A 42,157-nucleotide genomic window follows, 5' to 3' on the forward strand; every position below is an offset into this window, starting at 1 on the left:
AATTCCTAGGTAATCTAGAGTATTAATTTTAAATTTATAATGTTTTAAATGATTTTTAAGTGAATTAATTTTTGATTCTTTATCTAAAATTAATAAGTTGGGTTTTATAGATTGATTATATAGATTTAAATTTTTAATATTTAAAACATCTAAAATTGTAATATTTAAAAGCATATAATCAGTAATTTTAAAGGCTTCTTTAGAAAAATTAAATATTAATTCTTCAACTTTAAAGCCTTGGTTAATAGGTAAAATTAACTCATTTATGGTAATTGCTATAAGTGATCCCAATAGAATCGATGAAAGCCTTACTAGTATTTGTGATGGATCACTCATAGTAAAAAATAAAATTAGACTACCTGAAACTAAGCTCATTAAACTGAGTTTGGTTTTATGTAAGTTGAATTTATAAAAAATAAATACATCTGAAGAACAAACTAATGCAAGTGAATATATATTCCATCTGAAAATAATACCTATACAAAAGGTTAGTATAGCTCCTAATATATTTGCGAAAAACCTTTGTAAGCAATAAGTTCTAGCACCTGAAACAGTTGGAAGCATTGCAAATACAATTCCTACAGTTATTACAGTAGTTGATACTTTAAAATAATTAGTTAAATTACATAAATAAATACCTATTATAGCTGATAAAAGAATTTTTAGCGCTCTAGTTTCATCTTTTATTGATAATCTTTGTAATATAAATTTATTATGATTCATAATGAGTCCTCCGATTAAATTATATTACAATATAGTATCAGTTAGATGGATTAATTGCAACAAAAAGTATCAGTTTAATATAAAAACTGATACTAAAAACAGTCTTAAAATATTTTAAGACTGTTAAATATGAATAGATAAAACTTCAGACTCAGTTAATGTATTTATTTTTTTTATATAATCAAGTATTAAAGGGATACAAGCTGCAATCCAAGCCATAGGTCCTGCTAAGCAAACTCCAAAATATCCTAAGAATAAAGGGAGTGTAAATGCAACGATCGTCCTAGCTAATAACTCACAAACTCCAGCTAACATAGGAACAAAAGTGTAGCCCATTCCTTGAAGTGCATTTCTATATATGAATATTAAGCTAAGTGGTATAAAGAAAAATGCAACTGTAGTTAGATATTTCATAGAGTAAGCAACTACATCTGGATCAGAACCTGATACAAACAGCTTAACAAATTGATCACCAAATAAAAATAGTATAAGACCTCCCACAAGACCTATAGCGATATTTATAATAGTGCATTTTTTTACACCTTCTTTTATTCTCTCTATGTTTCCAGCCCCTAGGTTTTGAGCACAATAAGTTGCCATAGTAACTCCAAATGTTATACTAGGTTGCATAACTAATTGCTCTACTTTAGACGCAGCAGTATGAGCTGCTACTACTGTTGACCCAAATGCATTAACAGCACCTTGGAGTACAATTGCGCCTATAGCAGTTATAGAAAATTGCATAGCCATTGGAATCCCAATGCTTAAATGTTTTTTTAAATAGAAACTGTCAAATTTAAAATGTTTTTTCTCAAGTTTTAATATAGGGAATTTTTTAGCCATATAAAATAAACATAAAATTCCGGAAACGCCTTGAGCAATTACTGTTGCATAAGCTGCACCAGCAACTCCCATAGATAAGTTTATTATAAAAAATAAATCAAGAATGATATTTAAAATTGATGCTACTATTAAAAAATATAGAGGTGTTTTGCTATCACCAAGAGCACGGAGTATACTAGATATCATATTATAGAAAAAAGTAGCAAATACTCCTCCATAGATAACCACTATATAAGATTGAGCGTCCTCTATAATATCAATAGGTGTATTTATTAAGTGTAAAATTGATTTTGATGTAACAACACTTATAACTGTTATTAAAATTGACATAATAATAGATAGAACAATTGCACTGGCAACTGCTTTTTTTACTCCATCAATATCGTTAGCTCCAAACTTTTGAGACACTAAAACAGAAAAGCCTGAAGTAAGACCTAATACGAATCCTATTATTAGGAAATTCATGGATCCTGTTGATCCAACTGCAGCAAGAGCCTTAACCCCTAAAAATCTTCCTACTATTATAGTATCAACCATACTATAAAACTGTTGAAATATATTACCTATTAAAAGTGGTATAGAAAAGTATAAAATTAGTTTTACTGGATTACCAGCTGTCATATCTTTTGTCATAAAATCCCCCTTTGTAAAAAATATATGCTTGCATATGATATCATTATTTAAAAATTCCAACAATACATTATATTAGAATTATCAAAAAAGGATAGTAAATTATATAAATAGTTAAACCATCTTAAAGACTGTTTTCAAAACAGTCTTTTTTTTTATTCTAAAATGTCAGTTTTTGCATTGAAAAATGGTAAATATAAACATTTAATGACTAGTTTTTTAATTTGTATTGAATAAACAAATATAAGGTGGTAATTTAAAATAAAAAGGTAAAAAGGGAGGACTTAATGATTGAATCACTTACCGACAGACTTGTGTCATTTCTTGTGCTAAAAAATATAATAGACACAGAAAAATTTGAAAAATATAGAGATAAAATAAAATCTTTAATATTTTTTGGAATGAGCTTTGTAAGTGTAATTTTAGTTGGTACTATCTTCGGCAAAGTTACTCAAGGAATAATACTTTTAATATGTTATTTGATAATAAGAAGATTTGCCTGTGGATACAGGGCTAAAAATTACATTATACGATTGTTAATGTTTATGGGGATATACATATTTACTATATTTTCTAGTAGTTATGAGGATTTAACAACATATAAGTTTTTAATTGTTTTATTTACGGTATTAAGTTGGGGATGTATATATGCTTTAGCGCCTGTAGATAATATAAAAGATAAAATGGACTTTAAGGATATATTAAAAAATAAAATTATATCTAGAACAATGGCCACGATAATTACTTTTTTAACAATTATACTATTAAAGATAGAAATTATAAATGAATATGCGGCATTTACTTGTAGTGCTTTATATTGGAGTGCATTTATGCTAGTTCTAGGAACTATAAAAAATTACATAAACAATTAGGTGAAAAAGCATTTATGGGGAGATTTACAAATGAGTAAATCCTTACCTATTAAATGTTTTTTTATTTGTTAGTAGTTATTTTTAGATAAAATAAGGTAGATAATATATTATACGAATAAAATAAGCTAGAAAAAATACTATAAAAATTACACGTATAAGAGGTGAACATATGAAAATATTAAAATACTTGCTTATATTTATACCGGTAAGTATAATTGCCGAATTTATGAAGTTGCCACCAACAGTAATGTTTTTATTAGCCGCACTATCAATTGTACCGCTAGCAGGACTTATGGGAGAAGCTACAGAAGAAATAGCTTTTTATACAGGATCTAAAATAGGGGGATTTTTAAATGCTACATTTGGAAATGCAACAGAACTTATTATTTCATTCGTTGCTTTAAAAGCAGGCTTATTTGATGTAGTAAAAGCATCTATCGCAGGATCGGTAATAGGAAATATATTACTTGTACTAGGAGCTAGCATGTTGTTGGGCGGACTAAAGCATAAAAATCAGAAATTTAATAAAAAAGTTATAGAAGTATCATCAAGTATGCTTTTATTTGCAGTTATAGGACTTTGTGTACCTGCGATTTTTACTCATACAATTAATTCTAACTTACTAAATACAAAATATGAGGGATTAAGCATTATTGTAGCTGTAATAATGTTTATAATATACATATTAAGTTTAGTATTTTCGTTTTATACACATAAAGATATATATTCATCAGAGCATGAGGAAAATGGAGAGGCTAAGTGGACACTTAAAAAATCTATATTTGTTTTAGCTATAGCTACTATATTAATAGCTATCGAAAGCGAATTTTTAGTTAGTGGTGTAGACTCATTAACGGCAACATTAGGATTAAGTGAATTTTTTGTAGGGATAATAATAATACCTATAATAGGAAATGCAGCAGAACATTCGACTGCTGTCGTAATGGCGATGAAAAATAAGATGGATGTTGCTGTAGAAATTGCAGTTGGATCTAGTTTACAAATAATATTATTTGTTGCTCCTGTATTAATATTTTTAAGCTTACTTTTTACTCCTATGAGTATTGTATTTAATCCGTTTGAATTAGTAGCACTAATCGTTTCTGTTCTTATTGTAAACAGAGTTGCAAGTTATGGAGAGTCAAATTGGCTAGAAGGTGTACAATTATTATCTGTTTATTTCATTATTGGAGCAGGATTTTTTATATCAAACCTTTAAGTGTTAAAGAATTAGAAAAATTTAAATTATTTAAATAGAAAACAAGCTCTAGTGTTTAACCAGAGTTTGTTTTATGTTAACATAAAACAAAAAGTATTAAGGAGAATGGGAAATGGTTAATATATTAGTTGCTGATGATGATTTAAGAATACTAAGATTAATAAATGATTTCTTAAAATTAGAAGAATTTAATGTATATAAAGCTGAGAATGGAAAAGAAGCAATTGAGTTGTTTGAAAAAGAAAATATATCACTAGCTATATTAGATATAATGATGCCTATTGTAGATGGATGGGATGTATGTAAGCATATAAAGTCAAAATCAGATATTCCTGTACTTATATTAACAGCAAAAGATAGTGATATAGATGAACTATTTGGCTTTGATATAGGTGCAGATGAGTATATCTCTAAGCCATTTAATCCGAAGTTACTAATTGCTAGAGTAAAAAATTTATTAAAAAGAGTTAACTCATTGAAAGAAAAGCAAATCTTTAAATATGAAGATATAGTTCTTCAATTAAATAATAATGTAATAAGAATTAGAGAAAAAGAAATTGAACTTACACCAATAGAATATGAATTAATGTTTATATTTTTAAATAATATAGGCATATCTCTAAAAAAAGAGAAATTATTAGATCTAGTATGGGGTTATGACTATTATGGTGATCCAAGAACATTAGATACGCATATAACAAGATTAAGAAAAAAACTAGGTTCTCAATCAGAGTTAATTAAAAATATAAGAGGTTTTGGTTATGTTTTTGGGCGTTAGTATGAAATCCATAAAAAATAAATTATTAACAGGTATAATACTTATAAACTCAATGATGCTAGTTGGAATATTAATATTTACTATCACCTTTAAAGATATATATATAAAGTATACTAGTTTACAATTAGATAAATTCTCAAATGAAATAAAAGTAATATTGAATGAAAATTTAGATGAAAATACATCAAATAAGCTTTTAGAATTAACCGAAAGTAAGGGTTTAAATCTAGATATATATAATAAAGAAGGAAACTTAGTATTTAAGAATAGAATGAGTATGAATAATCACATGATGGGTAAGATGAAAAACAAATATGAAGTAGTAGATAAATACTATATAAATAGAAATTTAACTTCATATATAATACATGAAAACTCAGAAAATATTGAGTTTTTATCAATCATATCGAGTACAAATGATAACTTATATACTACAGTTATTAAAACACCTATAAGTTCAATTGAAAATAGCATAAAGATAGCTTCTACTTTTTTAATAATTATTTTTATTCCGATAATAATTATTTCTATTATAATGGCTATAATTTTTTCAATTAAGTTTACAAAACCTATAAGAAAACTAAATGAAGTAACTGATAAAATTTCAAATTTAGATTTTAATGAAAGCGTAGATATAAAAACTAATGATGAGATTGAGAAATTAGGACAAAGTATAAATAAATTGTCTGACAAGATAAATAGTAGCTTAAGTGATTTAAAATATAAAAATGATGAATTAGAAGTCCTTATTAAAAATAAAGAAAAACAAGAAAATCTTAGAAAAGAATTTGTATCGAGTGTGTCACATGAGCTAAAAACTCCTATAACTGTTATAAATGGATATGCTTTAGGTTTAAAAAGTAATGTAGCTAAAAGTTATGAGGATCGAGAATACTATATAGATGTAATATATGAAGAAAGTGAAAAAATGGGCGTATTAGTTAAAGACTTATTAGATTTATATAAGCTAGAGTCTAAGACGTTTAGTATAAAAAAAGAGAATTTAAATATAAAAGACTTAATAATAGAAACTATTAGAAATTTTGAAATAAAGATAAAAGAAAAACATATAAATGTAACCTTAAATATAAATGATATCTTTATATATGCAGATAAAATTAGAATTCAACAAGTTTTATATAATTTTATAGATAATGCTATACATCATATAGATGATAACCGTATTTTAAATATAACTACATATATATGTAAGGAGAATTTAAAAGTATCTATATATAATAGTGGAGAAAATATAGAAGATGAATATTTAGATGATATATGGGACTCTTTTATGAGAATTAATAAATCAAGAACATATAGTGACAATAGAGTGGGATTAGGATTATCTATTATAAGAGAAATAATAAAGCTTCATGACGGTAAATGTGGTGTTTTGAATAAAAAAGATGGTGTCGAATTTTGGTTTGAATTAAAATTGTAAAAAATTTTTGCTTGTAACTAAGTTGTAACAATCGATAGTCATAATGATATTAAAGATAATTTAATAGGAGGTAGTTTTATGAAGTTAAAAAAAATAATATTATCACTTAGTGTTATATCAGCTATTGGATTTGGATCTATGGGAGTTATAGCAAATGCAAATGAAAAATCATCTACAGATAATTCACTTAGTTACAGATCGCAAAATAGACAAGAATGCAGACTTACGGATGATCAACAAAAACTTATAGACAAAGGTTACAACGAACTTACAAAAGATGAAAAATTAATATTTGATAAGTACTATAAGCAACCAAAAAGTAATTTAAGTGATGAAGAATTAAACAAATACTTTGAAATTCATGATAAAGTATATAAGTATTTAGGAAATGATTTTTTAGAAAATATGAAGCAAAACAGATCTGAAAGATTAAACAATAGACATATGAGAAATGGTCAAGGACAAGGTAGAGGTATGTGTAATCAACAATAAAAATTAATATAAATAAAAAATAAGGTTAGTTTTACTAACCTTATTTTTTATTTATATGAGGAAATGATAAATATTTATCGTTATAGAATAAGTAGACAAATTGCATCTATGCAATAACTTAACATTAAATTAACATAGAAAAAATCTATAACAAATATACAATGGATATAAAACAATTAACAAACTACAATTTTAGTATTGTGTCGAAATTAAAAAATTAAGATTTATATTAATTTGAGTATAAATTTATAAACTTATAATATGATTTTTTAATTAGTAACAAAATAACTATTAAAAATGAGTGAATTTATGTGTAAAAGCTAAAAGTTACAAAGTGAATTTATAATATTTAAAATAGAAAATGTAATTAAGCTATAATTTATGCTACTTTTTACAATGATTATTATATAAAACAAGCAAAAAATAGCATAAATTATAATTGTTACAAAAAAAATTTAAAAAAATTTTAAGTGAATTTCACATACCTATGAATCCTTGTAATTTCAATAGATAAACATTGTTGCCAATTGTAACTCTTTTGTAACCAAATTTGATTTTTTTTGGTTCTAGGTGTTTACAAAAATAAAAAAGTATATTAACATTAATAACAAGTTAAAAAAAGTTACGAAAAAGTAACAAATACACACAATATGAATTTAAAAAGACATTAAGGTCAATAATATATAATTTTTAATTTTATTTAATTGAATGGAGGAATTTTATGAGTATGAATAAAAGAGCAAAGAAATCAATAGTATTAACATTAGGATTAGTAGTTGGAGGAATGTATGCTTCAACTAACAGCATATACGCTGCAGAGAAAGAAATAGTTACACCAGAAAAATTAAATGTAAGAAAAGGACCATCTGTAGAAAATGATAAAATAGGATCATTAGACAGAGGAATGGTTGTTGAAATATTAGAAACTAGCAATGGATGGAATAAAGTTAAACTTTCAGACGGAAATGAAGGATGGGTAAGTGGAGATTACACTGAAAAAGAAAAAGGAACTGTAACAGCTACTGAACTAAACGTAAGAAAAGGACCATCTATAGAAAATGATAAAATAGGATCATTAGCAAATGGAACTATTGTAGAAGTATTAGAGCATGAAAATGATTGGTATAAAATTAAACTTGATGATAAAAAAGAGGGTTGGATATCTGGAGATTATGTTTTAACTGAATCTCAAGCTATGGAGCAAGCTAAAAATACTAAGGTAAAAGCTGCTACAACAAATACAGTAGAGCAAAAAAATGATTCAGCTGTTAAAGAAGAGAAGTCGGAAGAAGCAGTTTCAAACAATACACAAAATAACACTCAAAATAATACTTCAAATGAATCATCAAAAACTGAAGAAACAACTTCATCAAACAACAATAGTGGAAGATTAATGACTGTAAATGCAAGTGCATATTCAGGTCATACTATAACTGCTACAGGAACAACTCCTAAGTGGGGAACTATAGCTGTAGACCCTTCAGTTATACCTTACGGAACAAAGGTTTATATACCTAAGTTTGATATGGTATTCACTGCAGAAGACTGTGGAGGAGCTATAAAAGGAAATAAAATAGATATATTCATGAATAGTGAATCTGAGTGTACAACTTTCGGAAGACAAAACATAGAAATACAAATATTAGGATAATAAATAGGAGAAGTCTCGATGGAGGCTTCTTTTTTATATGCTTTAAAAGCTATTTAAATCGATTTTAAGCATCTTATTGATGCTTTAGGGGTAACTGTGCTTAAAGAATGAAAGAAAACGTAAATTTGGATAAATATGAGAGTAAAAAAAGTGGGCTTTTTAAGTCCACTTTTTTATTGACATGTCACAAAAATGAAGTTACATTTATCATGGGTGGTATTTTAATTAAACTGCACCAATTGGATATTAAAAATTTTATTATAGGAAGCTCATATCTTTTTAGAATGAGACTGATTAGTAGTATCACACTCGTTAGGAGGTGGTAACTATAAACTTTGGAATTATTGGAGCGGGGAAGATGGGATTTTCCCTGGGAAAATATTTAAAAGAAAACAATATAAATTTAGTGGGGTATTATAGCAAAAGTGAGCATTCTTCTAAAGAAGCATCAACTTTCACAAATACCAAACAATATGTTAAATTAGAAAATTTAGTACAAGATAGTGATGTTATATTAATCACTACTCAAGACTCACAAATAAAAACTGTGTGGGATAATCTAATTAGCTTTCCTATTAATAATAAAATAATATGTCATTTAAGTGGAGCAAAATCCTCAGAAATCTTTTCGAATATAAACCAATATGGTGCATATGGTTATTCAATTCACCCAATATTAGCAATTTCAGATAAATATAATTCTTATAAAAATATTTCTAAAGCATTTATTACAATTGAAGGAGACAAAAAATACATAAATTATTTAAAAAATATATTTTTGTCAATAGGTAACAAGGTTTTATTGATCAATAAAGAAAATAAATCCTTATATCATGAAGCCTGTGTAAGCGCTAGTAACTTAATAGTTCCTATAATTGATCAAAGTATAAAACATCTTGAAAAATGCGGATTTGAAAAAAATATAGCTATTGAAGCTTTATATCCGCTGATTGAATTTAATATAAAAAACATAAAGGAAAAAGGTGTTTTGAACAGTTTAACAGGGCCTATAGAAAGATGTGATTTAGAAACTATAAAAGATCACTATTACGCTTTAGATGATGAAGATAAAGAATTATATACTATTTTATCTAGACACTTATTAAAAATAACTAAAATTAAAAATTGTGAAAAAGATTATTCTAAAATTGAAAAATACTTGGGGGAACAATATGAAAAATACAGTTGTAACTTTTAAAGAAGCTAAAGAAAGAAATGAAAAACTAACTATGCTTACAGCTTATGATTATTCAACTGCAAAGTTAATTGACAGTTGTGGAATCAATGGAATATTAGTTGGAGACTCATTAGGAATGGTGTGTTTAGGTTATGAAGATACACTATCTGTAACTATGGAAGATATGATACACCATACAAAAGCAGTATCAAGAGGAGGTACAAATACTTTAATAGTTGCAGATATGCCTTTTATGTCTTATCAAACATCTACATATGATGCGGTGGTAAATGCAGGTAGACTTATAAAAGAAGGAAGAGCACATGCGGTAAAATTAGAAGGCGGAGTAGATATTTTTAACCAAATACAATCGATAGTTAACTCTTCTATACCGGTTATGGGGCATATTGGACTGACTCCACAATCTGTAAATGCTTTTGGTGGATTTAAGGTGCAAGGTAGGGATGAATTAGCAGCAAAAAAGCTTATTGAAGATGCACTAGCAGTAGAAGATGCAGGTGCATTTGCTGTTGTATTAGAAGGAGTGCCATCAAAGTTAGCATCACTTATAACTAAAAAGCTAAATATACCTACTATTGGAATTGGAGCAGGTGCTGGTTGTGATGGCCAAGTACTTGTATATCAAGATATGTTGGGGATGTTTAGTGATTTTACACCTAAATTTGTGAAAAAGTATGAAAATATAGGAGAAAAGATGAAAAATGCATTTTCAAATTATATAGATGAAGTAAAAACAGAAGTTTTTCCAAGTGAAGAACATAGTTTTAAGATAAATGAAGATATAATAGAAAAACTATATTAAAGGGGATTTGGGCATGAAGATTATAAATAACATAAAAGAAATAAGAAAACAAGTTAAGGATTGGAAAAATGATGGATTAAGTGTAGCACTTGTACCCACTATGGGATACCTACATGAAGGACATGAAAGCTTAATAAAAAAGGCTAGTGAGGATAATGATAGAGTGATTGTAAGTATATTTGTAAATCCAATGCAATTTGGAATAAATGAAGATTTATCTACATATCCAAGGAATATAGATAGGGATAGTGATATATGTGAAAAAAATGGAGCTAGTTTAATATTTAATCCAAGTGTTGAAGAAATGTATACAGACGAATTTAGCACTTTTGTAGACTTGAATAATTTAACTTCTGGATTATGCGGGAAAAGCAGACCAACTCATTTTAGAGGAGTTTGTACGGTTGTGAGTAAGTTATTTAATATAGTAAATCCAGATAAAGCATATTTTGGACAAAAAGATGCTCAACAACTTTCTATAATAAAGCAAATGGTAATAGATTTAAATTTTGATATTGAAATTGTAAGTTGTGCTATAGTTAGAGAAGCTGATGGATTAGCTAAGAGTTCAAGAAATACATATTTAAGCAAAGAAGAAAGACAAGCTGCAACTATAATAAATAAATCATTAAAGAAAGCAAAATCTTTAATAAAAGGTGGAGAAAGAGATTCTAAAAAAATAATTAATTTTATAAAAAATGAAATTAGTAAAGAACCTTTAGCCAAAATTGATTATATAAGTACAGTTGATAATAACACTATAAAAAGTGTAAGAACTATTGAGGATGGTTCGTTGATTGCAGTAGCTGTTTTTATTGGAAATACAAGATTAATAGATAATTTTATTTATGAATAAATAGAGTAAATATAAAAGGGATATTTTAAAATATCCCTTTTATATTTACTCTCAAATAATCTCCATAATTTCTCCATAATTAATTTTTATAATCCTTTTATAAATTTGTAGTTTATATAACTAGAAAATAGAAACGAGAAAGAGGATTAGGATTATGGAAAAATTAACACCTAAGCATATAAAAAATTTAAACTGGAAATTAATATTAAATGTTACACTTATATTTATATTTGGACTTGTAATGCTAACAACTGCAACTCATGCAAATATAACCGGTAACTATAGAGAAATAATGAAACAATTATTGGCATTTGGAATAGGGGTTGCTTTAATAATTTTCACTATAAAAATTGACTATATTAAAATAGGTAAATATCATAAGCTTTTTTATATATTTACTATAATATTATTATTAAGTATATGGGTACCTGGATTAGGAGTAGTACAAGAAGGGTCTAGAAGATGGATAAAATTAGGGCCACTATATCTTCAAACATCAGAAATTGCCAAGCTTACTTTCATAATAAGTTACGCTAAAATTGCAGAAGGATATAAAGGTAAACTAAATAATATAAAACAAATAATACCAGCAGTATTAAAAGCTATGCCAGTTCTACTTTTAATGTTGCTGCAGCCAGACTTAGGAGGAACTATAGTTTTTATATGTATAATGTTTGGAATGTTATTTGTATCAGGACTTAATGGTAAAATAATAAGAAATACTATTTTAATAGGCGTATTATTATTACCATTAATTTATACATGTTTAGCTCCGCATCAAAAAGTTAGAATAGAAGCTTTCTTAAATCCTAATGATTTAAGTTATAAAGGAAATTATCAAGTTGTCCAATCTATGATAGCTATAGGATCAGGTGGTGTAAAGGGGAAAGGTCTTTATGAAGGAACACAAAGTCAAAATGGTTTCTTACCAGTACCAGACAGTGACTTTATATTTGCTGTTATAGGAGAAGAATTGGGGCTAATAGGAATGGGAGCTTTAGTGATATTATATGGAGCATTTTTATTAACAATGCTAAAGGATGCAAAAGAGTCAAAGGATTTTTATGGAACTTTAATTATAATTGGAGTAACTAGTATGTTTGCATACCAAATTATTCAAAATATAGGTATGACTATGGCATTAATACCTGTTACAGGAATAACACTTCCATTTATTAGTTATGGAGCAAGTTCCTTGGTTGGTTCATTATCAGCACTAGGTTTAGTGCTTAATGTTGGAATGAGAAAAAGAAAAATTAATTTTTAAGTAAAATTAATAAGAGATGGGGTAGGCGATGATAAATATACTACTTGTAGATGATGAAAAAAAGATTTGTGAGTTTGTAAAAGCTTATTTAGATAAAGAAGGATATAAAACTGATGTAGTATACAATGGAAATGATGCTATCAATTATCTTGACAACAATCAGTATGATATAGTTTTATTAGACAGGATGTTACCTGATATAAGTGGCGAAGAAATTTGTAATTATATACGAAATAATTGTAAATTGATGAATGTAGCTATAATTATGTTAAGTGCAAAAACAGAAGACGATGATAGAATTGAAGGTTTTGAATTAGGTTGTGATGATTATATATGCAAACCATTTAATGTGAAAGAATTAATTTTAAGAATAAAATCTGTATTAAAACGAAGTCATGAGTTAGAGAATAGTGAAAATATAAAATTTAAAAATCAAATTGAAATAAATACAAAAAACCATGAAGTGAAAGTTAGGGGAAAAAGTGTTATTTTAACTAACACAGAATACAAACTATTATTGGTGATGGCCTCGAATCCTAAAAAAATATATACCAGAGAAGAACTTTTAGAAAATGTAGTAGAAGACCATTTAGAAAAATTTGATAGGGTTATAGATAGTCATATAAAAAATTTAAGGCAAAAGATAGAGATTGATTCTAGAGACTGCAAAATAATAAAAACTGTATATGGAGTAGGATATAAATTTGAAGAAGAATAAAAAATATATTTCTCTAAATAGTCAAATTTTAATAGCATTTTCAGTTATAGTTACTTTAATAACAATTATTATTTCTATATTCATAAACTCGTCATTCAAAAGTGTCTTCAGCAAATATGTTGATGAAAATAATAAGGATGAGGTAAACCACCTTGTATTTGATTTACAAAATGTATATGACAACGATATATGGGATGTAGAAAACATAAAACTTTTAGGTGAAGATGCAATAAGAAAAGGGATAGCTCTAGAGGTGTATGACAAAAATGGAAAATTGGTTTGGAGTGTTTTTGAAGATGAAAAGCTATTATCAAATCAAAGATTGAATACAATAAAAAAGAATATGAAAAGTATTAATCAAAATTGGAATGGGAAACTTAAAGAATATAAATTTGACATATATGATGATAAGCAGTTAGTAGGGGATGAAAGGATAATACATTATGATTCTATTTATTACATGGAAGATGATCTTGAATTTTTAAATATTATGAATAAATTTATGATATTTATAAGTATAGTAGCTGTAATAAGCGTTATAATAATATCTGTAATAATTTCAAAGTCTATTTCCAACCCTATAAAAAATGTATCTAAAATTGCTAAAGTTATAGGAAGTGGAAACTATAAAAATAGATTGAATTATAAAAGCAATATAAAAGAAGTTAATGAACTTACAAAGTCTATAGATATGTTAGCTGAGGAACTAAACAAGCAAGAACTTTTAAGAAAACAGTTAACAACTGATATAGCGCATGAACTTAGGACTCCTGTAACCAATATTCAAGGACATTTAGATGCTATTATTGATGGAATTTGGGATCCAACGCCAGAGAGGCTTACAAGTATAAGAGAAGAAGTTCAAAGGTTAGGAAAGTTAATAGGTTCAATTAAAAATTTATCTACATTTGATAGTTCGCTAAATGAGTTGAATAAAACTAAAACTAACTTAAGTGATTTTATAAAAAATATAACATATACTTATGAATCAAAAGCTTTAGAAAAAAATATAAAAATTGAATATGAATTAAATAAAGTTTTTGCATATGTAGATAAAGAAAAATTTTCTCAAGTTATAGTCAATATTTTAGTTAATGCAATAAAATACACAAACTATGGAGGAAACATTTTAATTAAAGTAGAAAATTATGATGATAGCATAAATATATCTATAAAAGACAATGGAATTGGAATACCTGAAGATGAATTAAACTATATATTTGAAAGATTTTATAGGGTTGACAAGTCAAGGTCTAAAGACACAGGAGGTATAGGAGTTGGACTTGCTATATCAAAAGCTATAGTAGCTGAGCATGGAGGAAATATTTTAGTATATAGTGAATTAGGTAAAGGAAGCGAGTTTGTAATTAAGCTTCCAGTTATGTAAATAAAATATAACTTATTTATTGACAATGATAAATTTTATATAGTATATTTAAAATAGCACAAAGAGGTGCATTAGGAAGCAACGAAGCTCCATAGATTAATCTATGGAGCTTTTTTGTACTTAAAAAAGAAAAGGGGAAATACAAATGTACAACTTTGAAATAAAGACAAAAATAAGCTGCGGTATAGGAGCTTTAGAATCATTAAAAGATATAACAAATAAAAAAATATTTATAATAACAGACCCATTTATGATTGAATCTAAAACAATAGACAAAATATTAATCAATCTAGAAGGAAATGATTGTAATATATTTAGTGAAATTGTGCCAGATCCTCCAATCGAAATAGTTGTAAAAGGGATGGAAAAAATAAAAGATTACTCTCCAGATATAATTATTGCATTAGGTGGAGGATCAGCAATTGATGCAGCTAAGGCAATAATGGATTTTTCAAAACAAATATTTAAGATAGATGAAATCGAGTTTATTGCAATACCTACAACTAGTGGGACGGGATCAGAAGTAACATCTTTTTCTGTAATAACAGACGCACAAAAAGGTACAAAATACCCTCTTGTTTCAGATGATTTAATACCTAATAAAGCTATATTAGATCCGGAACTAGTAAAAACGGTTCCAAATTTCATAACAGCAGACACTGGTATGGATGTATTAACTCATGCTATAGAAGCTTATGTATCAACAGATAGTAATGATTTTTCTGATGCATTAGCAGAAAAAGCAATAAAACTTGTACACGAATATTTAATTGATGCATATAAAGATGGATCAAATTTAGAGGCTAGAGAAAAAATGCACAATGCATCATGTATGGCAGGATTAGCGTTCAATCAAGCGTCATTAGGATTAAATCATGGAATAGCACATATAGTAGGTGCAAAATTCCATATACCTCATGGAAGAACTAATTCAATATTACTTCCTTATGTTATAGAATATAATGCTAATATTTCAGGATACAATAATGCGTCTTACTCAGACACTGCTAAAAAATATGCACAAATAGCTAAAATGTTAGGGCTGGAATGCTCTAATGTTAGATTAGGTGTGAAAAATTTAGTAAATGAGATTAAGAAAATGCAAAAAAATATGAATATGCCGATGAAGTTAACAGATTGTAAAGTGAATAAAGTTGATGTGGAAAATTTATTACCAGAAATTGCTCAACTTGCTTTAAAAGATGGATGCACTAAGACAAACCCTAGAATTCCGAATGATTCGGGAATAATCGACATATTAAAACAAATAATTTAATAAAAACTTAATAAAATGGTTTTTTAAATATTTTGAAATAAATATTGACAAGTGGAAAACGTATATCTATAATTAAATTATCACAAGGGCGTGATAATTGATTAAAAAGCAACGGAGCTTCTTAAAGATATATTGATAGTATATATTTTTAAGGAGCTTTATTTGATTTAAGAAAGAAGGTTTCAAAATGACAGAAGAAACTAAAAGCAGAGTCATTCAGGAATACGTTCCTGGAAAACAAGTTACATTAGCACATGTAATAGCGAATCCAAATGAAGATATATACAAGAAATTAGGACTTATAATAGATAAAAAAGATGCAATAGGCATACTTACAATAACTCCAAGTGAAGCATCGATTATAGCTGCAGATGTAGCAACAAAAGCATCAGGTGTACAATTAGGATTTATAGATAGATTTAGTGGATCTGTAGTTGTCACAGGAGATATAAGTTCTGTTGAATCAGCTCTTAATGAAGTTGTAGAAGTGCTAGGAAATATGTTAAACTTTACATCAACAAAGATAACGAGGACTTAAATTATGAAAAATATAATATTTATGGGTAAAACAGGTAGTGGAAAGACAACACTATGCCAAAAGCTTGATGATTTAGAAATAAAGTATAATAAAACTCAATCAGTTGAATTATACAATCAATCAATAGATACACCTGGAGAATATATTGAAAATAGAAGTTTGTATAGCGCACTTATAACTACAGCTGTAGATGCAAAAACTATAGCATTAGTATACGACCCTACACAAAGTGAAGGATATATTGCACCAGGATTTGCTAGTATGTTTGCTAAAAATGTAATAGGTATAATTACAAAAATAGATATAGCAAACAAAGATGAAATTGAGCTAGCAAAAGAAAAGCTTAAAATGGCAGGTGTTAATGAAATATTTTTAGTAGATACTATCAAAGGCATAGGTATTGAAGAGTTATTTGAATATTTAAGTTAGCTAAAGTGAGGTGGCAACATATGAAAGGAAATATATTGGTAGTCGATGATGAACCAATAATCAGAATGGATATAAAAGACATTCTAACTGATAGAGGATATAATGTTGTTGGAGAAGCATGTGATGGATTTGAAGCTGTTGAAGCATGCAAAAAGTATAATCCAGATTTAGTTATAATGGATATAGATATGCCAATGTTAGATGGACTTAAAGCTGGTAAGATAATAACAAAAGATAACTTAGCAGGAGGAATACTTTTATCAACTTCTTTTGAAGGGGATGAGTATTTAAAAAAAGCAAAAGAAATAGGTGCCTTTGGATATCTAGTGAAACCTATTAATGAGAAGATATTTATACCAACAATTGAAATGTGTATAGGTAAAGTAAGAGAATTTGAAAAGATGAAAAAAGACCTCGATAAGATAAGCAATAAGTTGACTGAAAGGAAGTTAGTAGAAAGAGCCAAAGGGATACTTATAAGAGAATTTGAAATTGATGAGGAAGAAGCATATACAAGAATAAGAAAACTTAGTATGGATAAAAGAACTTCTATGCTTGAAATTGCAAAAACTATTATTATAGGTTACGAGGAATAATAATATGATAAAAGCGTTATGTCAAGAGTATTCTAACTTAAATAGTGAAGAAATTGACAAAGTAATTGATATTTCAAAATCCTTAGATCTAATGGCTAACTTTTATGAAAGCGATGTCTTTATAGACATATTAACGAAAAACCAAGAAGAGGCTATTGTAGTGGCTCATGGAAAAGCTAAAAATAATTCTATTTACAAAAATAATGTAGTAGGAAAAAAAGCTTTGAGTATAAATGAACCAGGAGTTATAAATACGCTACTAACAGGAATTACCTCAAAAGATATAAAAGCTTTGACACAAGAGTATAAACTTGTGAGGCAAAGCATACAACCTATAGAACTAAATGATAAAACAATTGCAGTGTTGATTGTAGAAAAAGACATAAGCAAAGAGTTAAAAGACGAATTTGATACAAATAAAAAAGAATCAAAAGAATTAATAAACTTAATAAAGCAAAACAGTTTTATAACTGATAATTTAAATGCTGCTATACTTGTGTTTGATAAATACGGAAATCTAAAATTTAAGAATAAAAACACTACAAAGATATATGAAGCTATAGGCATGAAAAAAGATTTAGAAGATGTTAAATATGATGACATATCATTAGAAAGTGAAAAATTTATTGATATTATAAGTAGTCATAAAATAGAACAAGTACGAGAAGTAAATATAAATTATAGCTTCTTTGAAGTAAAAACAATAGTTAGAAAATCTGAAGAACTTAGAGTTATTCAAATAATACAAGATATAACTGAATTGAAAGAAAAAGAAGCTGAATTAGTTTTTAAATCAATTGCAGTTAAAGAAACTCATCATAGAGTAAAAAATAATCTTCAAACAGTAATTTCCTTGCTTAGAAAACAGAGTAGACTAACAGATAACGAAGAAGTTAAGATGTGTCTAGACAATGTAACTAACAGGGTGTTTGCAATACTATCTAATCATCACTTGCTATCAAAGCAAATGGATAATAGTATAAGCATTTTACAAGCTATAAATTTATTAATTAGCAATATCCAAGGCGGATATTGTGATGATAAAAATATAAATATATATGTTACAGGTGAAGATTTTAAAATAAATGGAGAAAAATCCAGTGCATTGCTATTAGCTATAAATGAAGCTATTCAAAATTGCTATGATCATGCTTTTGAAGGTAAAGATAGTGGGAATATACAAGTACTAGTAAATGAAGAAGAAAATAAAAATATCATAGCTATCGTTGATGATGGAATTGGATTTGAAAATGATGATAAATTAAAAACTAATTTAGGGACATTTATAATCGATAGTTATATAAAACAGGTTCTAAAAGGGGATGTTGAAAAAATATCTACTGATAAAGGAACAAAAATAATTTTTAAAATTCCAAAATAATTTAATATATGTATTAATAACTATATCTACAAGGTGGTAGTATTAATTAAGCAAAGGGGCTTAAGGTTATTGATAAGTTAGGTAAATATATGCCTAAACTTATTATAACTTTAAGCCTCTTTGCTTGTTTAAAACACACTTTGTGTATGGAGGTGAATAAATGAAAGAAGAGTTATTAAGTGTTGGAATTGATATAGGAACAAGTACTACACAACTTATATTTTCAAAGTTAATAGTAGAAAACATGGCTTCAAGTTTTTCTGTTCCAAGAATTAGTATTGTAGATAAAAAAATTATTTACAAGAGTGAAGTTTATTTTACTCCACTTATTTCTAACACTGAAATTGACAGAGATAAAATTAAAGAATTAGTAGAACTAGAGTACAAAAAAGCTAATATTTGTAAATCAGATATACAAACTGGAGCAGTTATTATAACAGGTGAAACTGCTAGAAAAGAAAATGCAAATGATGTACTTCATTCATTAAGTGGTTTTGCAGGAGACTTTGTAGTTGCAACAGCTGGGCCTGACTTAGAAAGTATTATTTCTGGAAAAGGAGCAGGAGCACATATATATTCAAAAGAGCACTCAACGAGTGTTGTGAATCTAGACATAGGAGGAGGAACAACAAACTTAGCGCTTTTTAAAAGAGGCGAAGTTTGTGACACTGGATGTTTAGACATAGGTGGAAGGCTTATAAAAATTGATAAGTCAACAAAAGAAATTATATATATATCACCTAAAATCAAAGAGATTATAAAAAATAACAAATTAAATTTAGATTTAGGAACTATTGCTACAGTTGAAAATTTAAAGCCTGTTATAGATATAATGGTTAAACTGTTGCTTGAAAGTGTAGGCATAAGACCTAAAAGTGAACTATTTGATTATATAGTTACCAACAAAAATATTAAATTAGATGAAGATATAAAATGTATATCTTTCTCTGGTGGAGTTGCAGATTATGTTTATTATGATGGCGAAATTGATGACTACTTCAAATATGGAGACATAGGTATTTTACTTGGTCAAGCTATTAAAAACTGTGAAGAATTCAAAAATCTTAAAATTATAAGATCTATAGAAACTATAAGAGCAACTGTTGTAGGAGCAGGGTCTCATACAACTGAGGTTAGTGGAAGCACTATAACATACACTAGCGAAAGTTTTCCTCTTAAAAATTTACCAGTTTTAAAATTATCAAAGGAAGATGAAATAGGAGATAGTCAACACATAAGTAAAGCAATAAAAAATAAATTAAATTGGTTTAAATTAGAAAATGATCTTCAAAATATTGTAATTGCTATTGAAGGTAAATCAAATCCTAGTTTCTCAGACATACAAACATATGCAGATGGACTAGTAGATGGAATGCAAGAAATAATCGATAGAGATTTAGAATTTATAGTTATTGTTGAATGTGATATGGCTAAAGTTTTAGGTCAAAGTATGTATTCCAAATTGAACTTTAAAAAGAATTTAATATGCCTAGATAGCGTTAAAGTTGAAAATGGAGATTATATAGATATTGGAAAGCCAATAGCACAAGGTCAAGTATTACCAGTAGTAATAAAGACACTGGTTTTTAACTAATAAAAGGAGGAAAGTCAATGATTTTACAAACGAAACTATTTGGACATACGTATAAGTTTAATGGGTTATACGATGTAATGGCTAAGGCTAATGAAGAAAAATCAGGAGATAAGTTAGCAGGCGTTGCAGCTACTTCTTCAGAAGAAAGAGTTGCAGCTAAGGTTGTTTTATCTAATATAAAGTTAGAAGATATAAAAAATAACCCAGCGGTACCTTATGAAATAGATGAAGTTACAAGAATAATAATGGATGACTTAAATGAAAAAATATATGAGGAAATAAAAGATTGGACAGTATCAGACTTAAGGGAATGGTTACTAGATTCAAACACTACAGGTGATGATATAAGCAGAATTTCAAGAGGATTAACTTCTGAAATGATAGCTGCAGTTGCAAAATTAATGTCTAATATGGATTTAGTTTATGCTGCTAAAAAAATAATAGTAAAAGCACATTGTAACACAACAATAGGAGAACCAGGAACTTTATCGGCAAGACTTCAACCAAACCATCCAACAGATGATCCAGATGGAATATTAGCATCACTTTTAGAAGGATTAACTTATGGAATAGGAGATGCAGTACTTGGGTTAAACCCTGTTGATGATTCAGTTGAGAGTGTAACTAAAGTTTTAAAAAGATTTGAAGAAGTAAAACAAAAGTTTGATATACCTACTCAAATTTGTGTACTTGCACACGTTACTACTCAAATGGAAGCTGTTAGAAAAGGTGCTCCAACAGACCTTATATTCCAATCAATTGCAGGTTCTCAAAAGGGAAATGAGGCATTTGGATTTGATGCTGCAACAATTGAAGAAGCAAGACAATTAGTTTTAAAACAAGGAACTTGCACAGGACCAAATGTAATGTACTTTGAAACAGGACAAGGTTCAGAACTTTCATCAGAAGCTCACCATGGAATAGATCAGGTTACTATGGAAGCTAGATGTTATGGATTTGCAAAGAGATTTAATCCATTCTTAGTAAACACAGTTGTTGGTTTTATAGGGCCTGAATACTTATACGATGCAAAAGAAGTTATAAGAGCGGGACTTGAAGATCACTTTATGGGTAAATTAAGTGGATTACCAATGGGCGTTGATGCTTGTTACACAAACCATATGAAAGCAGATCAAAATGATATAGAAAATTTAGCTATTTTATTAACAGCAGCAGGATGTACATACTTTATGGGAATACCTCATGGAGATGACGTAATGCTTAACTATCAAACAACAGGATACCATGAAACAGCTGCTCTTAGAGAAATGTTTGGATTAACAGCAATTAAGAAGTTTGACAGCTGGTTAGAAAATATGGAATTTAGTAAAGATGGTAAGTTATTAGAAAAAGCAGGAGATGGATCTATATTATTAGGATAGGGGGCTAAGTTATGAACGAAAAAGATTTAAAAACATTAGTAGAGCAACTAGTTGGCCAAATGGTTGGACAAATTGATGCAAACTCAATAAACGAGGTAACAAAGCAAGTTACTACACAAATAGATGGAAATGATGAATTTATAGAAGATATAACAACAGTAGATATAAAGAAACAATTATTAGTTGAAAATCCAAAGGATAAAGATGCTTACTTAGATATGAAAGCAAAAACTCCTGCAAGATTAGGAACTGGAAGATGTGGAGCAAGATATAAAACAGCTACTGCACTAAGATTTAGAGCAGACCATGCTGCGGCACAAGACTCTGTTTTCTCATATGTTTCTGATGAATTTATAAAAGAAAATAACTTATTCGAAGTTGAAACACTTTGTGAAAGTAAAGATGAATATATCACAAGACCAGATCTTGGAAGAAGATTTTCAAAAGAAACTATGGATAAAATAAAATCTAAGTTTGGAACTAATCAAAAAGTATTATTAATGGCAGGAGATGGATTAAGTTCAGCAGCAATAGAAGCTAACTTAAAAGATATAGTACCAGCTATAAAGCAAGGTTTAAAAATGTATGGAATAGATTCTAGTGAAATATTATTTGTTAAACATTGTAGAGTTGGAGCTATGGATCATCTAGGAGAAGAATTAGGAAGCGAAGTTATATGTATGTTAGTAGGAGAAAGACCAGGTCTTGTAACTGCAGAATCTATGTCAGCATACATTGCATACAAACCATATATAGGAATGGCAGAAGCTAAGAGAACTGTTATATCAAATATCCACAAAGGTGGAACTACAGCAGTTGAGGCTGGTGCACACATAGCAGAATTAATAAAAACTATGTTAGAGAAAAAAGTTTCAGGAATAGATCTTAAGTAATCTATATAGGAGGAGTTAAACTATGAAAAATGATGCAATACGCCCTAATGTCCTAGGAGTAAAGATAATTTCAAATGTAAGTTTGGAAATGGCTAAAAAATTAAATTTAGAACAACATCATAAAAGTTTAGGATTAATAACAGCTGATTGTGATGATGTAACATATACTGCTCTTGATGAAGCAACAAAAGCTGCTGAAGTAGATGTAGTTTATGCAAAATCAATGTATGCAGGAGCGGCAAACGCTTCAACAAAATTAGCTGGAGAAGTAATCGGGATTATAGCAGGACCAAGTCCAGCAGAAGTAAGAAGTGGATTAAATGCAGTTTTAGATTTTATGGAATATGGAGCAACTTTTATAAGTGCTAATGATGATGATTCAATAGCATATTATGCTCACTGTGTTTCAAGAACAGGAACTTACCTTTCAAAGGTAGCAAACATAAGAGAAGGAGAGGCGTTAGCTTATCTAGTAGCACCTCCGCTTGAAGCAATGTATGCTTTAGATGCAGCACTTAAAGCAGCAGACGTTTCTTTATGTGAGTTATTTGAACCACCTACAGAAACAAACTTTGCAGGAGCACTTCTTACAGGTTCGCAGTCAGCTTGTAAGGCAGCGTGTGATGCTTTTGCACAAGCTGTTATAGCTGTAGCAGACAACCCAACAGGATTTTAAGGTTAGATAATGAATGCTTTAGGATTAGTTGAAACAATTGGTTATGTTGCTGCGATAGAAGCTCTAGATGTTTGTTTAAAATCTGCAAGCGTAGAAGTTGTTGGAATACAAAAGGTAGGACAAGGCATAGTTACAATTGAAGTAAGTGGAGATGTTGGAGCCGTAAAGTCAGCAGTAGAAGCTGCTAAATATGCTGCTGAGAAAGTAGGCGTATTAAGAGCTACACATGTTATACCAAGATTACATGCAGATGTACATGATGCTTTATTTAAAAAAGAATATATTAAAAGTGTAGAAGAAGAAACTGTACATAAAATAGAAGAAAAAGAAGTAGAAAAAGAATTTGAAATAAAAGAAGTAGAAGATATTCAAGAAGAGATAGAAATAGATAGTGTAGAGGTAGAAAAACACAATGAGAAGAAAGATGAGTTAGAAAAACCTAATTTATCAAATCTTAGTGTAAAAGAACTTAAAAACTTAGCTAAGTCATTGGGATCAAAGAAGACATATAAAGAATTAAATGCTTTAAAGAAAGAAGAATTAATTTCTTTAGTAGATAAGTTTTATAGAGAGGATGAGTAAAAATGACACTTTTAGATAAAGATTTAGTATCAATACAAGAAGTTAGAACTCTTGTGAAAAATGCTAAAGCTGCACAGCAAAAACTAGAATCTATGAACCAAGAACAAATAGATAAAATAGTAAAAGCTATTGCAGATGCAGGATTTGAAAATGCTGAAAAGCTAGCTAAAATGGCTAATGAAGAAACTGGATTTGGAAAATATGAAGACAAAATAATTAAAAATGTATTTGCATCTAAGATGGTTTATGAAACTTTAAAAGATACAAAAACAGTTGGGATAATAGGTGAAGATAGAGAAAACAAAACAATAGATATAGCAACACCGGTTGGAGTAGTAGCTGGACTTATACCATCAACTAACCCAACGTCTACTGTAATATATAAAGCTATGATTGCTTTAAAAGGTGGAAATGCTATAGTATTTTCTCCACATCCAAATGCTAAAAAGTGTATCCTTGAAACTGTAGAAATAATAAGAAATGCAGCAGTTAATGCAGGATGCCCAAAAGATGCAATAGGATGTATAACAATACCTAGTTTACAAGGTACAAGTGAATTAATGAAGCATAAATTAACTTCATTAATACTTGCAACAGGTGGAGAAGCAATGGTTAAAGCTGCATACTCATCAGGAACACCAGCTATAGGAGTTGGACCTGGAAATGGACCAGCCTTTATAGATAAAAGTGCAGATATAAAGGTAGCTATTAAAAGAATAATAGATTCTAAAACATTTGACAATGGAACTATATGTGCATCAGAACAATCTATAGTAATAGAAGAATCTATTGAAAATGAAGTTGTAAGTGAACTTAAAAATCAAGGAGCTTACTTATTAAATGAAGAGGAAAGCCAAAAACTTTCAAAATTCATAATGAGAGCTAATGGAACTATGAATCCTCAAATAGTTGGGAAAAGTGTTGAAACTATTTGTAAATTAGCAAATTTAAACAATGTACCAAGTACAGCTAAAGTTTTAGTGGCAAGAGAAACAAAAGTAGGACCGGATGTAGCTTACTCTAGAGAAAAGCTTACACCAATACTTGCATTCTATGTAGAAAAAAATATAGATTCTGTAATAACTAGATGTAGAGAAATACTATTAAATGAAGGTGCTGGGCATACATTCTCAATGCATGCTAACAATGAAGAACTAGTAAAAATATTTGCTCTTCATATGCCAGTATCTAGAGTTTTAGTAAACACTCCATCTACTCTTGGAGGAATAGGAGCTTCAACAAACTTAACTCCAGCTCTAACATTAGGATGTGGAGCTATAGGTGGAAGTTCAACATCAAACAATATAGGCCCACTTGATTTAATAAACATTAAAAAAGTAGCTTATGGAGTTAAAGAAATGGAAGAAATAAGAGGAGATAGACCTCAAAATACAAATGCAAACATATCTTTAGGTGATAACGAAGATTTAATAAATATTTTAGTGAAAAGAATAATTGAAGAATTAAGATAATTAAAAAGTATACTAAATAAAAAATTAAAATAAACTATAAAAATTTTGGAGGATAAGATTATGGCAAACGCAAATGCATTAGGAATGATAGAAACTAAAGGATTAGTAGGAGCAATAGAAGCAGCAGATGCAATGGTTAAAGCAGCAAACGTTCAATTAGTTGGAAAAGAGCAAGTTGGTGGAGGATTAGTTACAGTAATGGTAAGAGGAGATGTTGGAGCTGTTAAAGCTGCAACAGATGCAGGAGCAGCTGCAGCTGAAAGAGTAGGAGAATTAGTATCAGTACACGTTATACCAAGACCACACTTTGAAGTAGACGCTATATTACCAAAAGTTAGCGAAAAGTAATAAAAATTTAAGTAAATAGGGGTTGTTTCAATTGAGACACCCCTTTTTACACATCCGATAGGAGTTGTGAGGATATGGGTGTTTTAACAGAAAGTGAAGTAAGAAAAAAAATAGGACATACAGATGTAAAAGAGTTTTATATAGAAAAGGGACAAATTATAACTCCTTCAGCAAAATCGTATTTAACTGATAAAAATATAGCTTTAAAATACGTAAACTCATTAGATGAAATAGAAAAAAATAAAACTAGTGAAGATAAAGCTGATGTAAAACAAGAAAAAAGATATAAGTATGTTACTGTATTTGGAGCTAACTTAGACGAAAAACCTGAACATATGACTTCTTTAAACGGTAATTTACTTGTATTTAAAGATCATAAAAGAATTATTTTAAGAGGTAAGGTAGATTCCTTAGAAGCTAGAATTTTACAAGCTCAGATTTTATGTCAAAAGCATGAAATGAAAAAGTTACTAAAAGATCTTCAGGAAGTTTTAGTGTTTGTTAGAACTATAATGAGATGTGAAGTTTTAGAAGAAAAATTAGAAGAATTTAAACTTTTAGGATTGACACCTGAAGAACTAAGAGAACAATCTCATTATCCTAAAAAATACTTTGGAATAGGTCATGAGTTTCCAAATTATGAAATGGGAGAAATGGTAGTTGAGATAAATAGTATAAGAACACTAACAAGAGAGGTTGAACTTGCTGCATATGAAGCTTTCAAAGGAGAATATGGACAAGTTGAAAGAGAAGATTTAATAAAAGCTTTAAACCGATTATCCTCAGTATTTTGGATTATGATCTATAAAATTAGAACAAATAAATATAAATAGTTGGAGGATAGCATGAATATAGCATTAGATAATATCGTAGATGAAGTTGTAAAAAGAGTAAAAAAAGAAGCGTTTATAGAAGTTGAAGCATCTGGAAGACATATTCATTTAAGTAGAGCGGATATAGATAAATTATTTGGAGTAGGTTATCAACTTACAAAGATAAAGGATTTATCTCAACCAGGGCAATATGCTTGTAAAGAAAGAGTTTGTATAAGTGGACCTAAAGGCGAATTTAAAAATGTTATAGTACTTGGACCAGAAAGAGCACAAACTCAAGTTGAAGTATCTTTAACTGATTGTTCTCAATTAGGATTAAAAGCCCCTATAAAGCAAAGTGGAGATTTAAACGGAACATTAGGGATAAAAATATACACAGAAAAAGATAGCATTGAATTAGAAAAAGGTCTTATGGTAGCAAAAAGACATGTGCATATGAATGAAGAAGATGCTAAAAAGTTCAACGTTTCTGACAATGAAGTTGTAAAGGTTAAGGTATTTGGAAAAAGACCATTAATATTTGATGATGTTGTTATAAGAGTTAACAAAAACTTTGAGACATTTATGCATATTGATTATGATGAAGCCAATGCATGTGGATTTAGCAAAGGATGTTTAGCTAGAATAATAAAAAATAATCTATAAGGTAGGTGATATGTATGGATTATGATAAGCTTATAGAATTTATAGTAGATGAAATATATAAAAAACTTGAAAATCAAGCTATAAAAGACAATAATGATCTTCCTAAGTGTGTATTAATGAGGGAAAGAGATGAAGAAAAATATAAATTCTTAAATGATAAATTTAAAGTTTTAAATTATAACAAAGATATAAAAGATTGTGATGTTTTAGTAATATCAAGGCTTTGTTTGAGAGGGCTTTGTAATTTAGCTATGGGAAATAGCGTATCAGATGAAGAACGTTTTATATTAAAGATGATTATGAGCGGAAAAAAAGTTTATGTAATGGAAGATGGACTTGAATATAAAAGGTACAAGCAAACAGCACCTAAGACTTTATATAATAAATATTTAAACTTTGAAAAAGAAATTAAGAGCTATGGAGTAGAAATTATAAATAACCCTAAAAGCATATTAAATGAAACTAAGGTTAACTACAAAGAGGAATATGTAAAAGACAATACAGAAATTAAAGTAAATGTAAATTTAACTGAGAATACACTTGATTTGAGAAGTAAAAAACTTATATCAGAATCTGATTTAAGAAAACCTCAAATAAATGGTATAGATAAAATTTTATTAGGGAAGAGAAGTTTAGTAACCCCACTAGCTAATGATTTTATAAGAATACACAACTTAAAAGTAGATAAAGAGTAAAGGAGATATTCTTATGGAAATTGGAAAAGTAGTTGGAAACGTTTGGGCAACAAGAAAAGATGAGAAATTATGTGGACAAAAACTATTAGTTTTAAAACTTTTAAAAGATAACGATTCATATTGTGATGGATTTTTAGTTGCAGCTGATAATGCAGGAGCAGGCAATGGAGATTTAGTATTAGTAACAAGAGGATCTGGAGCTAGAGAATCTTTGGAGGATAGATCTATACCAGTTGATGCTACTATAGTTGGCGTTGTAGATTCACTAGAGGTACATGATGAATAAAAGCATAGGCTCTATAGAGTTTAGAAGTATTGCAAAGGGAATTGAAGTATCTAATGAAATGGTCAAAAAATCTTATGTTGATATATTATACTTAAAAAGTATTTGCCCTGGAAAGTTTATAATAATTATAAGCGGTGATACAGGAGAAGTTAATACCGCTATTGAGTATGGACTTAGTATATCACAAGGGTTTGTCGTAGATAGTTTTGTTATAAACTCAGTACACGAAAGTATAATAGGTGCATTAAAAAACAAGTATGAACCTATAAATGAAGTTAATTGTATAGGGGTTATGGAAACTAGCAAAGTATGTGCAGGATTAAAAGCATTAGACAAAACATTAAAAAGTAGCGATACAACCATAATTAAACTTCAATTGTCATTTGCAATAGGTGGAAAACTTGTATATATAGTTTGTGGAAGTTTAAGTAGCGTAAATTACGGAATAGATGAAGGTAAAAAAGAGTTGAAGGACAAAGATGTGATACAAGCTTTAGTAATGCCTCATGTAGATGAAAAAATAATAAAACATTTAATAGGGAGAGGATAGCCATGAGTATAAATGAAATTATAATCTATATAATGGTAGCATTTATGGTATTGGGTGCTATAGATAAGTGCATAGGCAATAAATTTGGGTTAGGTGAACAATTTGAAGAAGGTATTGTTGCTATGGGATCACTTGCAGTTGCAATGGTAGGGGTAATATGTTTAGCTCCAGTACTAGCAGATGTATTAAGACCTATTATAGTTCCTGTATTTGATATGTTAGGAGCTGACCCAGCTATGTTTGCAGGTTCTATATTAGCAAATGATATGGGTGGAGCACCCCTAGCAATGGAACTTGCAAAAGATCCAAACGCAGGATTGTTTGGAGGACTTATAGTTGGAGCTATGATGGGACCAACTATAGTATTTATAATACCGGTAGCACTTGGAATAATAGATAAAGAAGATCAAAAATTCTTAGCAACAGGAATTCTTGCAGGAATAATAACTATACCTATAGGAGCGTTTATAGGAGGGTTAGTTGCAGGATTTGATGTAATGATGATAATTAAAAACTTAATTCCTATAATAATATTTGCAGCAATAATAGCTTTAGGATTATTAAAGTTTGAAAGTGCAATGATAAAAGGATTTACTTACTTTGGTAAAGGTGTTGTAATAGTAATAACTTTAGGACTTGCAGCAGCAATAGTTGAAGCTTTAACTGGAATTGTTGTAATACCAGGAATGAACCCTATTAGCGAGGGAATAGAAATTGTTGGAGATATAGCTATAGTTTTAGCAGGAGCATTCCCATTAGTATTTGTTATAACTAAAGTTTTCAATAAACCACTTATGGCTTTAGGAAAACTTTTAGGAATGAATGATATAGCAGCAGCTGGATTAGTAGCAAGTTTAGCTAACTGCATACCTATGTTTGGTATGATGAAAGATATGGATGAAAGAGGTAAGATTATAAATGTAGCATTTGCTGTATCTGCGGCATTTGTATTTGGAGATCATTTAGGATTTACTGCTGGATTTAATGCTGAGATGATAGCACCAATGATAGTAGCTAAGTTAGTTGGAGGAATTACTGCAGTTATTTTAGCTATGAAATTAGCAAACAAGATGTTAAAAAAGGAGAATGCTTAAGATGGATATAAAGAATTTAGATAAATCTATGTTAGAACAGTTAGTAAGACAAATAATACAAGAAAAGATAAATGGAAGTGAAAATAGTGTTGACTTTCTAAGAGATAAAGATGAAAGTGGAGTAATTTCTATAAAACTTCCAACTGTAAAAGTTGATGAGTCAAATAGATTAGATACAGGAAATCCAAGTGATGTAGTATATACTAAAGACTTATTTACATTAGAAGAAAGTCCTAGATTAGGATGTGGAATAATGGAGATGAAAGAAACTACATTTGATTGGACATTAGATTATGACGAAGTAGATTATGTAATAGAAGGAACTTTAGATATCATAATTAATGGAAAAACGGTATCAGCATCTGCAGGAGAGTTAATATTAATACCAAAAGGTAGTAGTATACAATTCTCAGTTAAGGATTATGCTAGATTTATATATGTAACTTATCCTGCTGATTGGGCTTCACAAAATTAAGCTAAGTTTAAAAATTTTGTAGTTATGAAGGTGGTAACAGTAGTTTTGCTTCCAAAGCTGGAAAGATGCTTTGAAGGTCGCTAAAACTTCTATTACCACTTTCACTATTTGTTTTTACTATTTTAATTTATATTTCAAACTCTGCTATTTTAGTTACTGCTACATAAATTTTAGATATAGCATACCAAGTAGCAAAATCAACGTTTCCGCTTTGATTCATTCTAAATATTTCTTGGAATTTACGAACGCTTTCTTGTGTTTTTGGACCGTAAATACCATCAACATCAACTTTAGGTAAAGCAGGATAAGCATTGGCTATAGCATTTAATTGATTTTGTATAGTTCTAACTGGTTCGCCTGTAGACCAAAGTGTAAGTGTATATCCTGGGAATGAAGAAGGAACTCCTTTTATCATATCCGTACCTTGAAGTCCTATATCTTGGCCGTAGTAATATCTTAAAATTTCATCAAACTTATAACCTTGATCTCCTAGATACTTACTTCCCCATTGGGTCATTTTACCAGGGCATTGAGTTTGAATTCCATCGCAGTATTGAGCTAATAGGGGTTGAGGATTTCCTTTTGGTCTTTGAATATATACATTAAATATATTATCAACAACGATACTTATAGTATCGAAAATATTTCTATTGTATATAAATTTATGGTCATATGCTGTAGTAGATGTAATTGTAAAATCATATCCCATATTTCTATACCATTCAGTATAAACTCTATTTAAAGTAAATGAAACTATAGCTACTACATTTGCATATATTGTTTCTGTTGGCCATGTAGCGTAAATCTCAGAGCTTGCAACGTTTTTAATATAATCTCTAAACGGGATCCAATAATTAGGTGCATTTTTATCACTTGGCATACCATCATGAACTATTATATATTCTGGAACTACAACATTTGATAAAACAAATGGTATTGGTTTTAAGTCGTCTTCAAGTATTTTAGGTTGAAAATTTCCGTATAATACGTTATCACTAATTTTATAAATTTTTTTAGTTTTAGTAGTAAAAGCAGATATTTTTGAAAGTGAAATATTTTGAATAGCTTCTACAAGAGGAAGAATTTGAACTCCTTGTATTACAACTGTTTGATAACCTTCTTTAGATATTGTTAGTATATACGTACTGTAAGCCCTAGGTGAATTAGGAACTTGAGAGTAAATAAAATTTGGTGCATCTAATGAAATTTTTTTTATCATACCGGATGAATTGGTAATGAGATTTTTATAAATATATTTGCTTTTTGTGCTTCCTTCTTTAGGAATTGCACATATATTTATAGAAACTCCTTCAATTGGGAAGTTTGTAATTTCATCAGTCACTTTAATCGTCAATAATCCCTTATACAAAAAAATCCCTCCTAAATAATCTATTAGTTTATATGTATGTATAAAATATTTAAAGTGTACCAGTTGTATTATTAAATTGAACTTATGATATAAATGAATAAATTTAATAATGTAAAAATTTTATGAAACAGAAGGTAAAAAGGAGCTATATGTAGAATTATTATATTTGAAGTACATTTAAGTAAGGGCAGGGAGACTTTTTAATGAAAAAAAAGCGGGGAACGAAAAAATATATTTTTATATTCATATTTGTTTTTATAATCTTTTTCAAAGTTTTTAATTATAGGGTACAAGCATATGAAGCATACGAAAAAGAATCTAGAGGATTTAACGTTTTGGTATTAAACTCATATAATCAAGGGCATCACTGGGAAGCAGCTATAATGGATGGGCTAGAATCTTATTCTAAAAAAAATCCTGATGAGAGTATAAACTTTAAAATAGAGTACCTAGATTTTAGAAACAATTATAATGACGAATATATAGAGTCATTAAAACACATGTTAAATGAAAAGTATCCAAGGGGAAGTATAGATGCTATATATACTGTAAATGATGAGTCTTTTGAAGTATTTAATAAAGAAGTTTTAAATCAAAATAGCAGTTTTTACAAAATTCCGTTAGTATTTAGTGGAGTAGATGGAAAATTAGATGGAAGTAAAGAAGAAAAAAAATACATGGCGGGTATATATCATGGTGATGATAGTTTAAGTTTAATGAACTTGGTCTATTCACTTAATCAACAAACTAAAAATATAAATTTAATAGTTGAAAAGTCTAAGTATGGAGAGTCTATAAAAAGCGAGATTAATAAATTGATAGACACTTATTTAAACGATCAAATAGATATAAATTACATACAAAGCAATTACAGTGAAGATATAATATCTAAATTAAAAAAGTCAGATGATAAGCCAGATACTATAAACATTATAGCTGGTGAATTTCAGTGCAAAAAATCAAGTGGATATGTAGAACCTAAGGATTTAATACGTGATATTAAAAAGTATAGTAGTTCACCCATATATTCAAATGATCAGACTTATCTACATGCAGGTATTATTGGAGGACACGTAGATATAGGACAAGAGCAAGCGAAGATTATATGTGATATGATAGTAAAAATAAAAAATGGAACTCCTATTGAAAAAATAAAAGATGAGGTAGAGCCATCTGCAAAGGCGTATGTTGACTATAAAAGTATATATGAATATGATATAGATCCTTTTGATGTAGGAACAAATGTAAACTTAATAAATAAAGGGCAATATGAACTATTAGCTCCAACATGGATGAAATACTTATTGCTTATTTTGCTTGTATTTTTTTTAATATCTATTGTATTTGTTACTAAAGCAGCTTCAATGTATAGAAAAGATATAAAAAAACAATTAGAAGACGAAGAAAAAGCAAAAGAACGTGAAAAATTAAAGTCTGACTTCATAGTTAACTTAAGTCATGAATTAAGAACACCTATAAATATAATATTGGGCACAACTAAACTTTTAGAATATAATATATCTAAGGGGAAAGCTAAAGAAGATGATGTCATAGATAAATTAGAAAATATAAATCAAAACTCATACAGATTATTAAAAATATCAAATAATATAATAGATATGACGAAAGCTGAGTGTGGAATGCTTAGCTTGAATTTAGAAAATTGTAATATTGTTAGTATAATAGAGGATGTTTTTGAATCAAGTATTGAATTTGCAAAAATAAAAAATATCGGTATGATATTTGACACGAAATATGAAGAAATAATAACAGCCATAGATGTTTATCAAATGCAAAGGGCTGTGTTAAATCTTTTATCAAATGCAATTAAGTTTACAAATGAAAATGGTGTTGTAGAGTTATCGATATATAAGGATAAAGAGGATATCATTATAGAAGTAAAAGATAATGGAGTAGGAATACCCGATAATAAGATAAACTATATATTCCAAAGATTCTACCAAGTCGATAACTTATATACTAGAAAAAATGAAGGTAGTGGAATAGGCCTTTGTATATCAAAAGAAATAATAGAAATTCATGGAGGCAAAATAGAGATAGAAAGTAAACTTGAAAAAGGTTCATTATTTAGGATAATTATTCCAATTAATATTGATGAAAGTTTGCCTGAGTATGATCCTTCAAATAATGTAGATACAAATAAAATTGTGAATTTGGAAATGTCAGATATTTAAAAGAATATAAAAAGAAGCTGTAAAAACAGCTTCTTTTTATTTAGTCATTTATTTTCATTATAAACTTAACTTTTCCATCCATATCCTTATTAAGGCCAGAGAAGTTATTATAATCTTTAGATAGTTTAACCATTTCATCTTTAACATCTACCAAACCTTGTATATCAGATAATTTAGTATTTCCTTCTTTATAGATTTTATCTAGCCCATCTTTTTTTAATTTATTAACCCCTTTATATAATTCGCTAGATCCTTTTGCTAGGTCATTTGTTCCTTTTAAAAGTTTGCTTGAATTATCATTTAAAGATTTAGTACCATTAACTAAACTTTTACTACCTTGAGATAGTTGGTTAGTACCTTTGCTTAGTTCACTTGTTCCTGCAGCCAACTTTTTACTACCATCTTCAAGTTTATTAGTAGCTGCTGATAATTGTTTTGAACTACTGCTTAAAGTTGAACCAGCATCTACTAAAGATTTGAAATTAGAGCTAAAACTATTTGAACCGGATTTTAATTTTTCTAGTCCAGCGCTTAAGCTATTAGCTCCACTTACAGCACTGCTCATTCCATCTTTTAAACTATTTAGCCCACCTCTTTGACCTTCAGACACTTGATTTAAAGAGCCTGCTAATCCTCTTAATTGATTAGCAACTTCTGGATTAGATTCGTCCAAAGCTCCAGCTATGTTAGCTAGCCCTCCAGCGACTTGGTCTATATTGTTTGTAGAAGCTATTAAACTATCTACACCGCCAGATCCATTAGAAAGGCCAGAACTAAGTGCATTAGCACCATCGCTAGCACTATTAATTCCGCTGTTAATAGCTGAATAAGCATCGTAAAGCTTATTAGTATTTCCTACAAATGATTCAACACCGTTAGAAAACTTGCCTTGAGAATCATTTAGTTGACTAAGACCGCTACTTACACTTTTTGCTCCATTATCTAAAGATGGAGCTGATTGATTTAATTTATCTATCCCACTGCTTAGATCTTTAGATCCTTTATCTAAAGATTTTACACCTTTATCAAATTTTGCGAAATTAGTGTTTAATTCATTATTTCCGTCCAATAATTTTTTAGATCCATCTAATAAATCATCTCCACCTTTTCTTAAATCATTTAAAGATTTAGATAAATCATCTAATGTAGAGTTTTTATCAATTCCTTTAAGCTCTGGAATTTTTGGAGTTGCCATAACCATTATATTAGGCATTTTAAATTTATTTGCATTTCCTTCAATAACTAGTGTGTCTTCTAATTCTAAATAATCTTCTATATCTTTACTTAAATCTAAGCTTTCTCTTAAACCAGGGAAAGAGGCAAATGTTACACTAGATTTTTTACCATCGTCTAAAAGTTCTCCACTATTTATTTTTATATTTTTAAAATTATCTCTTTCAAATAAAACTTCAGTAGCTGTTAAAAATGGTACATACATATCTCTATTTTTACCGTTTACTTTACGTATTCTCTTTTCATTATTTTTAAGGTCTATAGTTATTTTAAATTTACCTGACTTCCCAGTGATTTCCTTAGCACTAACTTTCTTGCCATTTAATTCATATTTAACATCTACATCAATAGGGAGTTTTTTAGAACTCTCTCCTTGGTAGTATAAATCCTCTTTGTTAACATTCCACTCAACCGAATCATCCTTTATTACAGGCTTTTCATCACCTTTTACATTTTTTATATTTTTAAGATTACTAGAATCAGTAAATTTTCCAAGCTTTTCATCGCTGTTTATCCAAGTAGAAACAATAGTTTTTTCAACGCTACCATTATTATTTAATATGGCATATACAGTTTCTTCTTTTTTTACATCTGCAAAGCAAATTCCAGTATTTAAAAATATCATAAGTGTAGTTAAAGTAGCTATTGAAGCTTTTGGTAAATTAATTCTTTTCATCCTTATATATCCCCCTTGTTTAAATTTTTAGGTTGTGGAGTCACGAACCCTTTACTAGTTTTTATTATAAATTTGTGGCAAACTAATAAAATTGCAGGAAGCATAAAAATGATTATAAACATACTTATGATAGCTCCTCTTGCCATAAGTGAACATAATGCACTTATCATTTCAAGTTTAGAAATAAGTCCAACACCTATTGTAGCTGAGAAGAATGATAAAGCGCTTGTTACAATTGATCTTGCACTGCTTTGTATTGAAGCTGTCATAGCCTCAAACTTATTATCATTTACAGCTAACTCTTCTTTAAACCTAGAAGTTAAAAGTATAGCATAGTCAACAGTTGCACCAAGTTGAATGGTACCTATTACTATTGATGCTATAAAAGGTTCCACAGTACCTGTATAGTAAGGTATTCCAAGATTTATGAATATAGCTGATTCAATTGCTAAAACTAATAAAATAGGTAAAGAAAGTGATTTAAACACTATGGCTATAATTACAAATATAGCTATTATAGATACTAAACTTACTTTTTTAAAATCTGTGTCAGCAATTTTTATAAGGTCATCAGTTAAAGGTGCTTCTCCTCCAACTAAACCATCTCTGTCGTATTTATGAACTATATTATTTAGCTTATCTATTTGAATTCCAGCTTCATCTGTTGCAGCTCTATATTCAGAATTTACTATAAGTTGTTCGTATCCTCCAGATTTAACAGAGCTTATTAAATCACTTGGAAGTATATCTTCAACTATTGCAGGCCCTATTATCTTTTCAAGTGCAACAACTGAATTTATTCCATCTAAATTCTCAATTTCTTTAATCATTTGCTCAACTTTATAAGAATCAAGTGAATCCTTAACTAGAATTATATTTGTACTATTCATTTTGTAGTCATCTTTTAATTTATTTGTAGAAACTATAGATGGTAAATCATCAGGTAAAGATTCGTCTAGGTTATAATAAACTTTTGCATTTGATGAACCTATTAAAGATGGTATAAACATCAATAAAAATAGAACTACTAATAATTTGTAATGTTTAACAACTATTTGTGATGATTTTTTAAATGTAGGTAAAATTGGTTTGTGTTTGTATTTATGAATTTGCTTGTCAAATAGTAGTATAAGAGAAGGTAGTATAGTAACTGTACATAAAACTCCTAGTAAAACTCCTTTTGCCATAACTAAGCCCATATCCATTCCAAGAGCCAAATCCATTGCACAAAGAGCTAAAAACCCTGCTACTGTAGTTAATGAACTACCAAATACTGCTGTTGTTGTATTTGCAATAGCTATGGCCATTGCATCTATATGACTATCGTATTTTGACCTTTCTTCATCATATCTATGAAGCAAGAATATGGAGTAGTCCATGGTAACTCCAAGTTGCAATACAGCACTTAGAGCTTTAGTTAAATAAGAAATTTCACCAAATATTATGTTACTACCAAAGTTATAGATTATCGCAAATCCTATACTAAGTAAAAATATAAATGGAGTAACATATGAATCCATTGTAAAACTTAAAACTATCAATGTAAGTACTACAGCGACTATTACATATAGTGGAGTTTCTTTATCTGAAATGTCTTTAGTGTCTTTTATGATACTTGCCATACCACTTAAAAATGCTTGCTTTCCTGTAACTTTTCTTATTTCTTCCACAGCATTTAATGTTTTAAGAGCTGCAGAACCTTCTTCTAACTTAATAACCATAAGCGTTGAATTTTCAGTATATAATAAGTCAGTTACATCTTTTGGAAGAAGTTCTCTAGGGACTGATAAATCTACAGCATCATCAACCCATAAAACATCTTTTACACCTTCAACTTTAGTTAACTTTTCTTTGAGTTTAGATACATCTTTATCTTCCATGTTTTCAACTATTAACATAGCCAAAGATCCGCAATCAAACTCATCTTTAAGTATTCTTTCTGCTTGAGTTGTCGATAAATTATCTGGTAAATAACTTAAGATATCATAGTTTATGTCTGTGTTTAAAAAGCCAATTGCCGATGGAACTAATAATAGTATAGCTATTAATAAAATCAACTTATTTCTTTTAGCTATTTGTTTTGACAATCCCCTCATCTAAAGTTTACCCCCCTCTAAAATATTTAGGCATGCCCAAATTTGTTTACAAAATAGATTGTATGAGTAGTACAACCTATATGTCAAGTATATTTATGTTTTTTATTATTTCATTAATTTCTATGTTATTTGTTACTTCCTTAGTATCTAAAATAATTTGAATTACTTTTTCTTGTCCTATATTTAATAGTAACAGTCTAGTTTTTATTGTACTTTCAATAATTTCATCTAGTGTTAAGTTAATATCATTTTTATAAAATCTACGTAAAAGTTCATCTTCTCCAGCTGAACCAATTACAATGCTTAGGCTTATATCTTTTTCCTTAAAATCAAAATTTAATTCTCTTAAATTGGACTTTAATATTTCACCTAGAGTTTTAAGATATTCTTTTCTTACTGAGTCTATTTCAGATGCTTCTATGTATACTCTAAATAAAGATTGATTGGTTGCTATAGTCTTTATATATATATACTGGGTTATTGCATAACTAAGTAGAGGATCTATAGACTCACTACTTGATCTCTTTGTATGAAAATAAATTTTTTCAATTAAGTTTTTATAAAGATATAAAACAATATCTTCTTTTTTCTTAAAATAATAGTATAAATGTCCTCTCCCTAAATTGCAGACTTGTGCTATTTGTCTTATTGTTGTTTTTGTATACCCCTGTTGAATAAAAAGTTTAGATGCTTCTAGTATTATTGTATTTCTAATGTCATCCTTGTTTTCAAACTCCACATTCATCACCTCTTTAATTTTGTTTATAGTATCATTTTAACAACATTTTTTTGATTTGTAATCTATTTTAAAAAAATTAGCACTCTGATATTGACAGTGCTAACAAAGATGGTAAAATAATAAATGTAGGGGGATTTACTTTATCCCAATTTTATTTAATAAACATAAATTTAAGGAGGAGATAAAATGGAAAATAAAAAAGGAAACATATCAATACATACAGAAAACATATTTCCTATAATAAAAAAGTGGTTATATTCTGACAAGGATATATTTGTAAGAGAGCTTATAAGTAATGGTTGTGATGCTATAAATAAATATAAAAAATTAGTATCACTAGGGGAAGTAGAAAATAAACAAGAACAAGATTATAAAATTAATGTAATAATAGATAAAGACAGTTCAACTCTTATATTTAAAGATAATGGAATCGGGATGACTGAAGAAGAAGTTGAAAAATATATAAATCAAGTTGCATTTTCAGGAGCTGAAGACTTTGTAAACAAATATAAAGATAAAATGAGTGAAGAAAATGATATTATTGGACACTTTGGATTAGGTTTTTATTCAGCTTTTATGGTAGCTAGCAAAGTTCAAATAGATACTTTATCATACAAAGAAGGAGCTCAAGCTGTAAAATGGATAAGTGAAGGTCAAACAGAATATGAACTTTCAGCAAGTGAAGATAGAAATTCAAGAGGTACTACTATAACTTTATTTTTAGCTGATGATAGCAAAGAGTTTTTAGAAGAATATACAGTAAGAAGCATAATAGACAAATACTGTTCATTCTTACCTGTAAATATTTACTTAGATGTTAGAGATAGCTCTAAAGAAAAAGATGAGAATAGTGAAAATGAAATAAAACCGTTAAATGATACTTATCCTTTATGGTTAAAATCTCCAAAAGATTGCACAGATGATGAATATAAAGAGTTTTACAGAAAAGTATTTAATACATTTGATGAGCCATTATTCTGGATACATCTAAACGTAGACTATCCATTTAATTTAAAAGGAATATTATATTTCCCTAAATTAAAAAATGAATTTGAACTTATAGAAGGTAAAGTTAAATTATATAATAACCAAGTTTTCGTTGCAGATAACATAAAAGAGGTTATACCAGAGTTCTTATTATTACTAAAAGGTGTAATAGATTGCCCGGACTTACCATTAAATGTATCTAGAAGTTTCTTGCAAAATGATAAGGATGTAAGTAAAATATCTAAGCATATAATTAAAAAAGTTGCGGATAAACTAAAATCACTTTATAAAAATGAAAGAGACAACTTTGAAAAATTCTGGGATGATATACAAGTGTTTATTAAATTTGGATGCTTAAAAGATGAAGGATTCTATGATAAGATAAAAGATATTTTATTGTTTAAAGATATAAATTCAAATTATATTACACTTAATGATTATTTAGAAAAATGTAAGGGAAAACATGAAAATAAAGTATTCTATGTAAGTGATGAAGAACAGCAATCACAATATATTAAGTTATTTAAAGATTATGATTTAGATGCAGTTATACTAGACTCTAGCATAGATAATCACTTTATATCTTTTATAGAATTTAAAAATCAAGGAGTTACATTTAATAGAATAGATGCAGATTTATCAGATGTATTAAAAGACAAAAATGAAGATGAAAACAAAGAAAATAAAACAGAAATAGAAAACTTATTCAAAGAATATGTTAAAGATAAAGTAAAAGAGTATTCTGTAGAAAGCTTAAAGAGCGAGGACACTACAGCTATAATATTAGTATCTGAACAATCTAGAAGAATGGCTGAAATGAAATCTCAATTTGCAGGAATGGATCTTGGAATGAGTTTTGAAGAAGAAAAAACTTTAGTTATAAATGACAATAGCCCTATAATTAAAAAGTTAGTATCTTTAAAAGACGATGAAAGCAAAAAGGATCAAATAGAATTAATATGTAATCAAATTGTAGATGTTGCATTACTTGCAAATAAAGAATTAGACGCTAAAGAATTAGATGAGTTTATAAGTAGAAACAATAAACTTATGAATATGTTAATAGGGTTATAGAGCAAGTGAACATTGATATATTTCGCTACACAAGCTGGAAAGAAGCTTGAAATGTAGCTGAAATATAACAATATCCAATTTTATTAAGATAAATATGAGAGAAGGAGTACTGATATGTTTTGCTATACAAGCTGAAAAGATGCTTGAAATGTAGCTAAAACATATTAATACTCCTTTTATATATCTATTTACTTTTAATAGTGGTTAATTTATTATATGAGTGGAGAGAAAAAATTGAATATTAAATACGATGATTGGTGTGAAAATTTGGAAGGTTCCGAAAATAGATTGATATATATATACAAAAATGGTATATTTGAATTATAAAACGCAATGTTTATAAAATGACAAAAAAAGTATGGGGGACATGATTATGAAAAAATTATTATCTATATGTTTTATGCTTGTATTATCAATTATGACATTAATGGGATTTTTAAATCAAAAAAGAAAGAAAAAAATAGTTTAAGTGCAATAGTTATAAATAGGATTTGTATATTGGAGTATCTAGATGTATAAATGAAATTATTATAAAAGGGTTCGTTATTATATATTGAAATACAAGCTGAAAAGCTTTATAGTATTTTATATATAATAACGAACCCTTATTAATTGTAATTTATTAGATGGATTTTATATATTTTTATTATTTTTTTCTTCCTTTTTTATTTTGTTTTCAACGACTTTACCTACTACAAACTTTACTATAGCATATAGAACAATAGCGATAATAGCAGAAGTTATGCCTTGCTTTGGATTAGTCCATAATAATAGTACTCCTACAGATAAGCATATAAAACCATTTATAGATCCATTTATCTGGTCTTTAGAATAAAAGAAAGGAAGTCCTTTACACTTCTCTATTCCAGAAACTATAAGCCCATAACCTATAAACAAAAACCCTAGAATAGCTCTTATTCCAATTTCAGTACCAATCATTAAAAAACCTCCTACAAAATCATATTTACTATAAGCGTAGTCACTTTATAATAAAAAAGTCAAGTAACAAAATTTTATACTGATTTTTGAGGATTGTTTGATAATATAAATTTAGGGTAATATTAATATAGTTTAAACACGGGAAACATTGAGGAGAGAAAAGATTTTGAGAAACAATATGAAAAAAATATTTATATTTGTATTAATTATAGCATTTATATCTTTGG

At 28.5% G+C, this 42,157-nt stretch carries 40 protein-coding genes; 33 read left to right on the plus strand and 7 right to left on the minus strand.

Annotated elements, in window-relative coordinates; all coding sequences use genetic code 11:
- A partial coding sequence (locus tag VN21_RS14605) for an aromatic acid exporter family protein (RefSeq protein WP_046823908.1) occupies positions 1-723 on the minus strand: 723 nt, incomplete at its 3' end.
- Positions 724-846: 123 nt separating this feature from the next.
- On the minus strand, positions 847-2,199 hold the full coding sequence (locus VN21_RS14610) for an MATE family efflux transporter (RefSeq protein ID WP_046823909.1): 1,353 nt from the start codon (positions 2,197-2,199) through the stop codon (positions 847-849).
- 284 nt (positions 2,200-2,483) lie between these two features.
- Here VN21_RS14610 and VN21_RS14615 point away from each other — a divergent pair, with 284 nt between their 5' ends.
- The 31 genes from VN21_RS14615 to VN21_RS14770 all read left to right on the plus strand — a co-directional run bounded on the left by VN21_RS14615 (position 2,484) and on the right by VN21_RS14770 (position 30,622).
- Positions 2,484-3,068: an accessory gene regulator B family protein gene (locus tag VN21_RS14615; protein WP_046823910.1), complete on the plus strand. Its 585-nt coding sequence runs from the start codon at positions 2,484-2,486 to the stop codon at positions 3,066-3,068.
- 169 nt (positions 3,069-3,237) lie between these two features.
- Complete coding sequence (gene cax, locus VN21_RS14620) at positions 3,238-4,287, plus strand: calcium/proton exchanger (RefSeq protein ID WP_046823911.1); 1,050 nt, start codon at positions 3,238-3,240, stop codon at positions 4,285-4,287.
- A gap of 112 nt (positions 4,288-4,399) precedes the next feature.
- Positions 4,400-5,065, plus strand: a complete 666-nt coding sequence (locus VN21_RS14625) for a response regulator transcription factor (RefSeq protein WP_046823912.1) — start codon at positions 4,400-4,402, stop codon at positions 5,063-5,065.
- Positions 5,049-6,506, plus strand: a complete 1,458-nt coding sequence (locus VN21_RS14630; protein WP_052952087.1) for a sensor histidine kinase — start codon at positions 5,049-5,051, stop codon at positions 6,504-6,506. Before VN21_RS14625 ends, VN21_RS14630 begins: the two co-directional genes overlap by 17 nt.
- A 78-nt stretch (positions 6,507-6,584) precedes the next feature.
- The gene (locus VN21_RS14635) at positions 6,585-6,998 is read left to right on the plus strand and encodes a hypothetical protein (protein ID WP_046823913.1); all 414 of its coding nucleotides are present in this window, start codon (positions 6,585-6,587) and stop codon (positions 6,996-6,998) included.
- Positions 6,999-7,719: 721 nt separating this feature from the next.
- Positions 7,720-8,649: an SH3 domain-containing protein gene (locus VN21_RS17965; protein ID WP_052952088.1), complete on the plus strand. Its 930-nt coding sequence runs from the start codon at positions 7,720-7,722 to the stop codon at positions 8,647-8,649.
- A gap of 319 nt (positions 8,650-8,968) precedes the next feature.
- Positions 8,969-9,847, plus strand: a complete 879-nt coding sequence (locus VN21_RS14650) for a Rossmann-like and DUF2520 domain-containing protein (RefSeq protein WP_226896720.1) — start codon at positions 8,969-8,971, stop codon at positions 9,845-9,847.
- On the plus strand, positions 9,822-10,649 hold the full coding sequence (panB, locus tag VN21_RS14655; RefSeq protein ID WP_046823915.1) for a 3-methyl-2-oxobutanoate hydroxymethyltransferase: 828 nt from the start codon (positions 9,822-9,824) through the stop codon (positions 10,647-10,649). Before VN21_RS14650 ends, panB begins: the two co-directional genes overlap by 26 nt.
- 13 nt (positions 10,650-10,662) lie before the next feature.
- Positions 10,663-11,505, plus strand: a complete 843-nt coding sequence (gene panC, locus VN21_RS14660) for a pantoate--beta-alanine ligase (RefSeq protein WP_046823916.1) — start codon at positions 10,663-10,665, stop codon at positions 11,503-11,505.
- 154 nt (positions 11,506-11,659) lie between these two features.
- Positions 11,660-12,772 carry an FtsW/RodA/SpoVE family cell cycle protein gene (locus VN21_RS14665; protein WP_046823917.1) on the plus strand — a complete coding sequence of 371 codons (1,113 nt, stop codon included), beginning with the start codon at positions 11,660-11,662 and terminating at the stop codon, positions 12,770-12,772.
- A gap of 28 nt (positions 12,773-12,800) precedes the next feature.
- On the plus strand, positions 12,801-13,490 hold the full coding sequence (locus tag VN21_RS14670; protein ID WP_084822209.1) for a response regulator transcription factor: 690 nt from the start codon (positions 12,801-12,803) through the stop codon (positions 13,488-13,490).
- Positions 13,477-14,877: a sensor histidine kinase gene (locus VN21_RS14675; protein ID WP_046823918.1), complete on the plus strand. Its 1,401-nt coding sequence runs from the start codon at positions 13,477-13,479 to the stop codon at positions 14,875-14,877. The genes VN21_RS14670 and VN21_RS14675 overlap by 14 nt, the downstream gene beginning before the upstream one ends.
- Positions 14,878-15,022: 145 nt before the next feature.
- Positions 15,023-16,153, plus strand: a complete 1,131-nt coding sequence (locus VN21_RS14680) for a 1-propanol dehydrogenase PduQ (protein ID WP_046823919.1) — start codon at positions 15,023-15,025, stop codon at positions 16,151-16,153.
- A gap of 187 nt (positions 16,154-16,340) precedes the next feature.
- Positions 16,341-16,691, plus strand: a complete 351-nt coding sequence (gene eutS, locus VN21_RS14685; protein ID WP_021429273.1) for an ethanolamine utilization microcompartment protein EutS — start codon at positions 16,341-16,343, stop codon at positions 16,689-16,691.
- 3 nt (positions 16,692-16,694) lie between these two features.
- Positions 16,695-17,120, plus strand: coding sequence for a EutP/PduV family microcompartment system protein (locus VN21_RS14690; protein WP_046823920.1), 426 nt, complete (start codon positions 16,695-16,697; stop codon positions 17,118-17,120).
- 20 nt (positions 17,121-17,140) lie between these two features.
- Positions 17,141-17,716, plus strand: coding sequence for an ANTAR domain-containing response regulator (locus tag VN21_RS14695; RefSeq protein ID WP_021429366.1), 576 nt, complete (start codon positions 17,141-17,143; stop codon positions 17,714-17,716).
- 4 nt (positions 17,717-17,720) lie between these two features.
- Complete coding sequence (locus tag VN21_RS14700; protein WP_046823921.1) at positions 17,721-19,097, plus strand: histidine kinase N-terminal domain-containing protein; 1,377 nt, start codon at positions 17,721-17,723, stop codon at positions 19,095-19,097.
- 160 nt (positions 19,098-19,257) lie between these two features.
- A complete protein-coding gene (gene eutA, locus VN21_RS14705; protein WP_046823922.1) occupies positions 19,258-20,691 on the plus strand; it encodes an ethanolamine ammonia-lyase reactivating factor EutA in 1,434 nt (477 codons plus the stop codon).
- 17 nt (positions 20,692-20,708) lie between these two features.
- Positions 20,709-22,073: an ethanolamine ammonia-lyase subunit EutB gene (locus VN21_RS14710; RefSeq protein ID WP_021429282.1), complete on the plus strand. Its 1,365-nt coding sequence runs from the start codon at positions 20,709-20,711 to the stop codon at positions 22,071-22,073.
- Between the two features lie 11 nt (positions 22,074-22,084).
- Positions 22,085-22,966, plus strand: a complete 882-nt coding sequence (gene eutC / locus VN21_RS14715) for an ethanolamine ammonia-lyase subunit EutC (RefSeq protein WP_046823923.1) — start codon at positions 22,085-22,087, stop codon at positions 22,964-22,966.
- Between the two features lie 22 nt (positions 22,967-22,988).
- The gene (gene eutL / locus VN21_RS14720; protein ID WP_046823924.1) at positions 22,989-23,642 is read left to right on the plus strand and encodes an ethanolamine utilization microcompartment protein EutL; all 654 of its coding nucleotides are present in this window, start codon (positions 22,989-22,991) and stop codon (positions 23,640-23,642) included.
- A 9-nt stretch (positions 23,643-23,651) separates the two neighbouring features.
- On the plus strand, positions 23,652-24,224 hold the full coding sequence (locus tag VN21_RS19305) for a BMC domain-containing protein (protein ID WP_046823925.1): 573 nt from the start codon (positions 23,652-23,654) through the stop codon (positions 24,222-24,224).
- 2 nt (positions 24,225-24,226) lie between these two features.
- Entirely contained in the window at positions 24,227-25,696 is a 1,470-nt protein-coding gene (locus VN21_RS14730) for an acetaldehyde dehydrogenase (acetylating) (RefSeq protein ID WP_046823926.1), read from the plus strand.
- 60 nt (positions 25,697-25,756) lie between these two features.
- Positions 25,757-26,044, plus strand: a complete 288-nt coding sequence (gene eutM / locus VN21_RS14735) for an ethanolamine utilization microcompartment protein EutM (RefSeq protein ID WP_021429341.1) — start codon at positions 25,757-25,759, stop codon at positions 26,042-26,044.
- A gap of 74 nt (positions 26,045-26,118) precedes the next feature.
- Positions 26,119-26,877, plus strand: coding sequence for an ethanolamine utilization cobalamin adenosyltransferase (locus VN21_RS14740; RefSeq protein WP_046823927.1), 759 nt, complete (start codon positions 26,119-26,121; stop codon positions 26,875-26,877).
- 12 nt (positions 26,878-26,889) lie between these two features.
- Positions 26,890-27,522, plus strand: coding sequence for an ethanolamine utilization phosphate acetyltransferase EutD (eutD, locus tag VN21_RS14745; protein WP_046823928.1), 633 nt, complete (start codon positions 26,890-26,892; stop codon positions 27,520-27,522).
- A 14-nt stretch (positions 27,523-27,536) separates the two neighbouring features.
- Entirely contained in the window at positions 27,537-28,217 is a 681-nt protein-coding gene (locus tag VN21_RS14750) for a TIGR02536 family ethanolamine utilization protein (RefSeq protein ID WP_046823929.1), read from the plus strand.
- A gap of 13 nt (positions 28,218-28,230) precedes the next feature.
- Positions 28,231-28,503, plus strand: a complete 273-nt coding sequence (locus tag VN21_RS14755; RefSeq protein WP_021429325.1) for a EutN/CcmL family microcompartment protein — start codon at positions 28,231-28,233, stop codon at positions 28,501-28,503.
- Positions 28,496-29,053: a BMC domain-containing protein gene (locus tag VN21_RS14760; RefSeq protein ID WP_046823930.1), complete on the plus strand. Its 558-nt coding sequence runs from the start codon at positions 28,496-28,498 to the stop codon at positions 29,051-29,053. The genes VN21_RS14755 and VN21_RS14760 overlap by 8 nt, the downstream gene beginning before the upstream one ends.
- Before the next feature lie 2 nt (positions 29,054-29,055).
- Positions 29,056-30,147, plus strand: a complete 1,092-nt coding sequence (eutH, locus tag VN21_RS14765; RefSeq protein WP_046823931.1) for an ethanolamine utilization protein EutH — start codon at positions 29,056-29,058, stop codon at positions 30,145-30,147.
- A 1-nt stretch (position 30,148) separates the two neighbouring features.
- Positions 30,149-30,622: a cupin domain-containing protein gene (locus VN21_RS14770; RefSeq protein ID WP_046823932.1), complete on the plus strand. Its 474-nt coding sequence runs from the start codon at positions 30,149-30,151 to the stop codon at positions 30,620-30,622.
- Between the two features lie 127 nt (positions 30,623-30,749).
- Here the strand turns inward: VN21_RS14770 and VN21_RS14775 are convergent, their stop codons facing one another.
- Positions 30,750-31,991, minus strand: coding sequence for a peptidoglycan-binding protein (locus VN21_RS14775; protein ID WP_152650832.1), 1,242 nt, complete (start codon positions 31,989-31,991; stop codon positions 30,750-30,752).
- Positions 31,992-32,194: 203 nt separating this feature from the next.
- On the opposite strand from VN21_RS14775, the gene VN21_RS17970 reads away from it, so the two are divergent.
- The gene (locus VN21_RS17970) at positions 32,195-34,186 is read left to right on the plus strand and encodes a sensor histidine kinase (protein ID WP_052952089.1); all 1,992 of its coding nucleotides are present in this window, start codon (positions 32,195-32,197) and stop codon (positions 34,184-34,186) included.
- Between the two features lie 40 nt (positions 34,187-34,226).
- On the opposite strand, the gene VN21_RS14785 is transcribed toward VN21_RS17970, so the two are convergent.
- From VN21_RS14785 to VN21_RS14795, 3 genes are all read right to left on the minus strand, one after another.
- Positions 34,227-36,095, minus strand: a complete 1,869-nt coding sequence (locus VN21_RS14785; protein ID WP_046823934.1) for a methyl-accepting chemotaxis protein — start codon at positions 36,093-36,095, stop codon at positions 34,227-34,229.
- 2 nt (positions 36,096-36,097) lie between these two features.
- Entirely contained in the window at positions 36,098-38,191 is a 2,094-nt protein-coding gene (locus VN21_RS14790; RefSeq protein WP_046823935.1) for an efflux RND transporter permease subunit, read from the minus strand.
- Positions 38,192-38,267: 76 nt separating this feature from the next.
- Positions 38,268-38,930 carry a TetR/AcrR family transcriptional regulator gene (locus VN21_RS14795; RefSeq protein ID WP_052952090.1) on the minus strand — a complete coding sequence of 221 codons (663 nt, stop codon included), beginning with the start codon at positions 38,928-38,930 and terminating at the stop codon, positions 38,268-38,270.
- Positions 38,931-39,116: 186 nt separating this feature from the next.
- Here VN21_RS14795 and htpG point away from each other — a divergent pair, with 186 nt between their 5' ends.
- Positions 39,117-40,991: a molecular chaperone HtpG gene (gene htpG, locus VN21_RS14800; RefSeq protein WP_046823937.1), complete on the plus strand. Its 1,875-nt coding sequence runs from the start codon at positions 39,117-39,119 to the stop codon at positions 40,989-40,991.
- Between the two features lie 633 nt (positions 40,992-41,624).
- On the opposite strand, the gene VN21_RS14805 is transcribed toward htpG, so the two are convergent.
- On the minus strand, positions 41,625-41,930 hold the full coding sequence (locus VN21_RS14805) for a hypothetical protein (protein ID WP_046823938.1): 306 nt from the start codon (positions 41,928-41,930) through the stop codon (positions 41,625-41,627).
- Between the last annotated feature and the right edge of the window lie 227 nt (positions 41,931-42,157).

It is taken from the genome of Paraclostridium benzoelyticum, assembly GCF_001006285.1.
Taxonomy (GTDB): Bacteria; Bacillota; Clostridia; order Peptostreptococcales; family Peptostreptococcaceae; genus Paraclostridium; species Paraclostridium benzoelyticum.

Coding starts and splice junctions, on each gene's coding strand:
- VN21_RS14610 (WP_046823909.1), bottom strand. CDS start 2,199: ATGACAAAAGATATGACAGCTGGTAATCCAGTAAAACTAATTTTATAC.
- VN21_RS14615 (WP_046823910.1), top strand. CDS start 2,484: ATGATTGAATCACTTACCGACAGACTTGTGTCATTTCTTGTGCTAAAA.
- cax (WP_046823911.1), top strand. CDS start 3,238: ATGAAAATATTAAAATACTTGCTTATATTTATACCGGTAAGTATAATT.
- VN21_RS14625 (WP_046823912.1), top strand. CDS start 4,400: ATGGTTAATATATTAGTTGCTGATGATGATTTAAGAATACTAAGATTA.
- VN21_RS14630 (WP_052952087.1), top strand. CDS start 5,049: ATGTTTTTGGGCGTTAGTATGAAATCCATAAAAAATAAATTATTAACA.
- VN21_RS14635 (WP_046823913.1), top strand. CDS start 6,585: ATGAAGTTAAAAAAAATAATATTATCACTTAGTGTTATATCAGCTATT.
- VN21_RS17965 (WP_052952088.1), top strand. CDS start 7,720: ATGAGTATGAATAAAAGAGCAAAGAAATCAATAGTATTAACATTAGGA.
- panB (WP_046823915.1), top strand. CDS start 9,822: ATGAAAAATACAGTTGTAACTTTTAAAGAAGCTAAAGAAAGAAATGAA.
- panC (WP_046823916.1), top strand. CDS start 10,663: ATGAAGATTATAAATAACATAAAAGAAATAAGAAAACAAGTTAAGGAT.
- VN21_RS14665 (WP_046823917.1), top strand. CDS start 11,660: ATGGAAAAATTAACACCTAAGCATATAAAAAATTTAAACTGGAAATTA.
- VN21_RS14670 (WP_084822209.1), top strand. CDS start 12,801: ATGATAAATATACTACTTGTAGATGATGAAAAAAAGATTTGTGAGTTT.
- VN21_RS14680 (WP_046823919.1), top strand. CDS start 15,023: ATGTACAACTTTGAAATAAAGACAAAAATAAGCTGCGGTATAGGAGCT.
- eutS (WP_021429273.1), top strand. CDS start 16,341: ATGACAGAAGAAACTAAAAGCAGAGTCATTCAGGAATACGTTCCTGGA.
- VN21_RS14690 (WP_046823920.1), top strand. CDS start 16,695: ATGAAAAATATAATATTTATGGGTAAAACAGGTAGTGGAAAGACAACA.
- VN21_RS14695 (WP_021429366.1), top strand. CDS start 17,141: ATGAAAGGAAATATATTGGTAGTCGATGATGAACCAATAATCAGAATG.
- VN21_RS14700 (WP_046823921.1), top strand. CDS start 17,721: ATGATAAAAGCGTTATGTCAAGAGTATTCTAACTTAAATAGTGAAGAA.
- eutA (WP_046823922.1), top strand. CDS start 19,258: ATGAAAGAAGAGTTATTAAGTGTTGGAATTGATATAGGAACAAGTACT.
- VN21_RS14710 (WP_021429282.1), top strand. CDS start 20,709: ATGATTTTACAAACGAAACTATTTGGACATACGTATAAGTTTAATGGG.
- eutC (WP_046823923.1), top strand. CDS start 22,085: ATGAACGAAAAAGATTTAAAAACATTAGTAGAGCAACTAGTTGGCCAA.
- eutL (WP_046823924.1), top strand. CDS start 22,989: ATGAAAAATGATGCAATACGCCCTAATGTCCTAGGAGTAAAGATAATT.
- VN21_RS19305 (WP_046823925.1), top strand. CDS start 23,652: ATGAATGCTTTAGGATTAGTTGAAACAATTGGTTATGTTGCTGCGATA.
- VN21_RS14730 (WP_046823926.1), top strand. CDS start 24,227: ATGACACTTTTAGATAAAGATTTAGTATCAATACAAGAAGTTAGAACT.
- eutM (WP_021429341.1), top strand. CDS start 25,757: ATGGCAAACGCAAATGCATTAGGAATGATAGAAACTAAAGGATTAGTA.
- VN21_RS14740 (WP_046823927.1), top strand. CDS start 26,119: ATGGGTGTTTTAACAGAAAGTGAAGTAAGAAAAAAAATAGGACATACA.
- eutD (WP_046823928.1), top strand. CDS start 26,890: ATGAATATAGCATTAGATAATATCGTAGATGAAGTTGTAAAAAGAGTA.
- VN21_RS14750 (WP_046823929.1), top strand. CDS start 27,537: ATGGATTATGATAAGCTTATAGAATTTATAGTAGATGAAATATATAAA.
- VN21_RS14755 (WP_021429325.1), top strand. CDS start 28,231: ATGGAAATTGGAAAAGTAGTTGGAAACGTTTGGGCAACAAGAAAAGAT.
- VN21_RS14760 (WP_046823930.1), top strand. CDS start 28,496: ATGAATAAAAGCATAGGCTCTATAGAGTTTAGAAGTATTGCAAAGGGA.
- eutH (WP_046823931.1), top strand. CDS start 29,056: ATGAGTATAAATGAAATTATAATCTATATAATGGTAGCATTTATGGTA.
- VN21_RS14770 (WP_046823932.1), top strand. CDS start 30,149: ATGGATATAAAGAATTTAGATAAATCTATGTTAGAACAGTTAGTAAGA.
- VN21_RS17970 (WP_052952089.1), top strand. CDS start 32,195: ATGAAAAAAAAGCGGGGAACGAAAAAATATATTTTTATATTCATATTT.
- VN21_RS14785 (WP_046823934.1), bottom strand. CDS start 36,095: ATGAAAAGAATTAATTTACCAAAAGCTTCAATAGCTACTTTAACTACA.
- VN21_RS14790 (WP_046823935.1), bottom strand. CDS start 38,191: ATGAGGGGATTGTCAAAACAAATAGCTAAAAGAAATAAGTTGATTTTA.
- htpG (WP_046823937.1), top strand. CDS start 39,117: ATGGAAAATAAAAAAGGAAACATATCAATACATACAGAAAACATATTT.
- VN21_RS14805 (WP_046823938.1), bottom strand. CDS start 41,930: ATGATTGGTACTGAAATTGGAATAAGAGCTATTCTAGGGTTTTTGTTT.